General features: G+C 51.8%; 44 protein-coding genes (2 of these 44 only partly in view). 18 read left to right on the forward strand and 26 right to left on the reverse strand.

The annotated features are described in order from the left end of the window. Both nifJ and AC52PS_RS05800 read left to right on the forward strand, forming a co-directional pair. Window positions 1-2,772, forward strand: partial view of a pyruvate:ferredoxin (flavodoxin) oxidoreductase gene (gene nifJ / locus AC52PS_RS05795; RefSeq protein ID WP_495562098.1) — the 3' portion only. It extends 810 nt beyond the left edge of the window; the window shows 2,772 of its 3,582 coding nt (coding positions 811-3,582); its start codon lies off the left edge, out of view; its stop codon occupies window positions 2,770-2,772. Window positions 2,773-2,902: 130 nt separating this feature from the next. Continuing rightward, window positions 2,903-4,006 (forward strand): tocopherol cyclase family protein, encoded by a 1,104-nt coding sequence (locus AC52PS_RS05800; protein WP_495562099.1) that lies wholly within the window; start codon window positions 2,903-2,905, stop codon window positions 4,004-4,006. 63 nt (window positions 4,007-4,069) lie between these two features. On the opposite strand, the gene AC52PS_RS05805 is transcribed toward AC52PS_RS05800, so the two are convergent. The 8 genes from AC52PS_RS05805 to AC52PS_RS05840 all read right to left on the reverse strand — a co-directional run bounded on the left by AC52PS_RS05805 (window position 4,070) and on the right by AC52PS_RS05840 (window position 15,229). Then, window positions 4,070-5,530, reverse strand: a complete 1,461-nt coding sequence (locus AC52PS_RS05805; RefSeq protein WP_495562100.1) for an amidase family protein — start codon at window positions 5,528-5,530, stop codon at window positions 4,070-4,072. Window positions 5,531-5,622: 92 nt separating this feature from the next. Beyond that, the gene (locus AC52PS_RS05810; RefSeq protein ID WP_495562101.1) at window positions 5,623-6,465 is read right to left on the reverse strand and encodes a TrmH family RNA methyltransferase; all 843 of its coding nucleotides are present in this window, start codon (window positions 6,463-6,465) and stop codon (window positions 5,623-5,625) included. 11 nt (window positions 6,466-6,476) lie between these two features. Beyond that, window positions 6,477-8,852: a substrate-binding domain-containing protein gene (locus AC52PS_RS05815; RefSeq protein ID WP_495562102.1), complete on the reverse strand. Its 2,376-nt coding sequence runs from the start codon at window positions 8,850-8,852 to the stop codon at window positions 6,477-6,479. A 40-nt stretch (window positions 8,853-8,892) separates the two neighbouring features. Next, window positions 8,893-9,501, reverse strand: coding sequence for a UPF0149 family protein (locus tag AC52PS_RS05820; protein ID WP_495562103.1), 609 nt, complete (start codon window positions 9,499-9,501; stop codon window positions 8,893-8,895). A 75-nt stretch (window positions 9,502-9,576) separates the two neighbouring features. Beyond that, window positions 9,577-12,261 (reverse strand): DEAD/DEAH box helicase, encoded by a 2,685-nt coding sequence (locus AC52PS_RS05825; protein WP_495562104.1) that lies wholly within the window; start codon window positions 12,259-12,261, stop codon window positions 9,577-9,579. Continuing rightward, on the reverse strand, window positions 12,252-13,319 hold the full coding sequence (locus tag AC52PS_RS05830; protein WP_495562105.1) for a pseudouridine synthase: 1,068 nt from the start codon (window positions 13,317-13,319) through the stop codon (window positions 12,252-12,254). The genes AC52PS_RS05825 and AC52PS_RS05830 overlap by 10 nt, the downstream gene beginning before the upstream one ends. Before the next feature lie 186 nt (window positions 13,320-13,505). Next, complete coding sequence (locus tag AC52PS_RS05835) at window positions 13,506-14,123, reverse strand: YqgE/AlgH family protein (RefSeq protein ID WP_495562106.1); 618 nt, start codon at window positions 14,121-14,123, stop codon at window positions 13,506-13,508. A gap of 80 nt (window positions 14,124-14,203) precedes the next feature. Beyond that, window positions 14,204-15,229 (reverse strand): KamA family radical SAM protein, encoded by a 1,026-nt coding sequence (locus tag AC52PS_RS05840; protein ID WP_495562107.1) that lies wholly within the window; start codon window positions 15,227-15,229, stop codon window positions 14,204-14,206. Window positions 15,230-15,357: 128 nt separating this feature from the next. Between AC52PS_RS05840 and AC52PS_RS05845 the strand changes: the two genes are divergently transcribed. Both AC52PS_RS05845 and AC52PS_RS05850 read left to right on the forward strand, forming a co-directional pair. Further along, a complete protein-coding gene (locus AC52PS_RS05845) occupies window positions 15,358-16,995 on the forward strand; it encodes an EAL domain-containing protein (RefSeq protein WP_495562108.1) in 1,638 nt (545 codons plus the stop codon). Between the two features lie 324 nt (window positions 16,996-17,319). After that, window positions 17,320-18,960, forward strand: coding sequence for a methyl-accepting chemotaxis protein (locus AC52PS_RS05850; RefSeq protein WP_495562109.1), 1,641 nt, complete (start codon window positions 17,320-17,322; stop codon window positions 18,958-18,960). Between the two features lie 109 nt (window positions 18,961-19,069). Here the strand turns inward: AC52PS_RS05850 and AC52PS_RS05855 are convergent, their stop codons facing one another. Next, entirely contained in the window at window positions 19,070-20,950 is a 1,881-nt protein-coding gene (locus AC52PS_RS05855) for an alpha-amylase family glycosyl hydrolase (protein WP_495562110.1), read from the reverse strand. A 110-nt stretch (window positions 20,951-21,060) separates the two neighbouring features. Here AC52PS_RS05855 and AC52PS_RS05860 point away from each other — a divergent pair, with 110 nt between their 5' ends. The 3 genes from AC52PS_RS05860 to AC52PS_RS05870 all read left to right on the forward strand — a co-directional run bounded on the left by AC52PS_RS05860 (window position 21,061) and on the right by AC52PS_RS05870 (window position 25,148). Continuing rightward, on the forward strand, window positions 21,061-22,059 hold the full coding sequence (locus tag AC52PS_RS05860) for a LacI family DNA-binding transcriptional regulator (RefSeq protein WP_495562111.1): 999 nt from the start codon (window positions 21,061-21,063) through the stop codon (window positions 22,057-22,059). A 108-nt stretch (window positions 22,060-22,167) separates the two neighbouring features. Then, the gene (locus AC52PS_RS05865; protein ID WP_495562112.1) at window positions 22,168-24,198 is read left to right on the forward strand and encodes an amylosucrase; all 2,031 of its coding nucleotides are present in this window, start codon (window positions 22,168-22,170) and stop codon (window positions 24,196-24,198) included. Window positions 24,199-24,353: 155 nt separating this feature from the next. Next, entirely contained in the window at window positions 24,354-25,148 is a 795-nt protein-coding gene (locus tag AC52PS_RS05870; protein ID WP_495562185.1) for a DUF4097 family beta strand repeat-containing protein, read from the forward strand. Between the two features lie 88 nt (window positions 25,149-25,236). Here AC52PS_RS05870 and gghA read toward each other — a convergent pair whose 3' ends face one another. From gghA to AC52PS_RS05895, 5 genes are all read right to left on the reverse strand, one after another. After that, window positions 25,237-27,624: a glucosylglycerol hydrolase gene (gene gghA / locus AC52PS_RS05875; protein WP_495562113.1), complete on the reverse strand. Its 2,388-nt coding sequence runs from the start codon at window positions 27,622-27,624 to the stop codon at window positions 25,237-25,239. Between the two features lie 316 nt (window positions 27,625-27,940). Then, a complete protein-coding gene (locus AC52PS_RS05880) occupies window positions 27,941-28,897 on the reverse strand; it encodes a carbohydrate ABC transporter permease (RefSeq protein ID WP_495562114.1) in 957 nt (318 codons plus the stop codon). Between the two features lie 2 nt (window positions 28,898-28,899). Then, the gene (locus AC52PS_RS05885; protein WP_495562115.1) at window positions 28,900-29,979 is read right to left on the reverse strand and encodes a carbohydrate ABC transporter permease; all 1,080 of its coding nucleotides are present in this window, start codon (window positions 29,977-29,979) and stop codon (window positions 28,900-28,902) included. 60 nt (window positions 29,980-30,039) lie between these two features. Further along, window positions 30,040-31,389 (reverse strand): ABC transporter substrate-binding protein, encoded by a 1,350-nt coding sequence (locus AC52PS_RS05890; RefSeq protein ID WP_495562116.1) that lies wholly within the window; start codon window positions 31,387-31,389, stop codon window positions 30,040-30,042. A 58-nt stretch (window positions 31,390-31,447) separates the two neighbouring features. Then, on the reverse strand, window positions 31,448-32,485 hold the full coding sequence (locus AC52PS_RS05895; protein ID WP_495562117.1) for a LacI family DNA-binding transcriptional regulator: 1,038 nt from the start codon (window positions 32,483-32,485) through the stop codon (window positions 31,448-31,450). A gap of 493 nt (window positions 32,486-32,978) precedes the next feature. Between AC52PS_RS05895 and AC52PS_RS05900 the strand changes: the two genes are divergently transcribed. The 5 genes from AC52PS_RS05900 to AC52PS_RS05920 are packed head-to-tail and all read left to right on the forward strand — an operon-like array spanning window position 32,979 to window position 40,133. Beyond that, window positions 32,979-34,262, forward strand: a complete 1,284-nt coding sequence (locus AC52PS_RS05900) for a hydroxymethylglutaryl-CoA synthase family protein (protein ID WP_495562118.1) — start codon at window positions 32,979-32,981, stop codon at window positions 34,260-34,262. 9 nt (window positions 34,263-34,271) lie between these two features. Continuing rightward, the gene (locus tag AC52PS_RS05905) at window positions 34,272-36,914 is read left to right on the forward strand and encodes a hydroxymethylglutaryl-CoA reductase, degradative (RefSeq protein WP_495562119.1); all 2,643 of its coding nucleotides are present in this window, start codon (window positions 34,272-34,274) and stop codon (window positions 36,912-36,914) included. Further along, complete coding sequence (mvaD, locus tag AC52PS_RS05910) at window positions 36,914-37,996, forward strand: diphosphomevalonate decarboxylase (RefSeq protein WP_495562120.1); 1,083 nt, start codon at window positions 36,914-36,916, stop codon at window positions 37,994-37,996. Before AC52PS_RS05905 ends, mvaD begins: the two co-directional genes overlap by 1 nt. After that, entirely contained in the window at window positions 37,993-39,015 is a 1,023-nt protein-coding gene (locus tag AC52PS_RS05915; protein ID WP_495562121.1) for a mevalonate kinase family protein, read from the forward strand. Before mvaD ends, AC52PS_RS05915 begins: the two co-directional genes overlap by 4 nt. 41 nt (window positions 39,016-39,056) lie before the next feature. Continuing rightward, entirely contained in the window at window positions 39,057-40,133 is a 1,077-nt protein-coding gene (locus AC52PS_RS05920; RefSeq protein ID WP_495562122.1) for a mevalonate kinase family protein, read from the forward strand. Between the two features lie 55 nt (window positions 40,134-40,188). Here the strand turns inward: AC52PS_RS05920 and AC52PS_RS05925 are convergent, their stop codons facing one another. From AC52PS_RS05925 to fbaA, 4 genes are all read right to left on the reverse strand, one after another. Continuing rightward, window positions 40,189-40,953: a hypothetical protein gene (locus tag AC52PS_RS05925; protein ID WP_495562123.1), complete on the reverse strand. Its 765-nt coding sequence runs from the start codon at window positions 40,951-40,953 to the stop codon at window positions 40,189-40,191. Next, window positions 40,950-42,278 carry a hypothetical protein gene (locus AC52PS_RS05930; protein ID WP_495562124.1) on the reverse strand — a complete coding sequence of 443 codons (1,329 nt, stop codon included), beginning with the start codon at window positions 42,276-42,278 and terminating at the stop codon, window positions 40,950-40,952. The genes AC52PS_RS05925 and AC52PS_RS05930 overlap by 4 nt, the downstream gene beginning before the upstream one ends. A gap of 99 nt (window positions 42,279-42,377) precedes the next feature. After that, window positions 42,378-43,244: a hypothetical protein gene (locus tag AC52PS_RS05935; RefSeq protein ID WP_495562125.1), complete on the reverse strand. Its 867-nt coding sequence runs from the start codon at window positions 43,242-43,244 to the stop codon at window positions 42,378-42,380. Between the two features lie 256 nt (window positions 43,245-43,500). Then, the gene (gene fbaA, locus AC52PS_RS05940; protein ID WP_495562126.1) at window positions 43,501-44,574 is read right to left on the reverse strand and encodes a class II fructose-bisphosphate aldolase; all 1,074 of its coding nucleotides are present in this window, start codon (window positions 44,572-44,574) and stop codon (window positions 43,501-43,503) included. Between the two features lie 217 nt (window positions 44,575-44,791). On the opposite strand from fbaA, the gene AC52PS_RS05945 reads away from it, so the two are divergent. Genes AC52PS_RS05945 through AC52PS_RS05955 form a run of 3 tightly spaced genes read left to right on the forward strand, consistent with a single transcriptional unit; the run spans window position 44,792 to window position 46,255 of the window. Beyond that, a complete protein-coding gene (locus tag AC52PS_RS05945; RefSeq protein ID WP_495562127.1) occupies window positions 44,792-45,613 on the forward strand; it encodes a hypothetical protein in 822 nt (273 codons plus the stop codon). Continuing rightward, window positions 45,610-45,918: a glutaredoxin family protein gene (locus AC52PS_RS05950; RefSeq protein ID WP_495562128.1), complete on the forward strand. Its 309-nt coding sequence runs from the start codon at window positions 45,610-45,612 to the stop codon at window positions 45,916-45,918. Before AC52PS_RS05945 ends, AC52PS_RS05950 begins: the two co-directional genes overlap by 4 nt. Next, window positions 45,911-46,255 carry a ferredoxin-thioredoxin reductase catalytic domain-containing protein gene (locus AC52PS_RS05955; protein WP_495562129.1) on the forward strand — a complete coding sequence of 115 codons (345 nt, stop codon included), beginning with the start codon at window positions 45,911-45,913 and terminating at the stop codon, window positions 46,253-46,255. The genes AC52PS_RS05950 and AC52PS_RS05955 overlap by 8 nt, the downstream gene beginning before the upstream one ends. Window positions 46,256-46,366: 111 nt before the next feature. On the opposite strand, the gene AC52PS_RS05960 is transcribed toward AC52PS_RS05955, so the two are convergent. The 4 genes from AC52PS_RS05960 to ychF form a co-directional block, all read right to left on the reverse strand. Then, window positions 46,367-47,503, reverse strand: coding sequence for a threonine aldolase family protein (locus AC52PS_RS05960; RefSeq protein WP_495562130.1), 1,137 nt, complete (start codon window positions 47,501-47,503; stop codon window positions 46,367-46,369). A 20-nt stretch (window positions 47,504-47,523) separates the two neighbouring features. Continuing rightward, window positions 47,524-48,765: a RelA/SpoT-related domain-containing protein gene (locus tag AC52PS_RS05965; protein WP_495562131.1), complete on the reverse strand. Its 1,242-nt coding sequence runs from the start codon at window positions 48,763-48,765 to the stop codon at window positions 47,524-47,526. A gap of 6 nt (window positions 48,766-48,771) precedes the next feature. Then, window positions 48,772-49,608: a response regulator gene (locus AC52PS_RS05970; RefSeq protein WP_495562132.1), complete on the reverse strand. Its 837-nt coding sequence runs from the start codon at window positions 49,606-49,608 to the stop codon at window positions 48,772-48,774. A 79-nt stretch (window positions 49,609-49,687) separates the two neighbouring features. Then, the gene (gene ychF / locus AC52PS_RS05975; protein WP_495562133.1) at window positions 49,688-50,797 is read right to left on the reverse strand and encodes a redox-regulated ATPase YchF; all 1,110 of its coding nucleotides are present in this window, start codon (window positions 50,795-50,797) and stop codon (window positions 49,688-49,690) included. A 198-nt stretch (window positions 50,798-50,995) separates the two neighbouring features. On the opposite strand from ychF, the gene AC52PS_RS05980 reads away from it, so the two are divergent. Then, window positions 50,996-51,322 carry a thioredoxin family protein gene (locus AC52PS_RS05980; RefSeq protein WP_495562134.1) on the forward strand — a complete coding sequence of 109 codons (327 nt, stop codon included), beginning with the start codon at window positions 50,996-50,998 and terminating at the stop codon, window positions 51,320-51,322. Here AC52PS_RS05980 and purE read toward each other — a convergent pair. After that, window positions 51,301-51,813, reverse strand: a complete 513-nt coding sequence (gene purE / locus AC52PS_RS05985; RefSeq protein ID WP_495562135.1) for a 5-(carboxyamino)imidazole ribonucleotide mutase — start codon at window positions 51,811-51,813, stop codon at window positions 51,301-51,303. The genes AC52PS_RS05980 and purE overlap by 22 nt on opposite strands. Window positions 51,814-51,825: 12 nt before the next feature. Further along, the gene (purK, locus tag AC52PS_RS05990) at window positions 51,826-53,022 is read right to left on the reverse strand and encodes a 5-(carboxyamino)imidazole ribonucleotide synthase (protein WP_495562136.1); all 1,197 of its coding nucleotides are present in this window, start codon (window positions 53,020-53,022) and stop codon (window positions 51,826-51,828) included. Window positions 53,023-53,127: 105 nt separating this feature from the next. Between purK and AC52PS_RS05995 the strand changes: the two genes are divergently transcribed. Further along, window positions 53,128-54,456: a CBS domain-containing protein gene (locus AC52PS_RS05995; protein WP_495562137.1), complete on the forward strand. Its 1,329-nt coding sequence runs from the start codon at window positions 53,128-53,130 to the stop codon at window positions 54,454-54,456. A 41-nt stretch (window positions 54,457-54,497) separates the two neighbouring features. Here the strand turns inward: AC52PS_RS05995 and AC52PS_RS06000 are convergent, their stop codons facing one another. Next, on the reverse strand, window positions 54,498-56,291 hold the full coding sequence (locus AC52PS_RS06000; protein WP_495562138.1) for a M24 family metallopeptidase: 1,794 nt from the start codon (window positions 56,289-56,291) through the stop codon (window positions 54,498-54,500). A 244-nt stretch (window positions 56,292-56,535) separates the two neighbouring features. Between AC52PS_RS06000 and AC52PS_RS06005 the strand changes: the two genes are divergently transcribed. Next, a complete protein-coding gene (locus AC52PS_RS06005) occupies window positions 56,536-57,246 on the forward strand; it encodes an HAD family hydrolase (protein WP_495562139.1) in 711 nt (236 codons plus the stop codon). A 3-nt stretch (window positions 57,247-57,249) separates the two neighbouring features. On the opposite strand, the gene AC52PS_RS06010 is transcribed toward AC52PS_RS06005, so the two are convergent. Further along, window positions 57,250-57,671, reverse strand: the end of a protein-coding gene (locus AC52PS_RS06010; protein WP_495562140.1) for an aldose epimerase family protein. Its footprint extends 712 nt past the window's final position; 422 of the gene's 1,134 nt are visible here — the last part of the coding sequence; the start codon falls outside the window, past its right edge; its stop codon occupies window positions 57,250-57,252.

Below are 57,671 nucleotides of genomic sequence, written 5' to 3' on the forward strand. Positions count from 1 at the left end.
GAACGGATTATTATCCTCATGGGTTCCGCAGCGGAAACCACCGAAGAAACGGTTGATTATCTCAATGCACAGGGTGAAAAAGTGGGACTTGTTAAGGTACACCTGTTCCGCCCCTTCAGCACCAAACATTTTATTGAGGCCCTTCCTGCAACGGTTAAATCCATTGCCACTTTGGATATGACCAAGGAAGCCGGCTCACTGGGTGAACCCCTCTATGAAGACGTGCGCACCGCAATCGGCGAAGCTATGGCTGAAGGCAGCGCAGCTTTCAAGGAATACCCCACAGTTGTGGGCGGACGTCACGGTCTGGGGCTCCAGCAGCACGGAACCACCCCTGCAATGATCAAAGCGGTGTTCGATAATCTGGCTGCGAAAACCTCCAAGAATCATTTCACTGTGGGCATCAATGACGATGTTACCAACACCAGTCTTTCCTACGATGAAAGCTTCATTACTGAGAGCGATGACGTGCATCGGGCGGTATTCTTCGGTCTCGGTTCCGACGGTACCGTGGGTGCCAACAAAAACAGCATTAAAATTATCGGCGGTGCCACAGATAACTACGCCCAGGGTTATTTCGTTTACGACTCCAAGAAGGCAGGTACAACCACTGCAAGTCACCTCCGCTTCGGACCCAAACACATCCGCAGCACATATCTCATTCAGGATTCCAACTTCATTGCATGTCACAAGTTTGCGTTCCTTGAAAAAGTGGAAATGCTCAGCATGCTGAAAAAGGGCGGAACCTTCCTTCTGGCCAGCCCTTACAGCAAGGATGAAGTATGGGACAAGCTTCCCCTTGAAGTGCAAAAGCAGATCATCGAAAAAGAAGCGAAATTCTATGTTATCGATGCCATGCGTTTGGCAGAAAAGATGGGCATGGGGAACCGCATTAACGTGATCATGCAGACCGCATTCTTCAAGATTTCCGGAATTCTTCCCGAAGCGGAAGCGGTTAACCTGATTAAGGATGCCATCGTTAAAACCTACTCCAAAAAGGGCAAAGACATTGTAGATGCAAACATCCGCACCGTTGATGCATCCCTGAGCCACGTGGAACAGGTGGATTATCCTAAAACTGCAAGCAGCAAAATTACCAAACCCGCCCTCATTCCAGATGGTGCGCCTCAGTTTGTGAAGGAAGTGACCGGCGAGATCATGGCGAACCGGGGACACAAGATTCCCCTCTCCAAACTGCCGGATGACGGAACCTTCCCCGTTGGCACCACCAAGTACGAGAAGCGGAATATTGCCGAAAGCATCCCTGTGTGGGATCCCCAGGTATGTATTCAGTGCGGAGACTGTTCCGCTGTATGTCCCCATGCCACAATCCGCATGAAAGCATACGATGACGGCTTCCTGGAAAAAGCACCGGAAACCTTCAAGAGCTGCGATGCCAAAGGCAAGGATCTTGCCGGCATGAAATTCACCATTCAGGTTGCACCGGAGGACTGTACCGGCTGCGGCGCATGTGTGAACATCTGTCCCGCATTCGCCAAAGACGCCGACGGCAACAAGACCGACCGAAAAGCTATTAATATGGAACCCCAGGCTCCCCTGAGAGATCAGGAAAAGGAAAACTGGGAATACTTCCTGACCATCCCCAATATTGCCCGGGATAAGGTGAACAAGAAAAACACCAAGGGCAGTCAGCTACTGGAACCCCTCTTTGAGTTCTCAGGTGCATGTGCAGGATGCGGGGAAACCCCTTATGTGAAGCTTCTCAGCCAGATGTTCGGTGACCGTACGGTAATTGCCAATGCCACCGGATGTTCTTCCATCTACGGCGGTAACCTGCCCACAACCCCATACACCACCAGAGCTGACGGACGGGGTCCCGCCTGGTCAAACTCTCTCTTTGAAGATGCCGCAGAATTCGGTTTCGGATACCGCCTCACTGCAGACAAAATGGATGAATATAGCCGTGAATTGGTTGCTAAAGCCAAGGATCAGAAAGTGATCGATGCAGCCCTGGCCGACGAAATCCTTGGAAACAACCAGGAGACCGAAGAGCTGATTGAATCCCAGCGGGTTGCAGTAGGCAAAATGAAGGATATTCTCAAGAAGAAGCCCGATGCATTCAACGAGGAACTGCTGTCTGTTGCCGACTACCTGGTGAAAAAATCCGTATGGATTCTGGGGGGAGACGGATGGGCGTTCGACATCGGTTTCGGAGGCCTGGACCATGTAATAGCTTCAGGCAAAAATGTGAACATCCTGGTGATGGATACCGAAGTGTACTCCAACACCGGAGGTCAGATGTCCAAGGCGAGCCCCACCGGAGCCATTGCTAAATTCGCTTTCGGCGGTAAACCCACCAAAAAGAAAGACCTGGGAGCAATTGCCATGAGCTACGGTTATGTATATGTGGCGAAAATCGCCATGGGATATAACCGTATTCAGACCATCAAAGCCTTCCAGGAAGCCGAAGCGTATGACGGACCGTCAATTATCATGGCATACAGCCACTGTATCGCCCACGGTATAAAGGACATGGGTCAGGGTATGCAGCATCAGAAAGCAGCAGTTGATTCAGGCATGTATCCCCTCTACCGTTTTAATCCTGAGCTTTCGGAAGCGGGCAAGAATCCCCTCCAGTTGGACAGCAAGGAACCCAAAATTGATCTGGAAGACTATCTGTACAACCAGATCCGATTCCGGAGCCTGAAATCCTCCAACCCGGAGGCTGCAGCCAAGTATCTTGAGCATGCGAAGCGGGATATCGAACTTGAGTACAAACAGCTGCGCTACATGGCGGACCGACCGTTCTAAACGCAGAATTAATTCTGATATTCGTATAGACCGGTAATCAACGGTCAATCAGAGAACAAATCAAGCCCGAGAATTTTTCTCCCGGGCTTTTTTTGTCTGTAGTGAGCCGAAAACGTTATATACTTTAAGCATGAGAAAACCATTTCGATCACATCTGTATCAGGGCCCACACCTTGATTTTTCCCGGCTGCCCTCCTCAACCGCTGCGGGCGACCCGGGAGCCAAGAGCAGCAGCGCCGGCCAGGGAGCCAGCGGCGGCGGAAACACAAACCCCAAACAAGGATACTTTGAAGGCTGGTATTTCAAACAGACGTTACCCGACGGCAGAGTAATCGCCTTCATCCCCGGAATGAGTCTGGGATCTATTCCACATGCTTTTATTCAGATTAATGATTCGGTTCTTGGAAGCTGCTATGTACGTTTTCCATTGGAAGAGTTCAGCATCCACTCCAATGATCTGAATATACGCATTGGAGGAAATGAGTTCCGCCTTGATGGGATTGCCCTTGATCTGAAAAGCCCTCTTGGACATTTTCAGGGCAGCATAGGTTTCACCGAAATGCAGATGCTGAAGCCGAGAATTTTGCGGCCGGGTATTATGGGACCGTTCAGCTATATTCCCGGAATGGAATGCTATCATGGGCTGGTTTCTATGGATCATCGTTTAGACGGGGGCATCTGGATTACCCCGCCGGGACACTCTGCAGAATCCCATTTGCTTTCCGCAGACGGGGGTCGGGGATATATTGAAAAGGACTTCGGCAGCTCTTTCCCCCATGCCTGGATATGGATGCAGGCAAACAGTTTTACGGAATCCGGAGCCTCCTTTATGCTCAGTTACGCCCATATTCCCCTGGGGTCCCGGGGTTTTCCGGGGCAGCTGGGATTTTTCCGTCATCCCGAGTTCGCCCCCCGGGGCAGGATCTTCGGAACATACAGTCGCCGGAAAATCCGCTTCACCCGTATTTCAGACGAAGGAGGGCGAATTGAATGTCGGGTGGCAGACAGAGAAAGGAACAGCAATTTCAGAATAGACGTTCAGGCGGTTACCGACGGGGGGAGGGAACTTATCGCACCGACCCAGGGAAATATGGAGAGGCGCATTAAGGAAACCGTTTCCGGAACCCTGAAGCTCACCCTTTATGACCGCAGCCAACTGCTGTGGGAAGATGAAAGCGACGGCGCAGGAATGGAGATTCAGGGACCGGTGGAGCGCCTGCTTAAGCTGGACTGATGCCGGCGGAACATCGGCTCATGGCCGGCCGCGTCGGACTCCAGGACCGCGACGAATATCCGTCTACTGTGCCTGTGAGGCGGGGTGTAATCCCGGCTCATCTTGAGTGAACACTGAAGGACGAAAGCCGGCGCGCGTGTCTATTCGGAAATCCCGCTCCAGACAGTGACCCATTCCAAGGAGCCGGGCTTCACTCCACGGCTTCCCAAGCAGGGATAGTCCCAGAGGCAGGCCGTAGAGTTCTCCCATAGGCAATGTAAGTGACGGCCAGCCGCTCACCGCCGCGGGGCTGCTGGTACTGCCCCTGACACAATCCCCAAGAACCGGATCTATGAGCCAGGCTGGATTGTTGGACGGCATGGCCAGGGTGTCCAGCTTATGTGTATTGAACAGGGCACGTAAGCCCTCATCCACGGCGAGGCGGGTGCAGGTCTCTTTGGCAGCCCCATATGCTCCGTCGGACCTGCCGGAGGTTCTCCAGGACATCTCAAACAACTCCTGTCCGAAAAACGGCATAACATTCTTTGCATGTTTTGAATTATAGGCGATCAGATCTCCCAGATCTGTAAAGCCCGAGCCGCTGCGCTTTTTGCTCAAATACGAACGGATATCATCTTTAAATTCGCAGAGTAAAACGGTGAATTCGGCATCGTTCAGGGCGTTTCCGCCGGGTAATTCATCAAGTTCAATCAGCTCGGCCCCAAGCTCCATAATCCTGGAAACCCTTTTGAAATAGAGATCCAGAACTCCAGGGTCGAAGCCTTCGGGCTTTTTCAGCACCCCCACCCTCCGGCCCCGGAAATTCTTCATTCCCAGGAATGCTCCGGGTGCATCCGCCGTCCACCGTTCTTTCATCACGGTGGCAGGATCTTCCGGATCCTCCCCTTCAATGGCGGCCAGCAGCCATGCTGCTCCCGCAACAGTCCGGGCAATAGGGCCGGCGGTATCCTGGCTGGCGGAGATGGGAATAATCCCGCTGCGACTCACCCTGCCCACCCCGGGTTTCAGGCCCACCACTCCGTTCATTGCCGACGGACAGATGATCGAACCGTCTGTTTCTGTTCCGATAGCCATCTCCGTATAACCGGCAGCCACCCCGGCAGCTGAACCGGAGCTGGAACCGCATGCCGTCCGGTTCAGGACGTGGGGATTACGGGTAAGTCCTCCAGCAGAACTCCACCCGCTCACACTCCTGGTGGATCGAAAATTGGCCCATTCGCTGAGGTTCGTTTTGCCTACAACCAGGCCACCGGCCTGCAGCAGCTTCCCTACAATAAAGGCGTCTTCCTGCACCGGCACATCCCTGAGAGCCAGGCTGCCGCCGCTGTTTCCCAGCTCCATGGTGTCGATATTATCCTTCACCAGCACCGGAACGGGAGAGGATTCATTCAGCCCGTGGGCCCGGGCTTTCATACGCTCCGGATCGGCAATGCTGATGCATGCCCGGGTAACCCGGTTTCCCCGCCGGGGATCGTTAATTAAGTTGAAAAATTGTTCAGCTGGCATGGCTTTTTCTTTGCTCATATAGTCTATCTCCTTGTAGCTGCTGAAGCTAATAGCTGCTGAAGCAGGTGCGTCCCGCCCGGAAGGAGGGTATTCCATCGGATCAGCCCCTGTCACTTCCTGCTTAAGGCAAAGAAAAAAATCCCCGCCGCAACTCCCACATTCAGGCTATCCACATCCTCATTCATGGGAATTTCCAGGAGGGCATCAGCCTGACTCAATAACTCCGGCCTGATTCCCGTAAACTCATGGCCCAGAAGGAGAATCTCCGGTGGTACCTGGGTATTCCGCCGGGCGGGGCTTTCACCATTCGTATCTGTCTGAACCGCCGGGGAAGCACGGTAGACAGAAAGATCATCTGCGCCGTGCTCGCGGGTTTCTGCGGCAAGCAAGCGGAACCCCCGTTTCTTCAGATGAGAAATTTCTTCCACAGGTTGATTGGTATACAGCATCGGCATGGTGAACACCCAGCCGGCACTGGCCCGTACCGCCTTCCTGCTGAAGGGATCAGCGGATTTGGGTCCCAGTATAATACCGCCAAGGTTAAAAGCCCGGGCACTCCGAATAATCGCGCCCAGATTGCTCCCCTCCTGAATACCGCTGCAGTCCGCAAAGAGATGCCGTGCCGGGGCGGCTTTCAGCAGCGACTCGATATATCCGAGAGACCTGTATTCCGGTCGCTGAAAAGCGGCAAGCACAGCCCGGTGAAATTTAAACCCCACCAGGGAACCAATTTCTCCGGGTTCCCGGATAATGATAGGACAGCGGGAGTTCGGCAGGTTTTTATATCGGGCATTGCCGGCAGGGGTGCAAAGCACCGAGCGTACATGAAGCCCGCTGTTGATGAGGCGGTCAACAAGAGTTTTTCCCTCTGCAATGCCGATATTCCGATCCCTGAGATCCTTATCTTTCAACTGATAGTAATCTTCCAGATACCGGTTTTCAGACGCATCCACAGAGCAGCTCCTCAGGTCCCGGGATGCTCAACGGGAACGGATATGAGAAACAAGAGACCGCCGCCCTTCCCTCGGTTTACCGATATTACTCCCTTCAAATGATACTGAACCAAGTTATGTACAAGGTGCAAACCCATCCCCACCCGGCCCTGAGCCCGTTTGGTGGTGTGAAAGGGCTCGAATATCCGGTTCAGATCGATCTGGGACACCCCTGTCCCGTCGTCCTCGTAACGGATATTCAGCTGCTCCCCCCGCACTTTCACCTGAATGCGTATTTCTCCGTTCCCATGGCCATGGTATCCATGCAGTATGCTGTTCCGGATCAACTCCTGAATTACCTGCTCCAGAGCTTCGGCATCATTGTACATTTCCAGATTTTCTGGGCAATCTATTCTGATATTCATCTCCGGGCTGCCGGATGAGCTGCTGCGCTCCTGCAGAATATCGAGAAGGTCACGGGGCCGGAACCTGCTCAATTTTTGCTGGCCCGGTTGGACGCTCAATGAGCGGAAGGTTTCAACCAGGTCCCCGGCTCTCTTAAGATTCCTCCGTAGAGAATCGGCGGCCTCAACAACCTGATACAGGAACTTATACAACTCACTCGTATCGGATCCGCTGCTCTGGCCGGGTTCACTTTCCCCTTGAGAGTTCCCCTGGGGATTCTTTTTTAAATTCATCTCCGTTTCAACCGGAGCCCTGTTTTCAGCACTTTCAATAATTTCACGGCTCCGGTCCTGGAGAAAAGATGCCAGTGTTATGCTGGACCCGATGGGAGTATTCAGCTCATGCCCCACACCCGCAACAAGCCGGCTCATTTCTGTGAGCCGTTCCACCCTGCTGAGCTCTCTCTGTGCATGCTGAAGTTCATCCAGAAGGGTTTCCCGCTCCCGTTCCCGCACAGTTGCTTCATGGATAAGCGTCCAGCGGTACAGATACCCGGAAAGTTCATAGGCAATATGCTCAGGCAAGTCCAAGGCGTCGGGGGTAACGGCTGCTAAAATATATCCCAGGGGCACTGAGTTATGCTGCAGGGGAACGGCATGAACCCGGGAATCCGGAGCAAAGAGAACCTCTTTCAGATCCACCGGATACAAACTCCCTCCCTGTCGGATGCTCCGGGAATCCGGGTTGAGAAGCACCACCCGTTGTTCGCCACAGTTTGTATCCATGTAAAAGCCTTGGTCCATTCTGAGCATCTGCTCATCTCCGGCGCTCTCATTTTTCAACATTACCAGCATTGCACGGACGCCTGCCAACATAAGGGTGTCCGCAAGCTCGGGAAAACATGTGCTGAGTCTGGGCTGCTCAAGAAGTATTTTTGTAAACCGGAGCCGGAACTGCTGAAGCTCTTTAATTCTCAGATCTTCGAGTAAAAGTTCCCGGGCACGATTCACCTGATTTTTTTTCAGATCATGCCCTGTGGAGGGACGGAAGACGGGTGCACATGAAATTCTGCCGGCTGTTTCTCTCGTCGGCTCTCGGCGGGCACTGGTTGTATGTGACTCTCCATTTTCTTCGAGGAGGTGCAGTATGGCCCGAGCGGCCGTTCGACCCATTTCCCTGATGGGAAATTGCACGGTGGAGAGAGGAGGGGCCATGGCAGAAGCGTACTCAAAGTCATCAAATCCGCTGAGCATAATATCATTGGGAATGGAAAGGCCCCGGTTCCAAAGTGCTTGTGAGGCTCCGAAGGCGCTTAAATCGTTTGCACATACCAGAAGGTCGGGAATTCCCCTGCAGTTTTCCAGAAATTCTGCCATACGGGTACGGGCGGTAAAAGAAGTAAAATCACCTTGAATATAATCTGAAGGCGCAAATTCCAAGGATGCATTATGAAGGGCATCCAGAAATGCCCGGTACCGCTCATCTGCTTCAATGTTTCCCGACGGACCGGCAAGAAAGGCCGCCCTGCTGATGTTTCCGGCGGCCACAAGTCTGCTCACAAGGTCGTACATTCCCCGGTAATTATCTGCATTGATGCACGGAAGGTTTTCCAGTTCGCTGCCCACATTCACCACAGGCTTACCGGACAAAGGACGGATAATTTTGGACCGGAGCAGACCTTCCTGTTCACGGTAAGCAAGTCCGCCACCGTAGATAATGTAGCCCGAGGCAGGCACCCGGGAACTCAGATCATAAATCCAGTTACCAGATTCACCGTGGGAGACCCCTGCTGTATTTTCAGAACCATTGTCCCGACAGCCGTCAGCCTGCTCTTCTTCAACATTCTCAATATCGAGTGTATCTTCCCGGAGATACCCGCCGTTTACGCTGATCCACGGAAGCCCCAGCGGGTCAAACACTTCGGCGATTCCTCCGGCCAGCTCCCAGGAAACAAAAAACGAGTAGCCTGGTTGAAGAAGAAGTACCGGATCCATGCTTTCCATACATCTATTCTGATATGAATCTCAAGCGATAGCAAGCGAATCAATTGAGATGAAGGAATTCATCATCTTCATCCTCATCATCTTCCACATCCTTCAGAACCTCGTCCCAAAGCTCAGGAATCTCATACAGACCCTTGGGAAGAAATGCAAAGCTTTGATCCATTAATTCTTCCCGTTCCTCTTCGCTCATGTATGGTGCATGTTCATGAAAATATTCATCGGGATTATGGAAAATCACCACAGGGAGAGTGAGCGCAATAAGCTCCTCTCCAGCTTTCCGTTGAAGATCTTCCGGCCAGAGATTGCTGCCGGTGAGAAAGCCCTCACACCACTGAGATGGTCTGCACTCCCGCCAACTCTCCATGTTTCCGGGGAAATACGGGGTGAAACGACGTTCATGAATGGCTTCGATAATTCCAGTGAGCATTGTCCTCAGATCCTCTTCCAGTTCCGCGGTTTCTTCAGAGGACTCTTTATGAACCATTGACCGAAGCCACTGGCTTTCCGGCAGAGCCACAGGGCTCAATGCCACAGCACCGAGGAATCCGTGCCAAAAATCTCCGGGGATCTCTTCCTGATGATACACCCCGAGCTGTCCAGCCAGCTTTTCGAGCTTCTGCAATTCTATTCCGAAGGATCGGCTTTCCATGTGGTTCTCCTTATGTACGCCCTGCGGGCACATGCATTTACGCCCATTAGGGGCATTTCTGAGCATCTTTCAAATTTAACGGAACAGTTCCATCATTTCTTCCCTACTAAGGTGACTGAGCAAACTGCCTCCGCCATTAATAATATCATCCGCAAGACTGCTCTTTTGCTCCTGGAGCATCAAAATCTTCTCTTCTATTGTTTCTTTTACAATGAGTTTGAACGCGCTTACATTTTTGGTCTGCCCCATTCGGTGAGCCCTGTCTATGGCCTGCTGTTCGGCTGCAGGATTCCACCAGGGATCGAAAATGATCACCGAATCGGCTGCGGTGAGATTGATACCTACCCCCCCAGCTTTCAGACTCAAAAGGAATACCCGGGTGTCCGGATCATTCTGAAATCGGCGCACTTCCTGATCCCGCTCCCTGGTCTTGCCGGTAAGCAGGACATGCTCCCAGCCTTCCTCATGGCACAGTGCTGCAATAGCCTCCAGACTCCCGATGAACTGGCTGAATATCAGCACCTTGTGGTCTTCACTGAGAATATCGGACATTAGGAGCCGCAGAGCCGCCATCTTTGCCGAGTTTACCCCCCGGTAGGCGGGATCTGCAAGGGGAGGATGGATGGCAAGTTGTCTCAGTCTGAGCAGGGATTGAAACATCAGACTCCCCTTCAAGCGGGCATCGCTCTCCTGCTGAATTTCTTCCATGAGCCGGAGACGGGCGTCTTCATACACCTGACGCTGCTCCGTTTCCATTTCCACATAGCGAACTATCACTTCTTTGCCCGGTAATTCCTCCAGTACTTCATCCTTGGTCCGTCGGAGAATGAATGGCCTCACCAGTTCCTTGAGCTCATCAAGAAGGTTTTCGTCCCCTTCCCGTTGAATTCCCCGGAAGAACTGACCGTAAAATTTGCGGGGACTTCCTAAAACCCCGGGATTGAGAAAGTCCATCTGGGCGAACAGTTCCATCACTGAGTTTTCAATAGGAGTACCGGTCAGGCTCACCCGGTGCCGGGATTTCAGGGAGCGCACCGCCTTGAAAACCTGTGACTGAATATTCTTAATGTAATGCGCCTCGTCAAGGATGACAAAATTCCAGGTTTCATCCAGCAGAAGGGAAAGATCATTCCTGAGCGTCTGATAGCTGACAAGCACCACATCATGCTTAAGGAGATCGGAAATATTCTGACTTCTTCCACTCCCTTCATGCCTGATCAGGCTCAATGCGGGTGCAAAACGGCGGGCCTCCGCCGCCCAGTTCGCCATGGTAACTACCGGGGTAATTATCAGCACAGTCCCGAGACGGGTCTGTTCCTTTCGGCGCAGCAGCAGACTGAGGGTCTGAAGGGTTTTGCCCAAACCCATATCATCCGCCAAACAGGGATTCATCCCGTTGGACAGCATATACTCCAGCCATGAAAATCCGTAATGCTGATACGTCCTCAGACGGGTTTTCAGGCCCTGGGGCTGATCACAGAGAGGAATTCGGGATACATCCTCCAGTAGGCTCTTCATTTCAAGAATATGCTGAAGCTGATGCTGATCCCCGGTATCCAGCTGGGAGTATATCCGGTCCAGGAGGACCATATTCAGAGATGAGGTTTGCAATATGCCCCGGGTATCCATACCCCTCCGCTTCAGGTACTCCAATTGTTTCAGGTCCCGTTCTCTCAGCATTACATATGCCCCGCCGGTTCTCAGAAGACCGGGAATATCTGAAGCCGGATCCTGAAACAGGTCTTGCTTACCCGCGGGAGTCAGGGCTGAGACCTTAATGCCCAGCATATCCAGATCATTTTCTATTGAGAGAGACAGCTCACCTTTTGAATACACTGGCCGATTTTCCACCATCACCGGAATATCCTCATCTAGCAGAGCTCTTCCCCGGTGTACCAGAAACTCCGCCACATCACTGTCTATCTGGAAATCATGGGCAGGCCCGTCTTTAAAAAGATCAGCATAGATTCCCCGCTCGTATACTAAATCGGGATTTATTAATTCCTTCAACCGGGCAAAAAACTGTTCTTCAAACACCAGGTCACGCACTATCGGGTCACTCTCTCCGTCTGTTTCTCCCATATGGCGGTTTCTGGTATCCTTTTCCAGATGTGTTGTTTCGCTTCTTGGATGAGCAGACGAACGGTAGGAAACTTCCGTATCGCCGTAGCGAAAAAACAGCTGAATACCTGTACCTCCACTATTCTGTTCAATCCGCAAGAGAGGACAGGCTCCGTCTTTTCCCTGGCGGAGATCGCTGAAATCCGGTGGAGGTAAGACTTCATCCATTTCATCCGGATTCCCGGCAGCATCTGCAGGATCTTCCCCGGCCGCTTCTGTGTCCCTGTCCGGCAAATCGTCAGGGGCAAACAGACCTTCCTGAAAAAGGTCCGGTTCGGGAGAAGAAGACGGCTGCCTCGATGCTTCCCGTCCTTCCAATACCGATCTGAATTCATCACGCTGAGATCCTTGGATGCCGGGAATCAGACCATCCAGAACCCCTCTAATAAATAATGCCGTGGTATGAACGCAGAACCCGGGTTCAGCGCAGCTGCAGCCGGGAATCACCTCACCGTCGAACATATCGATCTCGGCGTCAAACTGCCGGCCGCTATCATCGAACACACGGGATTCAATGAGGTTCTTCCCCTGAACCGGTGGCATTATCTGATGATTACGGAGAATGCGAAGACTGCGCTGAAGTTGCCGCTTCTGCAGAATTCTTCCTGCCTGAGATATATGAAGAGTGTTCAGATGCACAGCCGGCGAATCTCCCCGGGGCTGCTCAAATTCAGAGAGAACTCCCGTTGTATAAGCTCGGAAAAATCAAGGGGCAGTGCAGCAGCATGGCAATTCAGATCATTCTGCCCCCGGGACTCGGCCTCTTTCACGTCCGCTCCCCCCGAATCCCCGAAACCCACTGGATTCCCCGAATCCCCGGAATGGCAGAGGACGGCGCTGTGAAGGGCCTGATGATTCAGAATGAGCGATTGCCGGTCTGCTTCCCCCAAGCCATCGGATATGAACCGGAGAAAGAAGCCCTCATCCCGGCCGTATATCTTATCCCCGAGCACCGGGTACCCCAGGCTGGAAATAGTTGCTCGAATCTGGTGCGTTCGGCCGGTTATCAGCTCTGCGGCCAATAGCGTATAGCTTGAATTGGCTGCCAGGGGTGTAAAACGGGTTTCTGCGTTTTTCGCGCTGATTCCGTCGGGGAAGGAGGGGGAATAGCGCTGCTTTTTGCGAATGCTGCTGTTCCTGTCCTGGAAAATCCACCCATCAGCGTGTATAGATTCTTGTACCCGCCCATGAACCATTACCAGATACTTCTTCAGCTGCCGGGCTCTCTGCTGTTCGTTTTGAAACAGCCATCTTCCCCGGGGAGTGAGGGCCGCCACAATAATTCCGCTGGTCTCCCTGTCGAGGCGGTTCACCATGGTTACATCCGAGTAGCGCTCTTTCAACATACTCCAAAGGGTGTTTTTCCGGTAAATTCCGCCGGGGTGGGAGGGCAGATTCGGCGGTTTATTGATAACTATATAATCGGCGGTCTCATGAATAATCTCAAAACCGGTATTCACTTCAGGCTCTTTCAGGTCTGGGGGGAGATATGTCACCCTGTCTCCGCTTTCCACAACCTGCTGTGAACCGGCTTCCCGATCATTCACCTTCACCCGCCCCCGCTCAATCTCTTCAATCCATTGTTTCATGGACAGGTAGGTAAACCGGGAACTGAGAAGCCGAAGAAGTGATATGCCGCTGTTTTTCATTTCAACTACAATGCTGTAGGTGGTGGGTTTTTCTTGGTCCCGATTCATGGATGAATGAATGTATCAGCTCGACTCAAGCTCTGCAATACGGAAACAGATCCCCAAGCACTGTTGAAAGCGGATAATTGGGTCACATCCTTCCGGGCACGATCCGTTCATGGTCGAGCGCAATCAAATCATGGCCGGACAGAATCAGTTCATTGTCGGACACGATCAAACCATGACTATACATATTCAATTCATGGACGGTTTGGATCCGGTTTCCCCCATAATCCAGTACAGGCCGCCCTTTTTCTTCAGCGCATTCCGCCAGCCAACCTCTGGGTTGGGGGAGAAAATGATATCGCTGCTGGAAGGATGGGTCACCCAGGCTTTTTCCTCCAGTTCGGCCTCCAGCTGCCCGGTTGCCCAGCCTGAGTATCCGGCAAACAACCTCAGTTTGGGTCTGTGGGTGTAGGGCAGATCATCCCAATTATCGTGAATAAACTGGAGAACCGGCCGGACATCGGGTTCAAAATACATGTTATCGTGAATCAGAATGGCCGCTTCACTGCGATAGTCTTCCGGAAGCCCCTGCTGCACAAGGAAGACGTATTCCTGCTGGACGGGTCCGCCCACGAAAATTGGAATATGGGATGCGCTGTGATCAGCAAATTGTTCGGGGAAGATATCCCCCAGGGTGCTGTCTGAGGGTCGGTTCACCACCAAGCCCAAGGCACCGGCGCTGTCATGACTGATGATCAGAACAACGGTGAACTGGAAATGAGGATCAGTGAGTTCCGCTTCGGAGATAATAAATTTTCCGCCCAGAAAATCCGGTTTCCCCGGGTACGAAGGCCCGGCTTCAGACATGCATACATCCTTTCCGCCATACCGTGATCTGATAGTTTAAACATACAACGGAAGGCCAAGTATAACAAATCCACGGAGGCTTAACCACCGTGCCGCTCTCTGGGATACCGGTATTCCTTTCCATGCCGGTCCTTAAGAATATAGCTTTCACTATTATCCAAAGACACAGTCTCCCGGGTAAGCGGGATTTTCCCACCGCCGCCGGGCAGATCCACCGCATAGGTGGGCATGGCCATTCCCGATAGCCTCGAGCGAAGTTCATCCATCAGATCCAGTCCTTCATTTATACCGGTGCGGAAATGAGACGTACCTGCGGCCAGATCTCCCTGAAAGAGATAGTAGGGTTTTACCCGCAACTGAATGAGCCCCCGAAACAATGATTCAAGGATATCAGCCGAGTCATTAACGCCTCGGAGCAGAACGGCCTGGTTCAGCACCGGAATTCCTCCATCCACCAGTCTGGAAGCTGCCTGTTCAAATTCCCCGGTGAGTTCCCGGGGATGGTTTGCATGGGTAATAAGCCATATGCGTTTGTCCGCCGCATCGGAAAGGGCCTGAACCAAATCCTCGGTAATTCGGGAGGGGAGAACCACGGGCATTCTGCTTGCCATCCTGAACAAAAGCCTCCGCCCGGGGACTGCATTTTTCAGGGTGATGATAATATCCGAAAGCTCCCTGTCGGACATCATGAGAGGGTCTCCGCCGCTGAGAAGAACTTCCTGAATCTCTGGAGTATTTTTCAGGTATTCGGCTGCGGCCTCCAGTTCCCCGGCGGATATTCTGCCGTCGGAACTGCCGGTAAAATGGCGGCGAAAGCAATGCCTGCAATAGGTGGCACAGCGGTCGTTCACCAGGATCAATATTCTGTCATGATAATGATGGATAACCCGGGGATGTACGCTGTACTGTTCGTCGGCAATGGGGTCATTGGATTCCTCAGACAGCGAGATCCGCTCCTGTGGTCGGGGAATATATTGGGCAGCTATTGGATCGTTTTCCGGATTTGCATCTTCCGCAAGGGAAGCATAGTACCGTGATACCCCGTAAGGAATACGGGTTGCGGGATCAACTGCGCTGATAATTTCATGAATACTCAGATCTTTCACAGCTCAGTTGTACAATGATCGAAGCGTTTTTCATAGCCCCGATTTTGAAATTGCCTTCGGGAAAACCTTTTTCAATTCCCCCTTTTTTTACCGCAGCTGGTGCATTATGATTTATAGAAGGAATAGACATGTCTGAAGCTATGAACATTAAGCAAATTATGAAACTGGCACTGGACGGCAGTCCAGATCCCACTCTGGCTTTCACGGTGAACGGCGATATCATATTTTCAAATACCGCAGCCCGGAACCTGTTCGATGAGCAATGCGAGCCCGGGAAAACAATACAGGATGTTTCATCCAAGCTTCCGGAAAAAGACCCTATTCTCTCCCAATTTGAGAAAGCTGCTCAGAAAGGCCGGGCTTTTGTAACAGAGCGTATGCCTCTGAACACCCGCAGACTGTATCAACGCAGATTTATTCCCATCATGGCTCAGACCCAGGTGGTGGGGGTGTACCTTTATCTTAGATCAGGAGAACCGGCGGGTTCTCAGGATATTGATACCACCCGTTCCCTGGATCTTCTGCTGGAAACCGAACTGGAACATTCCGGAAGAGATCCCAGGGATCAGCGCCTGGCACTCTTTATGATCCAGATTAGAAACTTTAGTGAACTGCGGGCCCTCTACGGAAATGGTATTACTGAGACAATTATGGATCACCTTAACATGACCATCCGAAGCAGCTTGAGGGATAATGACCTGTTATTCCAGATTGACGGTGACAGGCTTCTTGCAATGGTTACCCGCTATGCGTGGAAAAGCGACCTGCTCATAATTGCTCAGCGAATTGAAGATCAGGTTGCCATCCCCTTTCACACCAGAGAAACGGTTCTTCATCTTCTTGCATCCATCGGAATTGCCATGTTTCCGGATGACGGGGAAACAAAGGACCAGTTATTCAGCAATGTTCAGACCGCTCTCAACAGGGCGGTGGAGCAGGAAGCAGCCTATATGATGTATAATCCTGAACTTCACGACAGAGCGATGGAGCGACTGATGATCAGGGGCGATCTGAACCGGGCAATTCGGGAGAAGGAGCTTGAGCTCTATTATATGCCCATTGTTAATTCATCAAGAGAAATTATCGGTCTGGAAGCGCTCCTCCGCTGGAACCATCCCCAGAGGGGCTTAATGACCCCCGACAGCTTTCTTCCAATAGCCGTCCATAGCCGCATTATAGGAAATATCACCAAATGGGTAATGTACAAGGTGATTGAACATCAGAAAAACGAGCTCTCCGATTTCCCCGTTTACACCTCTTTTAATATTTCCGCCCAAGACCTGAATGACAGTTATTTTCTGGAAAGCCTGAAAACTGCCATGGGGAAGAACTTCGATCCTTCGAGACTCCGGGTTGAGCTTACTGAAAATGAAATAATGTCCGATTTTTCTGTCAACGCAGCGAAAATGCAGCAGCTTCAACAATCGGGAGTCGGGGTTATGGTGGACGATTTCGGAACCGGGCATTCCTCTCTCACATATCTGAGTCAGCTTCCAGCCTCCTATCTGAAAATAGACAGAAGCTTTCTCACAGATGTTTCACATGATGAGGGCAGCATGGAGTTTCTGAAAATCGCCGTACAGCTGGGCCATGTCCGAAAAAAGAATGTGGTGCTGGAAGGAGTGGAAACCCAGGAGCTATGGGAGCTTCTCAACCATTCCGGAGCGGATCTGTTTATGGGTCTTGCGCTGGGAGAACCCCTTCCCCTTCACAGCACCCTCGCATTGCTGGAAAAACATTTCGCCAATCTGCCGGGATCGCGGTAAAATCTCTCACACACATGCAAAGAAGGAAAACCGGAGAGGCACATAGAGAGGCACACGAAGAAGAGCAAATTTCCCATAGAAAATGGTTTCTGCAAAAGACTTCCGGCAGCGCTGTTCTTTGCACATATCGGGGCGGAAGGTATCCGCAATGACCTGGAAGCGCCGGAGGCATGGGAAGGACATTGAGGATACCCGCCAGTCGTCTGAATTTGCGAAGCAGTGGAAGACAACTGGCATGAGCAATATCAACTGAACTATACTATATTAGGTAAATGGAGGTAATAAAAGACACCCTCCCACTCCATTATCCCTTCAGGAGCACTCATGAAACTTACCGACAGGATCAAACAAACCTATGCGGAACGCAGTATAACTATCCAGCAGAAGGCGGTAACCCTCTTTCTCATCTGTATTGTCATTCCCGCCATGTTTCTCATCATGGGAGCAATCCGTTTCTCCGAAGGCAGCATCATGGTTGCTCTGGGTGAATGGCTGATCGCAGGGCTTCTGGCATCTGGTACCGTCCTCATATCCCGGGGAAAATTCAAGTTTGTGAGTTACATGCTGCTCATCACTTTCTGGATAGCACCCATCGCCCTGTTTGTGCTGAACTTCCGCAGTCCGGCCATGCAGAATATTAACGCCGTTTTCCAGCTAGCGGCATATCAGCTTGCCGTACTTGTGACAACGCCCATTCTCGCCTACAGGATCCGACAGGTTATCCTGATGCTGATTCTCACCTTTCTGGTGAATTTTCTTCTATTTATCCTCTACATCTCTCCAACCCTTGGAGCGGCGGGAATCACCGACCATTTGGTACAAAATTACGTCATTTCCCTCGCCCTTATTGCGTCGGCATCCTATTTCAGCTTCCAGGTGTTCCGAAACCAATTTCATTCCCTCAGACTTCTGGAAGAAGAAGCTGATCGGGATACTCGGCGGTATGTGCGCATTAACGATGTTCTCCAGTCCACCACCCAGGCGTTCAATGTTGGCGAAACCCTCACGTTAACCGCACAGGAAAGCCTCGGGGTGGCTGAATCCATGTCTCAACGGGTGGAAGAGATCCAAAAAGAAATTTCCACCCTTTCCCAGGGCATGGATGACAGCGAACGGCGCAACACACAGATGGAGAATGCCAACAGCACTGTGAGGGACAACATGGACCGGCAAAACCACGCCATCGATCAAAGCTCCAGCGCCATAGAAGAGATCAGTGCACAGATCCGAAATATGAGTGAGAACGCATCCAGCAAGCAGGAGCTGATGACATCCCTTGTGGATATGTCCCGGGAAGGAATGGATCAGGTTGTAGAAACAATCGATGATTTCAAAGAAATTACCCGTAGTTCCGAAAGCATCCTGGAAGTGATTGAGGTAATAGAAGGTATTTCAAGCCGCACCAACCTTCTGGCCATGAATGCAGCTATTGAAGCCGCCCATGCCGGTGATGCCGGCCGGGGATTTGCGGTGGTTGCCGATGAGATCAGAAAACTTGCTGAGGAAACCCAGGAGAATTCCCGGGTCATCCGAAACACCCTGGTGACCAGTAATGAGAAGATCGCCCAGGCCACCGAACACAGCACCATTCTGCGGGAGGCCTTTTCCCGGATCAATAACAGCATTGAGGATGTTTCCCGGGCCCTTATGGAACTGATTTCCGGAATGTCAGAACTCAGCGAGGGAACCGGGGATATCAACAGCTCAATAGAGCACCTGCGCCAAAGCAACACCCTGGTTAACCGCTCCATGGAAACCATGAAACGGGAAATTGATGCAAACACGGAACAGAATTCCCAGCTCCGGGAAATGGGAGAGCGGATCCGGCGGGCAATAACAGAACTTGAAGATCTTGCTGCAAGAATTCTGGATCAGAGTTCCCAGGTTACCGCAATCGGCGAACAGAACAGCAAAAACTTCGAACAGCTGGAGAAACAGATAGAGATTGCCCGCAGCGACGACTGATTGCCCTTCAGGAACCTGCCCCTGCTCCATGGACTGGATACGCCGCCCACAGGATACGCCGCCCGTTGGTGAAGCCATCCACTGGAAAGAACGACTGACAGCAGCTGCGCTATCGGGCAATCCACAATACTCCCCGTGGCGGGAGGTGAACTTCACTGTTACCTTCCCCGCTTCCGGCCCGCTTGGAAACGGGGCCGCCGGCGCTCTTTGCCTTCCCCGCCTCCTCCGCCTTCACCGACGAGACTGTCTGTGAAAAACTGCTTCCGGAAGCATTATTCCCCGGCAGCACTAGATCATCTTCCCGTTGTCCACTCCATTTGAGAATGGTTCTGTGCGTAACGGGCAGTTGGAGTGTCAATTGCCGGCTCTGATGAAAATTATAGTAGAGTTCCAGACCGTCTTCTTTTATCAGTTTCAATCCACTTCCCGAACCGTCAGCCGTGAACAACACCTCCCGCTGCTCGTCCGCCGCATTGGATATTTGGGGGTGGGAAAGACGGCAGTGAATCCCGGCGGCAAGGTTGCGGTAGTGCCAGGCTTCATCGGAGGCAGGATCTTCCAATCGTCCATCAATCCGGCTCCACTTTAACGGCCCCCGCACCAGATTACGGCTATCCACAAAGCCGGTGCGCTCCTGCTGATACCGGGCAAAATCTACATTGTTGCCCTCCAATACTTCATCTCCGTAGTAAATCACCGGATTACCGCCCATCCCTAAAAGGAGGAGGTGCGCGAACAGCACTTCACCGGCTGTGTCGAAGAGTTCAGCAAGCCGGGCGGAAATTCCCTCACCATTGCGGAAATCCCACTCAGGTCTTCTGCACAGGCGGCTGTGAAGGTACTCACGTTCTTCCGGAGTCACCATCTCAAGGGTGAGCTCATCGTGAAGGCGCAGAAACGTGAACCACTGATTTTCTCTGGAAATAGCGGGTGTCACCCCGGGTTTCATCACATCTACGATGGGTTCGGCGGATTCCTGCAGAATGGAGCGGTACATCCTGGGCATCAGGGGAAAATGGTAGGCTGCCTGGCACTCATCGTTATCGCCGAAATAACTCACCACCTCCCGGGGAGGTTGGCAGGCCTCCGCCAGAAGGAGTACATCTTCCTGAATACACTCAACGCTTTTGCGCAGGATTTTGATAATGTCATGGGTTTTTCCCAGATTTTCGCAGTTGGTCCCCTCTTCCTTCCAAAGATATGGAGCGGCATCCAGACGGAACCCCCGAATGCCCCGTTGAATCCAGTAGCTGAACACCCGGATAATTTCCGAGAGCACCCGGGGATTGCGATAATTCAGATCGGGCTGGTGGGGATAAAAGCGGTGAAAATAATACTTGTCCGCCCCGGGGGAATAGGTCCAGTTTGAGTCCAGCATGCCCTTGAAGATAATCCGGGCCTGTGAATACCCCCGGTTATCTTCCGACCAGATGAAATAGTCGCGGTACGGGTTATCTTCGCCCTTCAGGGCGTTACGGAACCATTCATGCTGGCTGCTCACATGATTAACTGCCACATCGAATATAATCGCAATTCCCCGTTCCGCCGCTTTCCTGATAAATTCATCGAAAATTTCCCGACGTTTCGATTCATCCAGACCGTCGCGAAAAAGATTTTCCCTAATGGAGCGGTAATCGGATATATCGAAGCCTTCATCCTTCATGGGTGAAGAGAGCACCGGTAGCAGCCAGAGACAATTCACGCCAAGCTCTGCCAGGTAGTCAAGCCGGGAGATAATTCCGCTGATATTTTCATTAAAATGCTGGGCGTAGAGCGCGTATACTACTAAATCTTCATACCATGGCTGGTTTTGGGGAAGGGATGACGCCTCGTCGGTCTTTCGCACCACTCTTCCCGGGGCACCCGCTGCTTGAAGCAGCTCCCAGGTCTCCCGGCATTCCTGTTTCCATCGTCCGTTGGAAACGACTCCCTCATATACGTTGCGCCACATGGTTTCATAGTCTTCGAAAGAGATATTATTAACGCCCACGGTTCCTCCCTGATTTTTCTTGACAATCTGCAAAAAAACACTATCATGAAAGTTGTTTTTATGAAAGCACTTTCATTCTTATTCTACAGCTGATTTCCGGGAGCGGCAGGATGAAAAAAGCAACAATATATGATGTAGCCCGGGAATCGGGGGTGAGCATCACCACGGTCAGTAGAGTTCTGAATGCACCGGCCAAGGTAAACGAGGGAACCCGAAAATCCGTGCTGGAGGCGATCTCCAGACTCTCATTTGTACCCCGGGCGGATGCCATGGCCAGAGCCAGACAGCGTATGAACAGAATCGCCATAATCACGCCCTTCTTCACCGAAGCATCCTTTGTGCAAAGAATCCGGGGAGTGAGCCGGAGTTTGAATCCGGGAGACTATGAGCTGATCGTCTATACGGTGAAAAGTCTCCGGCAGTTAGAAGAGCATATCGATATGATCTGTGCCGGTGAACGGGTGGATGCGGTGATAATCCTCTCCCTGAATATTCCTTCCGACCGAATACAGGTGCTGCAGGAGTCGGGTCTTCCCGTTATATCGGTGGAAAACAGTCTGTCGGGGTTTTCTTCGGTGGTGGTGGATAACCACCGGGGCGGATATTTGGGAGCAAGCTATCTCATGAAGAGGGGCTACACGCTGCTGGCTTTTGCCGGTGAACGCTCCTCCCATGACTTCACCCTGCAATCCACGTCTGAACGGCTGAGAGGCTTTTCCGATGCGCTTGTTGCAACCCAGTCGCCCCGACTGGAAGATTGTATCTATGTGGGAGAGATGGGCGACAACTCGTTAATCCAATGGTTCACCGAACTGTTATCCCGGCCCGTTCACCCCCAGGCGGTACTTTGCTCCTCAGATTTAATTGCGGCAAAACTGATTCAGACCGCCGGACAACTGGGAAAAAATATTCCCCGGGATATCGCCATTCTGGGCTTTGATGATTTGGATATGGCCGAGTACCTGAACCTAAGCACGGTAAATCAGCATCTGGATTATTCCGGACAACTTGCAGGAAACATGCTGAAAGAAATTCTGGAAACCGGCGAAACACCGCAGACACGCACGGTGTACCTGGACCTGGAAGTGGTTCAGAGGGGAAGCTGCTGAGTTCAGCAGGCAGCCCCCGATCGGAAAGCGTGCGGAAGTTCTTAACCGGAGTTCGGTGATACCCCGGAAAGCATCCATGAAGTATACGAATATGAGGAGTATACGCATATGAACAGCAGGAAAAACGATCAATCTACGCGGACGATTACGCAAATCAGCAGACAGACCGAGGCTGCAGAAGCATTGGGGCTGCTGAGGGAACGGCTCGCCCCTCAACTTGAGACCCTGAAGGGTACCAGGAGGCTTCTACTTGAAAAGAATCTGGATCAACACTTCCCGAATCTCTTCCAGGGAATGAGGGATCTATATGGAAGCCGCTGGGACTTCTTCTACCAGATTGAAACGTTAATCGCATCACTTGTGGCGTCATACGGGGATCGTCAGGAAGATCTCATCACCTTGGATGCATCCAGGACCGATCACCCCCACTGGTATGAAAATCAGAGAATGGTAGGTGCCATGCTCTACGTTGACCGCTTCGCCGGGAATCTGAAAAAGCTGAAAAGCCACATCCCTTACCTGAAAAAGCTGGGAATAACCTATCTTCATCTTATGCCGTTATTTAAAGCACCCGAAGGCGAGAGCGACGGAGGCTATGCCATATCCAGTTACCGGCAGGTGGATCCGCGCCTGGGAACCATGGAGGATTTGGAAAAGCTTGCAGCTGCGTTGAGGAAAGAAGGAATTTCGTTGGTTCTTGATTTCGTATTCAATCACACAAGTGACGAACACGATTGGGCCATCGCTGCCCGGCAGGGGGATCTTTCCCATGAAGAATACTATTTTGTACTGCGGGACCGGAATGAGATGGAGGAATACAACTCCTATCTTCGAGATATTTTTCCCGATGCACGGAAGGGAAGTTTCACATGGAATGATGAACTGGAGGGCTGGGTTTGGACCACCTTCAATTCTTTCCAATGGGATCTGAATTACAGCAACCCCCGGGTGTTCAGATCCATGGTGGAGGAAATGCTCTATATCGCCAACAGGGGCACGGAAGTACTCCGGCTGGATGCCCTGGCTTTTGTCTGGAAAGAAAAAGGGACGGTAAGCGAAAACCTTCCCCGGGCTCACACCCTGATCAGCATATTCCGGGCTGCAGCCCGGATTGCCGCACCGGCAATGGTGTTCAAGTCCGAAGCAATTGTTCATCCCGATGAGGTTGCCAAATACATCAATCCCCAAGAGTGTGAGCTTTCCTACAATCCTCTATTGATGGCTCTGCTTTGGGAATCCCTGGCAACAAGGAAAACCGACCTCCTTCAGCACTCTCTTCAAAAACGGTTTCAAATCCCGGAATCATGCAGTTGGATAAACTATGTACGTTCACACGATGATATCGGATGGACGTTCGCCGATGAAGATGCCTGGGAGCTTGGAATAAACGGTAACGATCACCGGCGATTTTTAAACGACTTTTATACCGCCCGCTTCTCAGGATCGTTTGCCCGGGGCGTTCCCTTCCAGCTGAACCCCGCCACCGGTGACTGCCGTATCAGCGGTAGTTGTGCAAGTCTCTGCGGGATAGAACAAGGTCTGGAGGAACCGGGCGGAAGAACTCAGCGGGAAGAACAGGCCGGGCTCCGCCTTGAAGAAGGGATTCGCCGACACCTCTTGATCCACGGGATAATTATCAGCATCAGCGGCATTCCCTTGATATATCTGGGTGACGAGCTCGCCCAGTTGAATTGGTATGATTACCAGAGTGCCCCCAATTTCAGCCAGGACAGCCGCTGGATTCACCGGCCTCCGTTTAACTGGGAACGGATCAGCACCATCCTTGACTCCCGGGAGAAATCCCCCGAACAGAACTATGCCGCCCGTATTTATGACCAGCTGGGAATGATGATCAGGATCAGACAGGAGCATCCCGCCTTTGGAGAAAGCAGAACCACCGTTCTGGGAGTGGAAAACCCCCATCTTCTGGCATACAGCGTAGGCAATGCGTCGGAACAGGTTCTGGTTATCAGCAATTTCAATGAGTGGACGGAAGAAATTCAGAGCAACCATATGAGGCTTCAAGGGATATGGCCGGATGCAGAAGATTTGCTCAGCGGTGAAAAATTCGCCCTGGGAGATCAAGCCTCATTGAAAATTCCCCCGCTGAGCCAACTCTGGCTTTCCAAACTTCAGTGACAATTGGAACAAACATAACACTTCAGGGTGTTGTACAATTAAACGAAGCTCGCCGGAGGGCTCCGGCACGTTGATCACAAGGAGTTTACATGAAACCGATCCGAACCTGCATACCCCTTTTAGCATTTCTTTTAATAACCCCGACCTCGGCCATAATGGCCGAAGGGGGTGAAGAAATCCAGCAGGACAGTTTTACAAATGTGAAAGAAATTACCGTATCCGTACCTGAATGGGATATTCTTCTGGGTCCTTCCAACCGGGACTCTCGCGTGCAGCTCAGCGATTACAACCCCCGTGATTACAGTATAGATATGTCGAAGACTGGAACACGGCTCAGCATTGATATCCGGCCGAAGAGATCGCTGCGCATCTTTTCCACCCAACAGCCGAAGCTATCCCTCACCGTACCCGAAAACGTGGTGCTTGAAATACGCTCAGCCTCCGGAGATATCCGTCTTCAGGAAGTAATCACCGGCGAGCTCAGAGTAACCACTGCCTCCGGAGATATGGAAGGCAGGGGCGTAAGCGGAAGCCTTGAATTCTCCAGCGCGTCAGGCGATCTGGATATTACCGGGATGCAGGGAGATGTATCGGCAAAGACCAGCTCCGGCGATATTGATATCAGACGGGTGGAGGGACTCATGAGCTTCGAAAGCAGCTCCGGTGATATCAATATTGGAGAGGCCACCGGGGGGCTTGAGGCAAAGACCACAAGCGGAGATATCCGCTTCGATAACCTTGCGGTATTTCAGGGGGGGAGATTTGTCAGTGTATCGGGAGATATAGAACTGGATGTTCTGGGAGAGCTGGCAGAATACAGCATTGAATGCAGAAGCACATCAGGCGATATCAGGGTCTTCGATTTCCGCACCGAGGAACGGCTGAATGCCGGTGAAGGGGCTACTCCGCTGACGGCGGCAACCACCAGCGGAGATATCAGCATCCGCTAGCCCGCTTACCCTCAAGGCCATCTTCCACAGGGCGGGGGGAGCATCTCCCATAGAGCGGAAAACTATACATACGCACCCGCCCAATGAACTAATATGATTCCAGAAGAATACCCTGGGCGTTTTCCAGGGTGATGCCTGCATTGATGTCAAAACTGCTTCCCTGGGGGTTGAGGGAAGCCTGTAAATCCGGTGTGGCGGTGATCAGTTTCCAGCTGTATGTCAATTCTGTTCTGCCTGCAAGCAGAGCTGCAGGCTGCAGTGTTTTCGGTTCCCCTTCCATATTGGCCAGAAACAGAATCTTCACCCCGCCGTCGGGACTTGTGCGGATGCCGTGGATTATTACCGCTCCGTCGGCTGGACGCAGCATATCCGCGTAGTCCCCCTTAGCGGGGGCTTCCTTCAGCCAACGCTTCGCTCTGAGGAAACTGCGTAGATCATAGCCGAAAGAGGAAGCAGCCTGATCTATGCGGGACAGGTAATTGCTGACCCGGCAGATCTCATGTACATCCTCCATCCAATCCCGGGCAAGAAACACCAGACCTTCCCCATCCAGTTGGGCGGGTCCTTCCAGCTCCAATGCATTGAGCAGTTGTGCAGCCCTGCCCGGCTCCTGGTCTCCAAGCTGGAGGCAATGATTCAGGCTTCTTACAAAACGTTTAAGCCCCTTGAGGCTGGAGAAGCCCCTGGCTTTCAGGCGGCTGAACACCCATTCACGGGAAAACAATTCATCTGTGAGCACCCAGTCCAGAAAATACGCCTCTTCGGACATCACCTTTGCCGCCCAGCGGCGATCGGTGTTGCGAATAAAACTCCATGGCACATGCATGTTTGACTGGAGAAAATCCATGGGAATACCCGGCATAAACACATCAAAAAGCCGCACTGCGGGATTATCATATGCCTTCCTGAAAATATCAGGCAGATTATCCCCCAGGTAGGTATTAATCCGCGATTCAGGGTCCACCTGTGTCCCCCTCCGCAGAGTGTCGTGGTTGGATGTTCCGGTTATCCAGCTATTTCCATGGAGAAACACCTCCTGAATCCGCCACCATTTCATGGCCCAAAAGGTAAAAAGAAAGGGTGTATTATGGGCGAAGGTAAGGGGCCCCCACTGAATCACATTGGGAAGCTTTTTGGTAATCTCCCGGTAACTGGATTTTAACTCCCAGTCATCCCGGGGCCAGGGTCTGCCGTCCTCAAAAATCATCCAGGGCCGGTAGGTCCAGTCACCCACCTTCTGCTCTACCCGGTTCATCAACTCCAGAAAATCATCATCGTGAATCATCCGGCCGGATTCAGGATCGTAGTTCTTGAAATCCTGTGCACCGTCCACCCGCACACCATCCACACCAAAATCGCTTTTCCGCCTCTGCATCTCAAGAATCACCGCCCGGACCATAGGGTCGGAGTAGCTCACATTCTGCCCGTACATGTTTGCGCCTGCAAAATACCGCGAGTTCATAAGATCCATGGCCTGATTATCCAAATGGCCGTACACCACATCCAGAACTATGCGAATGGGCGAATCATGAAAATTGTGAAGGGTTTCAATCAGCTCAAGGAACTCATGGGGTCTGCGGGTTTCAAGAAGAACCGGGTTAACCCCGGGGGAACCCAGGGTGATGGTATCATAGCCCCAGTTCAGCGTGTCGGGTTTTCGAAGTTTCACCGTAAGTTCTTCCTTTCGACGGGAAGTTTCGCTCCAAAAATCCGGCCCCCCTTCATATAAAATGGCGGGCTCGATGGGCATGAGCTGAATTGCATCATATTCAATATAATTCTGTTCCCAACTTTCAAGAGACTCGCCCTGTGCCAGCTTGCGGGAGATGCTGCGGTAAATCCGGCTCAAGCCTGCAAGACTTCCTTCGGGACTCGAGGTGGGACAATGCACTTCAAGCATGTTCACCGGATCCCCTATCCGCAGCACTCCGTCATCTTCGCTAAACACGTTTTCGGATTGGAACAGATTTCGGAAATACTCAAGATCTTTGCGCCCTTCCAGCATTCCGTCAATATCGTAAAGCTCCGCAGGAGCTGCGGCTCCGAAGGGTATGGAAGCAGCCAGAGGATCAAGAATACAGCGCTTCTCCCCGTCATTATTTTCATAACACAATCGGTATAAGGGCCCAAGATGATCCCGGGATCCGGGACGCAGCCCCTCCAATACTGCAAAGCAGAATTCACCCTCCTGAACCATAGGAAACGTTTCAATGCGAAACGTCAGGCTTTGGCTTGCCTGGCTGAAATCCGGTTCTTCTTGGGAGATAAGAATCTCGAGCCCTAAAGACCCGGGTCGAAGCCCGGCATCTAGCAGCTCCGGTGCCCAGAAGAGAAAGGACGCCCTGCCTGAACCAAGATAGCGTCCGCCCAGATGTTGAGAGACTTCCTGGGCAGAAGTGAAGTCTTCGGGAGCCGATCTCAGCGCTTCACCCAGCCGACCATTAAATCTGTTCTGCTCATCAATTGCGATTTTCATACATCTATACCTCAGTGGCGGTTTTTCTCAGTCGAAAAATGGTAACCGCCAGGATTTTTTCAATCATAATCATGATTAGTGGAGAAATCATGCTTTCGACCCATTGCAAGGATCTTTCATAACTCACGACACACATTTCCTGCCCCGAAAAGGGACACATTACCTGCCCCCAAAAGGTTACACCGGCTGCCTGCCCTGCGATCCCGGGCAAAAAAAGGCAGCGGATAAGGGGGTAACTATCCACTGCCGGAATTATTACATGCTTCTGGGACTAAGCCATTCCTGTTAGGGGCAGGAATGACGTTAACCTCTACTATTATCCTTTCACTGAACCTGCCATCATCCCTCTGATGAAGTATCGCTGGAGTGCAAAGAATACAACCAACGGGAGAATCATTGAGATAAAGGCTCCGGCAGTAAGTGTCTGCCAGTCCTGGCCCCGCGATCCAACCAGTTCCTGTAAACGTGTGGTTACCAGAATAATGTTTCCCCGTGTGAGGAAAACCAGGGCAACCAGCAAGTCGTTCCATACCCAGAGAAACTGGAATATGGCGAAGGATGCGATTGCGGGAACCGAAAGGGGAAGAACCAGCCTGGTAAAAGACATCCAGGGAGTGGCACCGTCAAGATATGCCGACTCGATTATTGATCCCGGTATCCCCGAAATATAGCCGTATAATATGTAGGTTGCCAGCGGCAGCCCGAAGCCCGTATGGGCTAGCCATATTCCCAGGAATGACCCGTTCAACCCCAATCTGGTATAAATCCGCAGGATTGGTATTAAACTCATCTGCAGCGGGACAACCAGAAGTCCCACAATAATAAACAGCACGGCCCGTCTGCCGACCCAATTCAGCCAGGCAATGGCGTAGGCTGCGAAGGCGGCAATGGTTATGGGGATTATGGTGGAGGGAATTACCACCAACAGACTGTTGAGAAAAGCCCGTCCCATTGCACCGCCCTGTCCGGTGGATGTCCCGAGAACCCGTTCATAGTTGTCCAGCGTCAGTCCTTCCGGAGGCGGATTTCGCCATCGCTGTGAACCGTCTTCATTCAGCCTGGGGGAAAAATCTCCGAACACTTCCCACCAGCCGTAGTTATTGATCTGCTGCGGATGCCGGAAAGAAGAAACAAGCAGGCCCATTGTGGGGACGGTCCAGATAATTACAAGGATCAGCATCACCAGGTAAATCGGCAGCTTGCCCAATCTCAGCGTTTTTTTGGGTTCCAGATCCACGTCTTTATAGTTTTCTGCATTATAGGTATCTGCCATGATCACACTCCGTTATCGCGCATATTTCTGATGTTTTGAATAACAAACGGGACCACGAAGATGAACAGAAGTACAGCCAGGGAGGAACCTACACCAAAGTTTCCCTGCTGAAATGTCTGGTCATACATGGCCGAGGCCACAACATCGGTGTTGTAGTCTCCGCTGGTCATCACGAATACAATATCGAATGCTTTGAGAACCAGAAACAGAATCGTGGTCATTACCATGATGATGCTGTTTCTGATGTAAGGGATGGTGATCTGAAAAAAGATTCTGAATGGACCTGCACCGTCAATACGGGCGGCCTCATGCAGATCCGCAGGAACGTTCTTAATAGCAGATGAGAGAATCACCATCGCAAACCCGGTTTGAAGCCAGATCATAATGAACATCAATAGAAAGTTGTTCCAGGGCTCCTGTATCAGCCAGGCTATGGACTCATTCCCCATTGAATTCCGGATTGCATTCAACAGTCCGATTTCACTTCCGAAGGGCGCTTTGTAATAGATAAACCGGAAAATTACCCCGGCACCTACAAAACTGATCGCCATGGGAAGGAAAATAAGTGCTTTGAACACCTTTTCCGCGGTAGGATTGAGCTTATCCACAAGCACGGCAATAACAAGTCCCAACGAAACCGCAACAGAGGGAACCACAACCACCCACATGAGAGTGTTTCTCAGAGTAATGAGCATTTTCCCATCGGAAAAAATATGCACATAATTCTGAAAACCCACGAAGTTGGTGCTGGTTCTGTCATAGAAACTGAGGATTATTGTCCGGACTGCCGGATAAACCAGATACACACCTAAAATAAAAAGGGCGGGAAAGATATAGAAATACGCTACGATTTTATCCCGGCGTTTTTCCCCGGTCATTTCGGCCACATTATTTCCCGACCAGTACAAAGCCCATATACCGCCGATCCCCACAACTATTACCAGAATCGCGTTAACAAATGTGGGGATTCCACTGTCTTTATTACCGATAATGGTAAAGGCAAAAATCAGCAGGGCGAGAACGAGTACCAGCCAGAAAACGGCCAGCAGTAATTTTTGAAATCGCGCTTCTTGAACGACCATGCGTGCCTCCAAACAGGAACAGGCGGCGGAACCTCCGCCGCCTGAAACCTTTAGCCGTGATTATTCGGGATACGATTCATCGATACTGTCGAGGATCTGATCCACGTTTTCACCTTGATTGTTCACCCAGTCAACCATGCCGGTCCAGAATGTTCCTGCACCAACTGCGCCGGGCATCAAGTCCGATGCATCGAAACGGAAGGTATCGGCTTCACGGATAATTTCCGCATATCCCCGTTCAACAGGAGATGGATACCAGTCCAGTGAAGCATCGTTATGTGGACTTACAAATCCCCCTGCTTCCACCCATGCCTTGGTTGAAATACCCTGGCTCAGGTAGCGCATTGCCGCCCGTACTTCAGGCCGGTCGGTGAATGCGGAGTAAATGTCTCCCGCACCCAGTACCGGTTTTCCTTCTTCTTCATCGATGGAAGGAAGATAGAAGTAGTCGATCAGACCCTGTTCAACTTCGTCTCCGCCTTCGGGGAAGAATCCGGTAATGAAACTTGCCTGACGGTGCATGAGAGCAAATGGAGGATCCTGCAGCAGGGGAGTGGGGCCGTCACCGAAGGGAACAGTGAGAATTGCGTCTGTTCCGCCCAGCACATAGTCTTCGTTGAACCAGATTTCACCGATAATATCCAGCGCGCGCTTGATTTCCGGGCTGTTGAACGGCAGTTCGCCGGCAACCCATGCATCGTACACTTCGGGGGGTTCGGTTCTCAGAAGCACATCTTCCACCCAGTCAGTTGCAACCCATCCGGTTGCGCCTGAGCTTTCCATGCTGATGGACCACGGAGTGTATCCGTCTTCAACCATCTGGTCTGAGAGAGCAAGCAGTTCATCCCAGGTTTCCGGGATTTCGTAGCCTTCATCTTCAAATACGGGTTTTGCATACCAAACAAGACTCTTCAGGTTTGCTCGGTACCATACGCCGGCAATCACATCATCAACATACGACAGGTCAATCCAGGCATCAGAATACTGTTCCTGGAGATAATCCATGCTGAACCATTCACCCATGTCCTGGATATATCCCTGACGGGTTAGATCCGCCATGAGACCGGGCTGGGGAAATGCTGCGATATCCGGGGGATCGCCGCCTTCTGAGCGCACCCGCACAAGTGTTTCAAAATCTCCGGAGCCTTCATATACGATATCGATACCGGTAGCTTCTTCAAAGGGAACCATTGTCTCTTCGAATCGCTCGGCGTCCACATCTACAAATGCACCGAAAATATTTACGGTGGTACCGGACAGGTCCTCACCGTCTGTCCACGCATTGTTAACGTATTCCTCGTTAACCGGTTCAGATGCAGCGTCATCCGCACCGTCTCCGCATCCTGCAAACAACAGGACGAATGCTGCCAGTACTGTAATAAGTAGTACAGACAATTTAGTTCGTGGCATAGCCAACCTCCTCTTCTATTTCCGAAATCGCCATACTGCGATCTCACTTACAACATATTTAGGGTGAGACATTACTCACCGTACTGATGCAGGAATCTCTGATGACGAGACCGGGTTTGAATATTTTCTGCACCGGCTCTCCTTCATCGCTTCCGTTGATCAGTTCATTAATTCTCAGACAGGCCTGGTGGTCCATATCCTCCGTAGGCTGGTGCACAGTGGTCAGTCTGGGCGTAGTGTATTCACCAATAAGAATATCGTCATAACCCACCACGGAAATATCCTCGGGAACCCGTATTCCTAACTCTCTGAGCTCATGGATGATTCCCAGGGCGATAACGTCGGCCTGTGCAAAGATGGCGTCAATCCTGTGTAGTGCACCACGACGCTGCTGAACAATCTGCCTGCCGAAATCGAAACTGCATTCGCCTTCTATAAGCATTTCCGGGTTGAATGCAATGCCGTGCTCGTGTAGGGCCCGCTTAAATCCGGCACTCCTCTCCAGAAACTGGATTTCTCCTCCACCCTCACTCACCGTAAGAATATTGCTCCGCCCCAGCTGAATAAGATGGCTTGTGGCGATGTAAGCCCCGTATTCATGGTCTGTGAGATAGTAATTGAGATGTTCATAGGTAAAATTCTGAGGCTTAAAATGGAGCAGCACAAAAGGAACCTGCTGTTTCATAAGGAATTCATAATCGGAATAGCTGATATCAGGATGGAGAAGAATAAACCCGTCCACCTTACCGGCGCTCACCAGGCGTCGGATATTATTGGATCCCTGGATGCTGTCGCTGGGGAACGACACAATGTAATCCTGAAAGCTGTTCTGCTCTTCATGGGTGATTTTCCGCATGAGGGAGTCAAGAAAAAATGAGGCTTTATCCATTTTTGCAGCGATAATTCCCACAGTACCCACCTTACCTCCCCGGAGGCTTTTGGCATTGGCGTTGTATTCAAAGCCTAATTCATTGGCAATCTTCTTGATCTGCTCACGCCGAGCGGCGGAAATGGAAGGATGATCGTTCAAACTCCGGGATACGGTGGAATGACTCACACCGGCGATCTTTGCAATATCCCGGATTGTAACCTTCACATCGCCCTCCTGAAACACCTAATGCACACGTGTGCGTCACTACAGAAAATCCTAAACCCAGACTTCAGTACTGTCAAATACTTTTTTTGGATTTTATTTCATTTACCGACATGAGTTTACTCAGATAAATAATTTTACAGAATCCAGCATGCCATCGGCGCCCTGCATACCGGCGCACTCGTGTGCGTAACGCACGCACCTTTCGCTACACTGCGCTGAACCGGTTCGCGGTCTGGGCTCCGGGAAAAATTGGAAATTTTTGTATACTTTTGATCCCGGCCTTTTTATTTTACACATATTCTGATATACATCCTGTGATGTTTATCACAGTTAACCACGATGCGTGATTTTATGGAAAAACATTTCATTATGTGAACTTTTTCCTTGCCCATGGGCGAGGGGTGAAGTATGTTTGGATGACAAAAGCTTAACGAAACAGTCATGTAAGCAAGATTGTCTTTTAAGATTCAGCGGCAAAACAAGAGAGGATTTCATGGAAAAACGATCAGTAGGAATCAGCGACATTGCACTTTACATTCCTTCACCGAAAATTACTCTGGACACCATTCTGGATTCCAGAGTGAAGGAAGACCCTGATTTTGAGCGTCGCCTCCGTCGGGCCATAGATGTCACCGGACAAAAGGCAATCCGTTTTCCGGATGTTTTTGAAGATAACGCAACCATAGCCGCCAACTCAGCCAAACGTCTTCTCGACCAAAATCCCGACTGTAATTTAGGGAAGTTGCGCTACCTAACCGTGGGCACCGAAACATCTGTGGATATGAGCAAACCCATTTCCGCCTATGTGGAAGGTATGCTTCAACGGGCGGACTATCAACTGCCCACCACCATTTCCAGCTTCCAGGTACAACATGCCTGTGCCGGCGGAACTCTGGCAATGCTTTCGGTTTCCGCTCTCCTCCAGGCAAGCCCCCGAACCGATGAACGGGGAATGGTTATTTGCTCAGATATTGCCCGCTATGATGCGCCGTCAACCGCAGAAATTACCCAGGGAGCAGGATCAGTAAGCCTTCTGGTGGAGAATGATCCCGATCTGGTGGAACTGGATCTGGAAACCCAGGGCTACTCATCATCGGACGTGGATGACTTTTTCCGGCCGTTGGGCAGCACCACTGCAAAGGTTAAGGGGCGATATTCGGTACAATGTTATCATGAAGCGCTGGATGAAGCACTTGAAGATCACGCCCAGCGTGTGGGACGTCCCCTCAAGGAAATCATCGGAGAGACGGATATGTTCGTTTTCCATGTTCCATTCGCCCAGATGGCTTCCAACGCAATCAAGAGGATGCTGAACCAGCACTTAGATCTTCGGGATGTGGATGCTGAAAACTTTCTCAATGCCCGGGGGTTTTACACCGCCCTGGAAGCAACCGCTCAGGTGGGAAATATTTACACCGGCGCGCTCTACCTGAATCTTGCTGCCCAGCTTGCTGAAAATTATAAACTCTACGGCAAGGATATCGTGGGGAAAAAGATCCTCCTCACCAGCTATGGAAGCGGTAACACCATGATCGTTATCTCGGGAACCGTTTCCTCCAAGGCACCGGAACGGCTGGCCCGCTGGAATGTATCCTCCCAATTAAATCACGACCGTTCGGCAAGCTGGGATGAATATGAACAATGGATTAAACTCCCCACCGATCCCGAATCGATTAACAGTATTATTCAGGAAAAGGGAGAACAGATACCATCCGACATATTTGTTTTGCAGGGCATTCGGGAAGACGGGTACAGGGAATACAGCTACAAGAAATAACGGAACGACATGAATAATCAAACCCACAAACACCATACTGAGATATCTCCGGAGGCTCACTCCGGGGAATCGGCGGAACAGATGGGCAGCCGGAAGGCTGCCCATATTAATATCTGCACAGATGAAACATATCCTGTTGAGGGGGGTAACAGTGCCTTCTCCGGGGTGCAGTTTATTCACAGCAGCCTGCCTGAACTGAACTACGAAGAAATAGACAGCAGCTGTGAATTTCTCGGTTACACCCTTACAGCCCCCGTCATGATTTCCTGTATGACCGGGGGATCCGAGCAGGGGTATAAGCTGAATAAAATTCTCGCACAGGCCGCCCAGAATAAAAAGGTCGCGGTGGGAACCGGCAGCCTTCGAATACTTCTTCGAAAACCCGAAGTGATCGATCATTTCCGCCTCAAAGAGATAGCTCCCGATGTTCCGGTAATCGGGAACATCGGGGCGGTACAGCTGCCCCAGCTGATGGAACATGACAAAGCATTGCTGAATAAATTCTACACCATTCTTCGGGACTTACAGCTTGATGCACTGGCCGTACATCTGAACCCGGGTCAGGAGCTCTTCCAGGAGGGGGGCGACATAGACTTCCGAAACATTCTTCCCCTCATAGCTCAGCTGTGCGCCTGGAGCGATCTTCCCATTATTGTGAAAGAAACCGGTGCGGGCATTCCTCCGGCAGAAGCGGCTGCCCTGTTCTCGGCGGGAGTTCGGTATGTGGATATGGCCGGCTCGGGAGGAACCAACTGGCTTTCTGTGGAGGCCTTCAGGGAAGAACATGATCAACGGCTGGAGGGCAACGGTCTTCAGACCAACAGTAATGAACAGATTCCCCGGGAACTTCACGGCTTTGAAAATTGGGGCATCCCTTCTGCGCCCGGCCTCTCTGCCCTGAGCAGCTATTGCAGAAAACGCGGGCTGGTCCCTGCCAACGGAGGAATCATATCATCCGGAGGACTGCGAGAACCCATGGATTATCCCCGGGCTTTGGCGCTGGGTGGAGATCTTGCCGCCTCTGCCCTCCCCTTCATCCGGCTTGCACGAAGCGGCGGAGTTGCAGCGGTGGAATCGTATCTGGAAGATATTTTTCTCACTCTCCGAAGAACAATGCTGCTCACCGGGAGTGCGACCATTGCCCGCTTAAAGGAAGCCCCGCTGTTTATCGATCCGGACTTCAGCAGGCAGAGAGAGCAGCTTCTCAATGCAGCACGGAAGGGTGCTGCCCGAACCGCATCCTTCACTGCGGGTTCCAATGACTCCGCTTCACCTTCCGGATCAGCCGCCGATTCCGGCCCGGAAAAGGCACCGGAAAAGCAGCCGGAGGGAAAACCCGCCCCCGCTGTCGCACCATCGCTGAACGACCGCAAATTCCGAAAATACACCATTCACCGGAGGAGAAGAATTCTGGCCCACGACCCGGTGCTCAAGCTGGATACCGAAGCGGTGAATGCCGCAGGACATTCTGACAGTATGCTTGATCTGGCGGATGTGATGGTGGAATCCGCGGTGGGCTTCATGCCGGTTCCCATGGGAATAGCAAAGGGTTTTCTGGTTGACAATGCAGTCTACCACATCCCCCTTTCTGTGGAGGAACCCTCGGTAATTGCAGCAGCAGGCTATGCAGCGGGAATTATTGCCAGAAACGGCGGCTTTGAAACTTCCGCGGATGCTCCGCTTATGAGCGCGTATATATACCTGGATATTTCCTCCGGTACAGATACTCCCGCCCCCGGGGACATCCAAACCGCCATCAGGGCCGTTGAAACAGAGGAACAGTCATTGAAAGAACTGCTGTCACCGGTACTGGAATCCATGACCCGCAGAGGCGGTGGGTACCGTGGGATAGAAATCAGCTGGCTTGAAGAGAGCGCAACGCTCCGGGTGGAACTCACCCTGGATGTCCGAGACGCAATGGGAGCCAATATTCTCAATACCGCAGCAGAGACTATTTCACCCCTTCTGGAACAGATCACCGGGGGAGTTAAACTGATGGCCATCCTCAGTAACGACGGAGTAAAGCGCCGGGCCAAAGCCAGGTTTGCAATCCCTTTCACGGCCCTCAGCAGAGGTAAGTACGGCGGAAGAGAGCTTGCAGAGCGTATTGTGAAGCTTTATGAAATCGCCGATGAAGATCCGTCACGGGCGGTAACCCACAACAAAGGGATAATGAACGGTATTTCCAGCCTGGCCCTGGCAACCGCCAACGATACCCGGGCCACCGAAGCCGCAGCCCACGCCTGGGCGGCCAAAAGCGGCCGCTACAGGAGTCTCAGTGTTTTCAAAATTGAGGGAGACAAACTTGTGGGTGAGCTGGAACTTCCAATGGCCCTGGGCACAGTGGGCGGGGGAATATCCTTTCATCCGGCGGCCCGTTTCGCCTTGGATATTATGGGAAACCCCGACGCCCCCACCCTTTCGCGGCTGGCCACCGCATTAGGACTGGCGCAAAACTTTGCCGCAATCTCAGCGCTTGCGGGAGAGGGAATTCAGAAAGGCCATATGAAGCTTCACTCAGGGCGCCTGGCATATAAAGCAGGAGCCCGTGGAGAGAATATCCCGCTTCTTGTGGAACGTATTCAGCAGTCCGGCACATACAACATTGAGCAGGCCCGTCGACTGCTTGAAGAGATGAACAGGAATCGATAATGACCACAGCACATGCACACCCCAACCTTGCCCTGATTAAATACTGGGGAAAAAGCGATACCGAGAATAATCTTCCTGCAACATCCAGCCTGGGCATCAGTCTGGAGGCCTTCGAAACCCGGACCAGTGCAAAATTCCTGCGGGGAAAGGATCAGCTTCGAAGCGGCCCCCATACCGGGGAACTGCAGGTTGGGAACACCCGCATCAGCTGGGAGGTGCAAATTAACCGGGTCCGCCAGGATCCCCGGCGTTTCTCCCGCTTTTTCAGCAATCTCCTGCGCCGAAGCGGCGAACAGGCAGGTGGAGAGTCTACCCTGAATTACGGCCACTTTGATATTCACAGCAGCAATAATTTTCCCACCGCCGCAGGATTGGCAAGTTCCGCCAGCGGCTTTGCCGCCCTGGCCGGCGCAGCTGCCGGAGAACTGGGAATCTCCGGCTCTCCGGAATTGCTGTCTGATATCGCCAGAGCGGGGTCGGGTTCCGCCAGCAGGTCTGTGTTTCCCGGCTTCGTGAGCTTCCCCCGGGGGAGCAGCAGTGCCAGCTGTATACACAATGCAAACCACTGGCCCGAACTCCGCTGTCTCATTGTCCGGGTAAGCGAGGGAGCGAAGACGGTCTCAAGCAGAGATGCCATGGAGGAATCCCGGAAGACATCCCCCTATTACCCGGCATGGCTGGAAGACTCCCAAGCCCTGTATGACCGGGCGGTGAAGGCAGTTGCTCAGCAGGATCTTGCAAGCCTGGGCCCCCTTATCAGGCAGAGTTATCTCAGGATGTTTTCCACCATGTTCAGTGCCGCAGACCCTGTTATTTACTGGCAGCCGGGAAGCATTGAGATTATGCAGCTGGCCCGTGAGCTGCGCTCCGCAGGTATTCCGGTATATGAAACCATGGATGCGGGTCCCCAAGTGAAATTGATTACCCTGGAAGATCATGTCCCGGAGGTGGAGTCTGCGCTGCAACAACTTTCTGAAAACTATGTCTGGTCCATCAGTGCTGTAGGCGGAGGTATGACCGTAACATCAGATGCATCAATCCCATCGGCAAAGCCCGGGGACGATTCATGGAGTCAGCCATGAGAGAGCAACAGGGTAGAAAGGCAGTCACCGCCCGTGCACCGGGTAATCTGCTCATATGCGGTGAGTACATGATTCTGGAATCAGGCGGATTGGGCATCGCCATGGCCTGCGGCCCTCAGGCTGAAGGGAAGGCCTGGCCGGCTTCAGGACCGAAAAGCGTGGTGCATGCCATAACCGGTGATGGAGCTATCAGCCTGAATACTGCCATGGACAACCCCCATCCCCCCTTTATTATCAACGTGTATCGCTCGGTATTGAGTGATCTGAACAATATGGGTCTTACGCTGCCTCCCCTGGAAATCGAAGTGGACACCCGCAGCTTTTTCCGCCAGGGAAGGAAACTGGGTCTGGGAAGCTCAGCGGCGGCAACGGTGATCCTTGCCTCCCTGATGTACGCCTGGGTCGAAAATGTAACGATGACAGACCGGGAAAAAAGCCGGCAGCAGATTGCGGAAATCGCCGTAAACGCCCACCGCTATGCCCAGGGAAAACGGGGCAGCGGATATGATATTCTCACCAGCTGCCATGGTTCTCTGGGAGTGTTCACCGGGGGGGAGCAGCCGCGCTGGCGCCACCTGAGAGATGATCATCCCATCTTCAAACTTCACAGTTACAGCTTCCCCGGACCCGAAGAGGTGGATAGCAGAACTGCGGTACAAAAATACCACAACTGGAAAAAGCACTCCCCCGAGGGTTCACAGGAATTTTTTCGGGACTCCCAAACCCTGATGAAACGCATGGAGGAGAGCAGCAGCGAGGATGAAGTACTCCGGCTCATCACCGAGCTCAGGATGTTGTACACCGAACTGGGAGAGGTGATCGGGGTAGGCAGCTGGATTTCTCCCCCCAGCCCCTTTTATGAAAAATCAGCATGGAAGGGGAGCGGAGCAGGCAATGAACTGGGACTGCTGTTTCTCAGCCGGACCAGCCGTCTCGAGCTGGACCATCCCTACGAATCCCTCCATCCGGATCATGACGGGCTTCGCTTGTTCAGCTCCAACGGCGATGCTATACTCTGACATGCCGGATAATTCACAGTGCCATAGGTTCAGGAGTATTCATGCCTTCCCCAGGTGAAACCACCGCGTATTCAGCTCATGGGAAACTGCTGCTCTTCGGAGAGCATGCGGCGGTGTACGGGTATCCGGCCTTGGGAACCTCCCTGCCGCTCAGTCTTGAAATTCGCATCAGCCCCGGCATGGACAGCTCCCATCAATCCCCTCTGCAGCCTCCTCTCATAGATGGACAGTTCTTCCCGGGATTGAACCGGGAAGAGGAGGAAGCTGCGGGGCAGCTGCTGGAAACCGCAGAGACCCTCAATCCCCAAATCCGTTTTCCCGCAGCAAGCTATATCCTTGAAGGAAACATCCCCCGCTCATCGGGATTTGGAAGTTCCGCAGCCCTTTGCGTTGCCTTTGCCCGGTATATCAACTCCCTGTGGGAAAGCACAGAAACAGCGCTTGTTCATGTATTGCCGAATTTTCAGCACGGCTGGTCCGAGACCGAGCAGCGGCAGTATTTACTTTGGCATATTGCCAATGAACTGGAAAAAGTGTTTCACGGATCGCCTTCAGGAATTGATACTGGTCTTGCAATCCATTCCGGTCTTACAGCGTTTTTCCCCAGATCACGGCGTCTTCCCGACATTCTTCCCCTGCCTTCCCCCCAGTCGGATATCTGGATTATTTACGGCTCAGTTCCCCGGGTGGGCAACACCAAAGAACTGGTTGGCCGGATCCAGAAAGGAATGCTGGAGGAACGCCCGAAGATTGTGGATGCCGTGGGGAATTTGGGAGAGATTGCCCACCAGGCCATCGACCTATTCGCCCCTCAACAATCAGACCGGAAAACAGAAGCCCGGCAGATATCTGAAACGCTGGGCAGTTTGGCGGATAAAGCCGGGGAACAGTTGAAAGCCCTTAAGCTCAATTCACCGGATATGGATAGAATCCTGGATAAAGCCCGAAAACTTGGAGCCGGTGGAGGAAAACTCAGCGGAGCCGGAGGGGGCGGGGCTTTCTGGATCAGCGCAGTCACCGAAGATCAGGCTAAAGATTTACGGGAACAACTTACCGCCTTCGCCATGAATAAGCATATCAAGCTGAGCGAACCACTCAGTATCGCAACACTGAAATAATTGAAACAGAGAGAATAATGGCTTGCATGCCGGGAGAACTCAGTCTGTGGCTGCATTAGAGATGAAGTCGCCGGCGGGCACGTTCGCTGTGCCCGAGGGCATACACAATGAGCAGATAGATAATCCCGATCGGTATGAGGCTGGCGGCAACGATCAGACTCCATCCACGGTTTGTCTCAACACCCAGAATCGTGGAAACCAAAAGATCTATGCTGCCGATATAAAGGCTCAGCAGGAAAAAAAGAACCCAGCCCCTTCCGGCGGCCCCCGGAGGTTGAAGGGTGTAGAAAAACAACATAATTACGGCGAAGGTTGACAGACAGACCAGCCCTCCGAAATCTACAGCCCACTGCAACCCGGGCATCCCGTGAAGTGCATCCACCAGCATAAGAAATCCAAATGTAGCAAGTGTATTTAACAGCATGAGGATCCAGAACCTGCTCCGACGGCTTCGTCTGCGTTCGCCCTCACTGAGGTTCTTCTCTTTCCGGTAGAATACCAGGGGAGGCATTCCTATGTAGAGCCACAGCAGCAGAAGGGATGAGAGAACCGAGGGAGACCATGTAAGAATCCTGTTCACGAACAGATCTACAATAAGACTGATTGCCGAGGGAACCAGAAGGACGGTTGCACTAACAGCTGCCAGCAGCCACGGCCTTCGCCTGAGATCGCCGGTAAACCCTTCAAGCCGGGTTTGAGGATAGCTCAACGAATCCGGAACGCTGTCCGGAGATTCGCTTTGGAGTTTTACAGCACACAGGGGGCAGTATATATGAGTATCATTCTCAACCCCCACCCCGCATTCTGGACAGTACTTCATGGGCCGCTCCTGGAATAATTGCTGAAGATACGCACATCATGGCCTTCCAGGCGCATGAGGCGGAAAAACCGCCTTTCGATTACCGTTTCACTGATCATTTTTCCGAAACTGATACTTAGTGTATCACCGCAACTGATTACGCTTACCGCCTGTTTCATTACCGGGCTTGGGGGAGGAAAAAAGTCCACCCAGTCGATCTCTTTCATTTCTTCCGGGGAAAGGGAAAAGCTTCCCATATTGGAAAGGCTGGTGGTGAACCTGCTGTCCCCCAGCCTGCGGTAACTGAGGGACAACACGATATTTTTCAGCAGAAGGGGAATCAGCCGTACAGAGATTTTCCGCTCAGTCCGGGCATGTCGGGCAAATTGCCGACGGAGGTTCTGGCGGTGTTTCTGGCCCCGCATGTAGTGATGCACAAATCGGACCAGCTCCTCAAAACTGTATCTGCCCAGCCGGGGATCAATTTCCGGATCCACGTATACAAAAAAATTCCGCATGGTACGGCTGTTGAAAATGGGTCGGAGGTTCACCGGCACAAGGATCCGCAGGGGCCGGGAATACCTGGCAGGAATACGGTGATTGGCATCCTGGAGAGCAAACCAGTAATCCTGGAGGGCGTAGAACAGCAATGAAGTGAGGTACTCGGTTACACTCACCCCCAGCTGTGAAGAACGGCTTCGAACACTCTCCAGAGATACATACCCTGAGACTACCCGGTACTCTCCCCGGGGCAGCAGGGCAAAGGGCACATGAAACGCTCTGGCCGGGAGGGGGCTGTTTGGCACGCTCTTCATGCCATGTTCAAGGTAACTGTCCACCCATTCGCCGGGTTCCGGGGCAGAATGATCCGGTTCCCCGGGTAAGCCAGGTGTCCGTGCATGCAGATACTCGCGTATGAGATATTTCAGGAACTCCATGGCGCCGCCCCCGTCACTGAGGGCATGAGACATCTCCAGGCTGATCCGCCGCTGATACACATAAATTTTCAGAAGAACCCGGTGGGTTTTAATAGCCCGGAAATCCATGCACGGCCATTGGAAATCGGGATGAATTTCCCGGGGATCCACAGGTTGTTCTTCCAGATAGTACCAGAACAGCCCCCTGTGAAGCTGAACGGAAAAATAGGGGTAACGCTGCATGGTGTGCATAAGAGCGGTACGCAGGGGCTCATATTCAACCCGGTGCTTCAGCACCACAGAAAGTCTGAAGAGGCTCGTATAGCGCTGGCTGAGAACCGCCGGCCATATTTTCGCGGAGTGGTCTAAAGGATACCAGGTACCCCGATGTGAGCCGTATTTTCCGGAGCGTGGGCGTGTTGCACTCATAAAGTAGAAGTATACCGGTGAGCTGGGAACATAGCAAACATACAAAAAAAGACCGCATTCGCTGGAATGCGGTCTGAACTACATCGGATGCTTCATGAATTAGAATGTGGCAGTCATAGCATCGCCATATATTTCTTCTGAGGTAAACTCATACTCGGCAACAAGCGAATTCCCTGCATCGTATACTTCCAGAGTCATTTCGAATTCAGGGATGTCATCTTCCTCCGGAGTATTTGAAGTGGAAAAATCAATATCCACAGACTGTCTCGTACTGAGGTTCAGAATAAACTTTCCGCCCTGTCCGCCGGGATTGTCCACGGCCATACCAATAGACATGGTGACCTGAGACGCAGCATTCAACGCATCATCGCTGCTTTCCTTTATATTCACAGATCCGGCCAATTTCGCAGCACCGGATACGGTGGCTCCGCTCAGGTAGTAGGAAGGAATGTTCACTACAGTCACATCCGCCTTCGCATCCGCCTTTCCAGTTGTATTATTGTTGGCTTCGTCGTACGCAAAATCCCAATTGATCTCTGCGGAATTCACCGTCACTACAACATCTCCCTCCCGGGAGGTCTCGTCGGTAACTACCACAGAACCGGTGGCGGTCTCCGTTGTTTCATTGGTTTCAATCTCAACGGTTCTGGATCCGAGCTCCGAATAGGATGCAAATGCCGGATTCTGAGAAATAATACTCTGCATAATGGAAGCAGCTTCCATTGCGTCCTGATAGTCGGAGTCATTGGATACAGCACCCATACCGCCCATCATGATATCCTGGGAGCCGGACATCACCAGCTGATATGCATCATCCTTGGTATTGGGAGTCTGAGTGCTTGAATCGATTTCGGGAAGATCCGCAACGCCGACCTTTCCGGTTCCCAAAAAATTGAGAAAATCACAGCCGCCGAGAAGGACAACTGCCAAAACAACCATTATTGCTATTTGCAATCTACGTTTCATATAAAGCCTCCAAAAATGTATTGGTTTACAGTATATCACTTCAAAAGGAAAAAAAAGGCCGGCTACCTGAGCAGCCGGCCTTTTTGGGAAATAACGATGTTATCAACTGATATGCAGAGCATCTTTCAAAATGAAATTCTGAAAGATGCTCGATACGGGGTCGAAATCATAAGCCTTATACATAAAATGTAATTATGATTTCTAAAGGTCTTGGCAATTTCCAAATTCGCTGATTTTTGAAATTGCCGTATGCAAATTAGAAATCGAATTTGTTCACAGCGTTCAGTTCATCGAATGCCTGATACAGCCGTTTAACCACGCCTTTTTCACCCAGATGGAGCCATGAGCGGGGGTCGATTTTCTTTTTATTGGGCTTGTCCGCACCATCGGGGTTCCCAATCTGGCTTTGAAGATAGGCGGAATTTTCTTCCACGTACTTCACGATGGGCTGAGTAAACGCCCATTGGGTGTCGGTGTCGATATTGAACTTGATGGCGCCGTAGCCCACCGCTTCCTTAATGTCTTCCTTGCTGGATCCGGATCCGCCGTGGAAAACGAAGTTCACCGGCTTTTCCCCGGTTCCCCGCTTCTCGGCAATGAATTTCTGGCTGTTATCCAGAATTTCCGGGCGAAGAACCACGTTACCGGGCTTGTATACCCCGTGGGTGTTTCCGAATGCCGCGGCTACGGTGAATTTACCGATGTTGATCAGTGCGTCGTAAGCCTGGAGTACTTCCTCGGGTTGGGTATAGAGCTTGGAGCTGTCAACTGCGCTGTTATCCACGCCGTCTTCCTCTCCACCGGTTACACCCAGTTCGATTTCCAGCAGCATGTTAATCTTTGCCATCCGCTCCAGCATTTTCGCGCTGATTTCCAGATTTTCTTCGATGGGCTCCTCAGAGAGGTCAAGCATGTGGGAGGAGAAAAGGGGTTCGCCGTTACTCTTGAAGAACTCTTCGCCTTCAGCAACCATGCCTTCCACCCAGGGAATCAGTTTCTTTGCCGCATGGTCGGTATGAAGAATTACGGGTACTCCATACAATTCAGCCATTCGGCGGATATGGTGGGCACCGGATACTGCACCGGCAATTGCCGCACGCTGGTCGCTGTTGTCTGCAAATTTTCCCGCATTAAATACCGCTCCGCCGTTTGAAAACTGGATAATTACCGGTGCTTTCGCTTCCTTCGCAGCCTGCAGGGATGCGGCGATGGAATTGGAACCGATAACGTTCATTGCGGGAAGAGCACACTTCTGTTCTTTACAGTATGCGAGAACTTCATCGAGCTGAGAACCGGTAATAACACCGGGCTTTAGCTTCAGGTTTGCCATGGGATACTCCTGTGCCGATCTGCTGCTGTATCTTGGGGGTCCACCGGTATTCAGTTCCGGTGATTTCCTTTTATTCACCTCATAATGAGATATGCAGTCGGCGAAGATTTAATTTGAGATGAAATCTGGTTCTATTTTTACGTTTCCGCTCATGTTTGTCAATGATCTGTACTGCCCCCCATTGTCAGCTTTCCCATGCTTGCCTATATTAGGGGACATGAATCAGGATCAGGTAAAAGACACCCTACTCCGGCTGGAACCGGATGTGGAAGAGTTCGCCGTTATTTTTTCCGGCAAACAAAGTAAAAAAGTTCATGGATTATATCATCCCGAAACCCGAGAAATCATTCTGCACAACAGAAACTTCAACGGTGATTCCGCCCTTTTATACACGGCAATCCATGAGTTCGCCCATCATATCCACTTCACAACATCGGAAACGCCGGTAAGCAACCGTGCCCACACCACCGCATTCCGCAGTATTTTTCATAAACTGCTGCTGAAAGCCGAAGAGATGGGGATTTATGAGAATACCCTGAATGGAATTCCCGAGCTTCAGGATCTTGCCGAACAGATGCGGCAGAAATTTATACAGGCAAACGGCGAACTGATGAAGGATTTCGGCCATGCCCTTATGGAAGCTGAAAAGCTGTGCAGGAAGCATAATGCGCGATTCGAGGACTTTGTGGAACGGGTACTCCAGCTCCCAAAAAATACCGCAAACACCCTCATGAAGGTGAAAGCGATGGATCTTCCGCCGGATCTGGGGTTTGATAATATGAAGACTCTGGCGGGGGTACGCAACAAAGATGCCCGTCACGAGGCAATAGAATCTTTTCGTAACGGGCTGAGTCCTGATATGGTGAAACAAGGACTGAAGGAGCGGCAGCCGGCCAGACAGCAAGATCCGGTAAAGAAGCTCGAGAGTGAAAAGAAACGGATAGAAAAAAGCCTGAACAGCCTGCGCAGCCGGCTGGAGGAAATTGAACACGAATTGGAAAGAGTGATGTATACTGAGCAACAGGGAGCGGAGCTATGAGTTATATAGAATCTGTTGATTACAAAAAAGTGGAGGGCAGCAAGCGTGAGCCGGCTCTACGGGTGTATGCCCTCTCCACCTGCGCATTCTGTGAAAAGGCGATGAACTTCCTGAAGGAACATGAGTATGCCTATGAGTATCTGTTCATGGATCTTATCGACAGGGAAGTCAAAAAAAATATCAAGGCTGAATTGAAGGAAAAACACGGAAGCATTCCCCTGTTTCCCCTTCTGGTTGTTGACGGTGAACAGGCGGTATCCGGTTTTACCGAAGAAAAATGGCGGGAGCTGTTAAACATTGAGTAAGAAAGAAAAATCATTGGATGACATAGACCGGTTTATTTTCCGGGTTGCAGATAAACAGGATTGGGGAGTCAATAAGGATCCTGAGTTTCTTGATCATATTAAAAAGGGACTCCAGACCACCTATAACCGGCATGGATACTTTCTCTGCCCCTGCAGGGACGGAGCCGGGGATCGTGAGGCCGACAAGGATATTGTCTGTCCATGTGTATATAATGTTCCGGATCAAAAGGAACACGGCCACTGCTTCTGCGGCCTGTTCTTCGATAAAACGTATGAGGAGGAGGGAGGAGATTTTAAGCAGATTCCCGATCGCCGGCCTGATGAATTCTACGACTAGTCCACGGCTCTTCCAAGCCGCTGCCATTCTAAACCGCTGTCGATCTGCCTCCCCGCCTTTCTAAACCGCTGTCGATCTGACCCCCCGCCTTTCCAAGCTGGGGCACCGGATTCAGCTGTTTGAGATCAAGCCTTCCAGCATGGTAAGAAAATCATCCACTGTTTCATCCGCCGTGTCCCAGCTGCACATGAGCCGGTAACTCTCCTCGTCCCAATTGTAAAATCGGAACCTGTCCTGGAGTGGGCTCCCCCAACTCCGGGGAATTGTGAGAAAGACCGCATTTGCCTGAGGAGGATAAATAATCCGGATTTTCCCACCCCGGTTATCGGTGAGAAGATCCCGGTGTCGGGAGATTATCTCATCAATTCCCTTATGAAGGCGTGCGGCAGCGGCATTCGCCTGTAAGGCATTTTTCAGCCATAGGGTTCCATTGAACAGGGTACTGAACTGTGCGGATATGTAGCGCATTTTGGAGGCCAGTTGGGCACCCTGTTTCCGATAATATTCCAGGTCGGCATTTTCCTCTGCGCCGTTCATGAGAATTATCGCTTCTCCAAACATCAGGCCGTTTTTCGTCCCCCCCAAAGAGAGAGCATGCACACCGGCCTCCAGGGTCATTGAGCGGAGAATTTCCCGGCCCCGGGAAATAAGCTCGGTATCGGAAAGCTGCATCCAGCCCGGATGGGAAGACGCCAGCACCGAGGCCACCGCATTGGAGATCCGTGCACCGTCCATATGAAACAGCAGCCCCTCTTTCCGGCACAGTTCACCGATTTCCCGAAGCTCTTCCGGGCTGTACACCAGCCCCAGCTCGGTACTCTGTGTGATACTCACCATTCCCGGCTGGGTGCTGTGCACAAAGCCTCTTCGGCCAAGTTTCCCGGGAATATCCTCCGCACGGATTTTTCCCCCATCATGGGGCAGATGCTCAATTTTATTTCCAGAAATCGCCTCCAGACTCCCGCATTCATCTTCTTCCAGATGCGCGGTGGCCGGGGCAAGGACCGACTGATATCCTTTTAAGAGACTCCGGATGGAGATAACATTTGCAGCCGTACCGTTGTACACCAAATACGACCGGCTGTTCTCTCCGAAAATCCCTGTCATTTCCGCACGGAATTTCTCCGTAATACCATCATCTCCATAACTGATGGCATGGCCCAGACTGTCGGCATGTTTCATGGCCTTGAAAACTTCAGGATGCACTCCGGATGCATTGTCGCTGGCAAAAAAGCTGTCCCTGTTCATGACTGATCTCCCGTGTTCCGTTACATTCCCAGTTGTCCGGTGATAAACTCTCTGAATCTCCGGGCATGGCTGTGCCCCGGTTGATTGTTCAGCACTGTATCACAATCGGAAATTGCATCCGAGTAATTGCCCATGGAATAATACAGCTGAGCTCTGGATAATAAAGCATCACTGTTCCCCCCGTTCAGAGACAGGCAGGAGTCAAATTCAATGAGCGCTTCCTGCTCACGGCCCAACTGGCGCAGACAAAGCCCCAGATAGTGATGGGCCCGTTCATTATCGGAATTCACATCCAGGGAACTGCGGAAATCCTTTTCGGCCTCTTCATACCGGGATACTGCGAACAAGGCCATCCCTCGGTGAAGAAACACCATGGTGCGGATACTTTCCGGCGCATCCTCAGATAAAATTCGTTCATATATTTCTATTGCGGTTTCATAGTGATGGGCGTTGTGAGCGTACAAAGCCTTCAGCAGCTGACTTTCCTGGGTCTCAGTGCTCACACTCTGGAGAAGAGGATGATCGGGAAAACTTCCCAGGCTGTCCGCCGGGGGAGCGGTTTTGGCATCCTCTTCCATATCCCTGCTCTGAACCATGGACATAAATGCCACTCTCCGCCGGTCCAGCTGATGCTGCAGCTCTCTCTGATATACCCGGATTTCATGAAATATCATATCCGAGAGGGAAAGATTGGCATTCAGGGCAGCAAGCTTCCTGCGCAGATTTACATCAAATGGGGTAATCTGGGATTTATACACCATTTCATGCTCCACTTCAGCCCAGGCATCCTGGAGAATGGTGCGAAGCTGAATTTCTGCAACCAGATCCTTGCTCAGATGAAAGCTTTCGGTAAGATCTTCGGGAAGGTTAATAAGAAAATGGAGGGAATCATAGCCGAATTCTTTAAAGGAAAATTCTGCGCCCTTCTTTTCACGCTCCCGGATACTGAAGTTGCCGGTCAACATGTTTTCCACGGCAGTGAGGTCATCTATAAAGGGACAGACAATCCGAATTCCAAGAACGTCACTGATGAGCACGCTTTCATGGTGGCCGTTTTCGCTGCTTCGGCGCTGAATTTTCTGATAATAACTTGAGAAGCTTTTGACCCGGTATTTAACCGTTGCACGGATCCGCTTCCGGTCAAGAAGACTTCTCAGTCTTCTGTGCAGCTCATAGAGTGCACGCTCAAAACTGTCTACGTGCTCTTCATATTCCTGCTGGAGCAAATGCCGGGCTTTCACCGGTAATGTAACATGTACCATGTACTGCTATTCTACCATATTTTCAGCCGTTTTGCCCCCCAGATTGTTCAGGTTCAGGATGGACAAAAAGCAGCCTTGGAGAATTGATGTATGTTCATCAATAATTAATTGGGGAACTATGTAGCAGGGAATGGATACCTGCTCAAACACAATTTTGGTTTGAAAGGGCTCGGGGCAAATCTTTCGGGGCAAACGAAGGGGTCTATCATTTCCTCTGCGGAATATCCTGAAGAAAGCCTCCCCCCCAACCACAAATTTCCGGGCGTCTTTCCCTCTCAACCGCTCTTCTACCGTGCCCAAAGTATTCAGAACCTTTCGGTTCACATAGCGGATATATCCCCGGTCATCCAGGAGACAATAGCCCTGATTCATGTTTTCCAGTAACTGCTGAATCTGTATCTCCTGGGATCGGATTCTGGTTTCGCTACGGGCTTTATACAGGGCTATGGAAAGGGCCATTCGAAGCTGATGATCGGTGAAGGGTTTTGCAATGAACCCGAAGGGCATGGTTTCCGGCACCCGGCGGATGACCTCTTCTTCCCTCAGGCCGCTGATGAACAGCACCGGAATGCCGTAAGTATCCCTTAGAGCCTGGGCGGCATCTATGCCGGTGGTTTGCCCCTCCAGTTCGATATCCATAAGAATAATATCCGGTAGAGCATTCTTGAACTGCTCCTCCAGCCCTTCGGGGGAATTGCACACCCCGTGAATGGAATATCCGAGCCGGAGAAGGGAGCGTTGGATGGAAGCGGCAATAATAAATTCATCTTCCACCACCAGCACCGAAGCCTTCCGTCCTTCCAGATTCAGTGAGTTCGATGTAAGGAAATTATCCGTCAGCATGTTAGCTACCTAAGTCCAATAATCAGGATGCAGCCGGGGAATGGTCAGAAATTCAACACATCAGACATTTCACAGAATATCAGACATTAAATTTGAAATGCATGACATCCCCGTCTTTCACCACATATTCTTTTCCTTCCATCCGCAACTTCCCCGCTTCGCGGATCTTTGCCTCCGACCCCAGTTCAAAGAGGTCGCTGCAATGGTACACTTCAGCTTTAATAAACCCTTTCTCAAAATCGCTGTGAATCACGCCGGCTGCCTGGGGGGCCTTATCTCCCTGATGATAGGTCCAGGCCCGTACTTCCTTTTCACCGGCGGTGAAGTAGGTGCGTAATCCCAGCAGGTTATATCCTTCCCGAATCAGCGCAGATAAGCCGCTTTCCTCCAGGCCCATTTCATCCAGGAACTCCCTGCGCTCTTCCTCTGTTTCCAGATCGGCGATCTCTTTTTCCAACTGACCGCAGAGAATCACCACACCTGCTCCTTCAGCATCGGCTATCGCTTTCACCTTCTGCACATGGGGGTTCTCTCCGTGAATATCATGTTCGTCCACGTTGCAGAGATAGAGCATCTTTTTCCTGGTGATAAGGTGCATATCCCGGATGAGAGCTTCCTGTTCCTCATCAAGCTCAAGACTCCGGGCAGGATTTCCTTCCTGGAGGAGCTCCTGCAGTTGCGCCAGAATTGGCTGCAGGCTTTTCGCCATAGCCTGAACTTTTTTATCGGCGCTCCTGGCTTCTTTTTCCAGCCTGGCAAAGCGCTTCTCCACAGTTTCCAGATCAGCCAGAGCCAGTTCAACATTAATGGTTTCAATATCGCTTGCGGGATCTATGCTGTTATCCACATGAATTATATCGTCATTTTCGAAACATCGTACCACATGAACAATCACCCCCACCTCACGGATGTGTGAGAGAAACTTATTTCCCAGACCTTCGCCTTTGCTGGCCCCTTTTACCAGGCCTGCGATATCAACAAATTCAACCGCAGCGGGGATCAGCTTCTGAGGGGGAATGAGCTCGGCAATTCGGGTGAGCCGGGAATCGGGAACGGTCACTAGGCCCACATTGGGTTCAATTGTACAGAACGGATAGTTAGCTGCTTCAGCGGGAGCAGATGTAAGAGCAGAAAAAATGGTGGATTTACCCACATTGGGCAGTCCCACAATACCGCAGTTTAGGGGCATGGATACTCCTGTTTGTATATCATTACACAGTAAATTTGTTTCGGATGAGATGCGTTCAAAAATCAGCTTTGAAGACACCCGGTGTGGAGCGTAGTGTAGTTTGTTTCCCGGTGGAAATCAATAATGATAAACGGCGGAATGGAAAAAACGTCGCTTCAAGACTTGAATATATATTGAATAATATATATAACAATCTTCGTGAAAGAGATACGGAATTTTAATGAACTGAAACAGCATATAGAACATGACCGGATGCTCCTGGGATATTTTTCAGCCCCCGACTGCGGTGTCTGCACGGCGTTGAAACCCAAGGTTCTGGAAATTCTACAGGACTATCCTGAGATCGAATCGGTCTATGTGAATGTACGGGAGCAGCAGGAAGCGGCAGCCCAGCACGGTATATTCACCATCCCGGGAATTCTGGTCTTTGCTGAAGGCAAGGAGGCCGTCAGAGAGGCCCGCTTTGTACACGTGGACCAACTGAGGGATCAGATTGACCGGCTTCACTCCATGCTGTTCACGTAATCGCTCCAGCCAAGCCGTTCAAGGCGGTCGATTTTTTCGTCCACCTGCCCCTTCAAACCCGCAGCATATTCCTCAACTCGCCGCCTAAGACCTGAATCGGAGAGGGAGAGAATGCGGGCAGCCAAAAGTCCCGCATTTTTCGCACCATTGATAGCCACCGTAGCCACCGGAATACCCCCGGGCATCTGTACGATGGATAGCAGGGAATCCAGACCGCTGAGGCTGCGTGTTTTCACCGGAACACCAATCACCGGAAGACTTGTAAGACTGGCGACCATTCCAGGAAGATGAGCCGCTCCTCCTGCCCCGGCGATAATTACCGAAATTCCCCGGTGAGCAGCCCCTTCTGCGTAGTCAAACATTCTCCGGGGAGTTCTGTGGGCGGAAACTATGGTAATTTCATATTCAACACCCAACTCATCCAGAACAGCCGACGACTCTTTCATAACAGGAAGGTCCGAATCGCTGCCCATAATAATTCCCACTTTCATTCCGTTCCTCCATTACGCCGATCTAACCGTGACACTCCGCTCCAGCTTCCCCGCATGTTGGAGGGCACGTTGTAGATTACCATTCACAACGGTGATGTGTCCCATCTTCCGCAGGGGACGCACCTCCTCTTTGCCATACCAGTGCATGTAGGCCCCTGGAGTGGCCATCAGTTCAGTATACCCTTCAATCTCCGGCTTTCCACGGGCGGAAGCTTCGCCCAGGAGATTAATCATCACCGCAGGACTGCGGAGTCCCACCGGCCCCAGAGGCAGTCCGCATACCGCCCGGATGAACTGCTGGAACTGGCTGGTATCGGAAGCTTCAATGGTCCAATGTCCGGAATTGTGGGGTCTGGGAGCCACTTCGTTAATCAGGATTCTTCCGTCCCTGGTAAGAAACAGTTCAACGGCAAAAAGGCCCGTCGCCTCCAGAGCATCTACTGCAGCCTTGGCAAGCTCCATGGCCCGCCGCGCCTGATCATCGCTGATCCGGGCGGGAACGCAAACCGAATTGCAGATCTGGGACCGGGGATCGAATACCATTTCCACCACCGGATACACACGAGTATCACCCCCGGGACTTCTGGCAATGAGAACCGCAAGTTCCATGGTAAAATCCACCGCTTCCTCTATCATGGAGGGTCCACTGAGAGCCCGCTCTTTGAACTCACCGGGGGATGCGGGCTCCAGGCGGGTAACGCCCCGTCCGTCATAGCCCCCGGCCCGGGTTTTTTGAATACAGGGCAGACCAAAGCGTTCCAGTTCGCTTGCGAGGGCGGCATTTGACAGAAGATCCGGATTCTCAAGCTCCTTGAATCCGGGAACCGGAAGCCCCGCGTCTTGAAACAGCCTTTTTTGAATCAGTTTATCCTGAATAATTTCCAATACACCGGGACGGGGATGAACCGGTGTACCCGAAGATTCGGCCTCGTAGAGGGCGTTCACATCTATGTGCTCAATTTCATAACTGAGCACATCAACCCGTGAGGCAAGATCCAGAATGGCCCGGGCATCGGACAGACTGCCCTGAATGCACTGCTGAGCAATGCCATAGGCCGGCGGACGGGGAGATGGATCCAGCACGATGGTGGGAATTCCCATGTTTCGCGCCTCCAGACAAATCATTCTTCCCAGCTGTCCGCCGCCCACCAGACCCAGACGAAAATCCAAAGGCAACTGCTGAGGCATCTCCTGATTACTGCCGGCCATACCACCCCCTCTTCCGAAATACCGTGAACCACCACTATGGTAAAAATCGTCCCGGTGGTCAAGAAAGCTGGACATATGGGCGTGAACGTACCAGACTTATATATTATGGGTGAAAAAATCATGTTCGGCCACAGCAATATGGACCTGGACTGTTTCGGCAGTCTGAGCATGGCCAGATACCTGTATCCCGGGCATCTGATGGTGAGAAGCGGCCGTATCCATCCGGTGGCCAAGAATTTGTATACCGTTTACCGTGATCATCTGGAGATGATTGCCGCAAAGGAACTGAAGAAGCATCAGATAGATGAGATGGTAATCATGGATACCCGGCAGTACGACCGGGTAAAGGAGTATTTCCGTTTTATCCCCGATTTCAGTGGACAGATCACCGTGTACGATCATCACTGCGATACCGAGTGCGATATTCCCGGAGCCAGCGTGCATGACGGCGATTTCGGGGCCAACACCTCCATGCTCTGTGTTGAGCTCATGGAGCGCAACATCCATGTGGATGAAAACGATGCAACCATCGCGTTGGCGGGTATCTATGCGGACACCGGGAACTTCTCCCACGGTAATGTTACCGGCAGGGATTTTCTGGCGGCCCAATACCTGATGGAACACGGGGCGTCCCTGAATGCTGTGCGGAAACTCCTTTCCAAGCTGAGAGAGGAGCATCAGGTCAGTTTATTTCACCGGCTGTTGAACACCATCCAGTTTCACAACATCCAGGGATATTCAATTATCACCAGCTGGATGAAGCTTGATGGGCAGATGGCTGGCCTGGCAGCAGTAATTGAACGGATCTATGAAGTTGAGGATGCGGACGCGTATATCGCAGTGTTTGAATTGGAAAAAGAGGGCTCTCACCTGCTAATCGGCAGGGCGGGAAATCCCCGCATTGATCTGAACATCATTATGAACAGCTTCGGTGGCGCAGGCCACCCCCAGGCTGCCAGTGCATTAATCAAAAACTCCTCCGGATTTCCCATCTACGCCCATCTGATAAACATGCTGGAGCAGCGTCTGAAGCACGCCCTCACCAGCATGGAGATAATGAGAGAAGCGGTGACCATTCCCCGGAACATGAGCCTTTTGGATTCGGCTCTACGACTGGAGGACAGCGGAAATTCGGGTGCCCCGGTGGTGGATGAAGAAGAGCATCTGGTGGGAATGATAACTCTCAGGGATATTCAAAAAGGGCGGAAAGCCGGACAAATGCATGCACCGGTTCATGCATATATGACCAGAAACGTAATTCACGCTGACCGAAATACCACCATCCGGCAAATAGAGCAGATGTTTTACCGACACGACATCGGTCACCTTCCGATCCTTGAAGATGAAAAGGTAGTGGGTCAGGTAACCCGTTCGGATTACATCAAATTTCTCCATAACGACGGGGATTTCCTGGATATTATGCAGCAATCATAACACCTCCAGAAACATTAAACCGGCCCCGCCATGCGCCGCTGCTACTCCCTCCGTTGCAGCTTTCGCGTCTTGTGCTGCAGCCAAATTCGCTGTTCCTGTTCCAGATGGGGAGACAGACTCCTCCACACCTTGTCATGATAGCTGTTCAGCCAGCTGACTTCCTCATCACTGAGTAAATCCCGTTCTATCAGGCTCAGCTCAATGGGACAGAGGGTCAGATTCTCGAAACTGAGATAACCGTCATACTCTTCATGGGGGCTCACCGTCACCAGATTCTCAATCCGGATGCCGTAGGCGTCTTCAAGATAAAACCCCGGTTCGTTGGAGCAGATCATTCCCGGCTCCAGGGGTGTGGAGATCAGGCGGGGGCTGATGCTCTGGGGACCTTCGTGAACGTTCAGGGCAAAGCCCACTCCGTGACCGGTACCGTGACCGTAGTTCAGGCCATTCTGCCACAAGGGCCGCCGGGCAAAACTGTCCAACTGGATTCCCGGGGTTCCTTCGGGGAAAACGGCGGACCCGAGACCGATATGACCCTTCAGCACCAGAGTGAAATGATGTTTCACCTCCTGGTCAACGTCATGCACCGCCACAGTTCTGGTAATATCGGTGGTACCGTCCAGATATTGTCCTCCGCTGTCTATTAATAGCAGTCCATTCCCTTCAATAGAGCTGGAGCTTTCCTCATCTACAGAATAATGAACAATGGCTCCGTGACCGTTAAAACCCACAATTGATCGGAAACTGTCGCCCACATAGTTTTCCTGTTCGCTACGGAAGGCGGTGATCTTCCGGGAGATCATCAGCTCATCCAAAGCTGATCCGTCCTTTAGTTGATGTTCAAGCCAGAACAGAAAATTCACCATGGCCACACCGTCCCGTATCATTACACTCCGGGTGGATTCAACCTCCACCGGGTTCTTGCAGGCCTTCCATCTCCGTATGGACGATTCCTGTTTGGTCAGCCTGTCACCCAGTATGGATGCAATCTCCATATTCAAGGTCAGAGGATCCGCAGCCACCTTGCCCTCTGTTGACCGCAGCAGTTCTCCCACATCCTCATATGCATGAATCTGTACATTATCTTGTTCCAAATCTTTTTTCAGATCATCGGAAATATTTTCCCCATGGGTACATACATGGAGGATGGATTCCTTGGAATCCAGAAACGCATATGCGTAAAACACAGGATTATATTCAACATCCCTTCCCCGCAGCTGCAGAAGCCATGCAACCTCATCCAAAGCACTGATCAACGTATACCGGCAGCCGTTGGAGGAGCTGTACTCAAGGAGCCGGGATATTCGCTCTGTCCGCTGCTCTCCGCTGAAGGCGGGATCGTGGGCATATATTTCTTCCTTCGGCAGCCCGGGGCGGTCTTCCCATATGGCATCCAGAAAATCAGGAACAGCCTCAAGGGAAATACCTTCCGATGAAAGCTTTGACTGCATGGCTTGGAAGCTGTTCAGGGCAAAGGACTCTGCGGCCACCCAGACCCGTGCCCCCCTGTGTTCGCCGTTCAGCTGTCCAAGCCATTGCTCAATTGACGGCGTATCCGCTAATCCCTGCTTCATAAGCCTAATTCCGCTATTCTGCAACACCCGGGAGGCTTCCAGAAAATAGCGGGAATCGGTCCACAATGCGGCATCATCCCGGGTTACCACAACCGTACCCGCCGATCCTTCAAAGGAACTGATCCATGCACGGCCCTGCCATCGCTGGGCAACATACTCAGACATATGGGGGTCGGTTGAGGGAATTACCGCGGCAAGAATATCTTCCTTTTTCAGATATTCCTGGAGGCGGGCGATACGTTCGGCGGCATGGGATTTCATATATGCTCCTGATCATTTATCAAATTTTAATACCCCTCAGTTCATGAGCGCAGCAAATCATCGGATAGCATCCGGAATCGCCCAGCGTGAACACGGTTTCACCCGCGGGGTAAGGGGAATATACTAACATAGATCATCACCTTCCACCATCTTCAGCATATTGACATCTACCAATCCCCCGGGCTTGAGAAAACCCGTTGTGCCGGGTAGACTCCCGGGCATCAATTCAACAGGGAGCCGAAGCGTGGACAATTCCAATTCCCCAAAAGGTATCCATGCAGTGATTTTTGATCTGGATGGAACCATTCTGTACACCCTTGAGGAAATACGCCGTTCACTCAACCATAGTTTACATACTCACGGACTTCAGGGGCTGGCAACGGATACCGTGCGACGGCTTGTGGGACACGGTCTGATACAGCTTGCGCATGATGCGATGCTGGAACTTGCCCCGGAATTAAACAGTCATGAGAGCCGTGCACTGGGAGAGGCCATTGCAGGGGAACTGCAGGATCATTATCACAGGGACCCCCTGGGGGTAAGCACGCCCTATCCGGGTATCCCTGAGCTGCTGACTCAGCTGAAGAAAGAAGGGATTCGTCTCGGGGTTTTAAGCAATAAGGATGACGCTCTGGTAGAGCATATCGTTTCCCGGCTCTTTCCCGGTATCTTTCAGGCAGTAGCCGGACGGAAGGACCATATTCCCCGTAAACCCGATCCCCTGGGGCTGAAACACATTGCCCGGGAGCTTGGCGCAGCCGGGGAACATATCCTCTACGTGGGAGATTCAGAGGTGGACCATGAAACGGCAGCTAACGCCGGCGTCCCCTTTGCCGCGGTGGGCTGGGGATACCGGGACGCCCCCCTTCTAACGGCCCTCTCCCCGGACTACTTCGCAGCAGACACCCAGGAGCTGCAACGGGTGATCCGCCGGCATTTCTCAATCCCGGGATAAGTCTTAGATGAAGCGGTGCACGGTGAGCTGTTCATAAATTTCCCCGGGCCGGAGAACGGTGGACGGAAACGATGGCCGGTTGGGAGCATCGGGAAAATGCTGAGTCTCCAGACACAATGCATGCTGTCTTCCGAAATACGCTCCGTTCCGACCCGATTCAATATCCAGATAATTTCCCGTATACAGTTGAATACCGGGATAGCTTGTGTACACTTCCATGGTTCGGTTGCCGCCATGCTCCAGAGGGGCAGCCAGACGGGCGGCCAGACGGGGCGAAAGCTGTCCCACCAGGGCGTCCAATGCACTCCCGTGTCCCCCGGGAATCAGTTCCGGAGCGCTTTCATCCAGCACATAGCAGTGATCAATCCCATTGGGGAGGGCAGCCTCCACAGGAATGCCTTCTATTCCCTTACGGGGGCACAGAA

The organism is Salinispira sp. (assembly GCF_059431795.1).

Excerpts from the sequence above, each read along its gene's own strand:
- AC52PS_RS05805 (WP_495562100.1), bottom strand. The coding sequence starts at position 5,530 with ATGAGCAAAGAAAAAGCCATGCCAGCTGAACAATTTTTCAACTTAATT.
- AC52PS_RS05945 (WP_495562127.1), top strand. The coding sequence starts at position 44,792 with ATGAATCAGGATCAGGTAAAAGACACCCTACTCCGGCTGGAACCGGAT.
- AC52PS_RS06000 (WP_495562138.1), bottom strand. The coding sequence starts at position 56,291 with ATGAAATCCCATGCCGCCGAACGTATCGCCCGCCTCCAGGAATATCTG.
- fbaA (WP_495562126.1), bottom strand. The coding sequence starts at position 44,574 with ATGGCAAACCTGAAGCTAAAGCCCGGTGTTATTACCGGTTCTCAGCTC.
- AC52PS_RS05830 (WP_495562105.1), bottom strand. The coding sequence starts at position 13,319 with ATGAATCGGGACCAAGAAAAACCCACCACCTACAGCATTGTAGTTGAA.
- AC52PS_RS05960 (WP_495562130.1), bottom strand. The coding sequence starts at position 47,503 with ATGAACAGGGACAGCTTTTTTGCCAGCGACAATGCATCCGGAGTGCAT.
- ychF (WP_495562133.1), bottom strand. The coding sequence starts at position 50,797 with ATGCCCCTAAACTGCGGTATTGTGGGACTGCCCAATGTGGGTAAATCC.
- AC52PS_RS05900 (WP_495562118.1), top strand. The coding sequence starts at position 32,979 with ATGGAAAAACGATCAGTAGGAATCAGCGACATTGCACTTTACATTCCT.
- AC52PS_RS05865 (WP_495562112.1), top strand. The coding sequence starts at position 22,168 with ATGAACAGCAGGAAAAACGATCAATCTACGCGGACGATTACGCAAATC.
- AC52PS_RS05915 (WP_495562121.1), top strand. The coding sequence starts at position 37,993 with ATGAGAGAGCAACAGGGTAGAAAGGCAGTCACCGCCCGTGCACCGGGT.
- gghA (WP_495562113.1), bottom strand. The coding sequence starts at position 27,624 with ATGAAAATCGCAATTGATGAGCAGAACAGATTTAATGGTCGGCTGGGT.
- AC52PS_RS05860 (WP_495562111.1), top strand. The coding sequence starts at position 21,061 with ATGAAAAAAGCAACAATATATGATGTAGCCCGGGAATCGGGGGTGAGC.
- AC52PS_RS05815 (WP_495562102.1), bottom strand. The coding sequence starts at position 8,852 with ATGGAAAGCATGGATCCGGTACTTCTTCTTCAACCAGGCTACTCGTTT.
- AC52PS_RS05820 (WP_495562103.1), bottom strand. The coding sequence starts at position 9,501 with ATGGAAAGCCGATCCTTCGGAATAGAATTGCAGAAGCTCGAAAAGCTG.
- AC52PS_RS05850 (WP_495562109.1), top strand. The coding sequence starts at position 17,320 with ATGAAACTTACCGACAGGATCAAACAAACCTATGCGGAACGCAGTATA.
- purK (WP_495562136.1), bottom strand. The coding sequence starts at position 53,022 with ATGGCCGGCAGTAATCAGGAGATGCCTCAGCAGTTGCCTTTGGATTTT.
- AC52PS_RS05885 (WP_495562115.1), bottom strand. The coding sequence starts at position 29,979 with ATGGTCGTTCAAGAAGCGCGATTTCAAAAATTACTGCTGGCCGTTTTC.
- mvaD (WP_495562120.1), top strand. The coding sequence starts at position 36,914 with ATGACCACAGCACATGCACACCCCAACCTTGCCCTGATTAAATACTGG.
- AC52PS_RS05890 (WP_495562116.1), bottom strand. The coding sequence starts at position 31,389 with ATGCCACGAACTAAATTGTCTGTACTACTTATTACAGTACTGGCAGCA.
- AC52PS_RS05845 (WP_495562108.1), top strand. The coding sequence starts at position 15,358 with ATGTCTGAAGCTATGAACATTAAGCAAATTATGAAACTGGCACTGGAC.
- AC52PS_RS05950 (WP_495562128.1), top strand. The coding sequence starts at position 45,610 with ATGAGTTATATAGAATCTGTTGATTACAAAAAAGTGGAGGGCAGCAAG.
- AC52PS_RS05970 (WP_495562132.1), bottom strand. The coding sequence starts at position 49,608 with ATGCTGACGGATAATTTCCTTACATCGAACTCACTGAATCTGGAAGGA.
- AC52PS_RS05800 (WP_495562099.1), top strand. The coding sequence starts at position 2,903 with ATGAGAAAACCATTTCGATCACATCTGTATCAGGGCCCACACCTTGAT.
- AC52PS_RS05905 (WP_495562119.1), top strand. The coding sequence starts at position 34,272 with ATGAATAATCAAACCCACAAACACCATACTGAGATATCTCCGGAGGCT.
- purE (WP_495562135.1), bottom strand. The coding sequence starts at position 51,813 with ATGAAAGTGGGAATTATTATGGGCAGCGATTCGGACCTTCCTGTTATG.
- AC52PS_RS05880 (WP_495562114.1), bottom strand. The coding sequence starts at position 28,897 with ATGGCAGATACCTATAATGCAGAAAACTATAAAGACGTGGATCTGGAA.
- AC52PS_RS05835 (WP_495562106.1), bottom strand. The coding sequence starts at position 14,123 with ATGTCTGAAGCCGGGCCTTCGTACCCGGGGAAACCGGATTTTCTGGGC.
- AC52PS_RS05920 (WP_495562122.1), top strand. The coding sequence starts at position 39,057 with ATGCCTTCCCCAGGTGAAACCACCGCGTATTCAGCTCATGGGAAACTG.
- AC52PS_RS05925 (WP_495562123.1), bottom strand. The coding sequence starts at position 40,953 with ATGAAGTACTGTCCAGAATGCGGGGTGGGGGTTGAGAATGATACTCAT.
- AC52PS_RS05995 (WP_495562137.1), top strand. The coding sequence starts at position 53,128 with ATGGGTGAAAAAATCATGTTCGGCCACAGCAATATGGACCTGGACTGT.
- AC52PS_RS05870 (WP_495562185.1), top strand. The coding sequence starts at position 24,354 with ATGGCCGAAGGGGGTGAAGAAATCCAGCAGGACAGTTTTACAAATGTG.
- AC52PS_RS05935 (WP_495562125.1), bottom strand. The coding sequence starts at position 43,244 with ATGAAACGTAGATTGCAAATAGCAATAATGGTTGTTTTGGCAGTTGTC.
- AC52PS_RS05965 (WP_495562131.1), bottom strand. The coding sequence starts at position 48,765 with ATGGTACATGTTACATTACCGGTGAAAGCCCGGCATTTGCTCCAGCAG.
- AC52PS_RS05930 (WP_495562124.1), bottom strand. The coding sequence starts at position 42,278 with ATGAGTGCAACACGCCCACGCTCCGGAAAATACGGCTCACATCGGGGT.